Genomic DNA, 57,671 nt, shown 5'->3' with positions numbered 1-57,671 from the left:
TGTGGTCCTCGTGGGATTCTGGGCGTTCATCTCCGGCGCGCTGCGCGTCGCGGCGTCGATCGTGCTCAAGGGAATGGTGGAGTCGAGGTGGCTCTTCGTCGTAGGCGCTGGCTCGACGCTCGCCGGCCTCGTCCTGCTGCTCTTGCCCGCATCAGCGACGCCGCTCAAGTTCGCGCTGGCCGGCTATCTCTGTTACTACGGCGCAGGGGAGCTCCTGGCAGGCATCTTCGGGCAGCGGCTGCCCAGGGCGGCAGGCGTCCGTCCCGCCGCATGAGGCCGCTCCCGCGCTGTCGGATAACGCTCCTTCCTACCCGCGCGTAGAAACACCCCCTCTCCGGGCGCCCTTGATCTACGCTCCCGTGCGTCTGGCAGTCCGGCGGCCGATCGCGCGGGGAGGCGTTCTCGCGGCGCGACCAGGGCGCCGGGCGCTCTCGCGGCGCGCCTCCTCGCTCTCGCTGGCCTCCCGGCCGTCCCGCGCGCCTCGCAGCTCAAGGGCCCCTCGGAGCTCCAGCCATGAAGATCCCCGTCCCGATCCCGCCGTCCCGCCGCGCCCCGCTCGCCGCCCTCGCCGGGCTCGCCGCCCTCGCCGCGGGCGCCGGCTGCCCGGCTCCGCACCCGCCTCTGCCGGCCGAGCCGCCCCAGGCCGTGCCGCCACCTGCGCCCACCCCCACCCAGGCCGCGCCCCAGGCCCCGCGCTTCGATCAGATCCCCCGGCTCGAGTTCAACCGCATCGCCGTGGAGCTCGATCTGCCGCTGTTCTGGATCGCCGATCGCAACGGCTCGGGCGCTGTCGACCCCGACGAAGTCTCCGCCCTCTGGCGCCACACCCCGGCGCCGACCTGGGTCGCCTCCGGGGCCTTCACCCCGGCGTTCACGTCGGCTTATGCCGCGATGACCAAGGTCAAGGCCGAAGGCCACCTGCGCGCTGGCCTCGACGAGGCCGAGGTGCGCCGCCGCGATGCCGTCCTCGCGGAGCTCGCGGCCGGCCGCCCCTCGCTCCTCCGGTCCGACTTCCGCGGCGCGCCCGCCGAGGACCGCGCCATCGTCGGCCACCTCCTCAAGGTGGCCGAGCTCATCGAGCAGATCCACGCGAAGCAGCTCGGCTCCGCCGGCATGGCCGACAAGATCCCGGCCGACGACCCCGCCAGCCGGGCGCTGTTCTGGCGCAACCAGGGGCCCTGGTGCCAGCAACCCAAGACGCGCGACGATCCGAACTGCAGCGCGCTGCCAGGCAGGCCGCCTCGCGTCACCGGCGTCTATCCGGCGCGCCTCCAGCAGGACAAGAAGTTCTGCGCCGCGCTCGAGGCGCGCCCGGATCAGAAGGCGCTCCTCTCCCCGTTCACCGTGGTGGTCGAGGAGCGCGGCGCGCTCAAGGCCGTGCCTTACAGCGAGGCCTACAAGCCCGAGATGGAGGCGGTGAGCCGGGAGCTCAAGGCGGCGGCCGAGGCGATCCAGAGCCCGAGCGAGGCCGCCTTCAAGGCTTACCTGCTCGCGGCGTCGCAGGCGTTCCTCGACAACCGCTGGGAGCTCGCGGACGAGCCCTGGGCGAAGATGAACGCCGAGAACTCGGCGTGGTACCTGCGCGTGGGGCCGGACGAGACGTACTGGGAGCCGTGCAGCCGCAAGGCGGGCTTCCACGTGAGCTTCGCGCGGATCAACCAGGAGTCGCTGACCTGGCAGAAGAAGCTCGATCCGGTGAAGTCCGACATGGAGACGGCCTTCGCGAGCCTCGCGGGCGCGCCGTACAGGGCGCGCAAGGTCGCTTTCCACCTGCCCGACTTCATCGACATCCTCTTGAACGCCGGTGAGTCGCGCGCCGCGACCGGCGGGACGTCAGGGCAGAGCCTGCCGAACTGGGGGCCGGTCGCGACCGAAGGCCGCGGCCGCACCGTGGCCATGGTGAACCTCCTGCAGGACGACGACAGCCGCGCCGCGCTCCGAGAGGCCGCCGCGTCGCTCTTCTGCAAGTCCACGATGGAGAGCGTGTCCCTCGAGGGCCCCGTGGCCGCGCTCGGGACGGTGCTGCACGAGGCGTCCCACAACCTGGGCCCGGCGCAGGGCTACAAGGTGCAGGGCAAGACCGACGATGAGCTCTTCGGCGGGCCGCTCGCCTCGATGCTCGAGGAGCTCAAGGCCCAGACCGGCGCGCTCTTCTTCACCGGCTGGCTCGCGCAGAAGGGTGTCCTCGACCCGGCGCTCGCCCGCATGTCCGAGGTGAGGGACGTGATCTGGGCGCTCGGCCAGGCGGGGCAGGGCATGTACACCGCAGGCGGCGAGCCGCGTCCCTACGGCCAGCTCGCCGCGATCCAGCTCGGCAGCCTGCTCGACGCGGGCGCGATCGGCTTCTATCGCGGCGAGACCGCGGCGAACGGCACGGACAAGGGGTGCTTCTCGATCCAGTCGGACAAGCTGCCCGCCGCGGCCGAGGCGCTCGCGAGGACGGTGCTCGGGATCAAGGCGCGCGGCGACAAGGCCGGCGCGCTGCGCCTCCGCGAGACCTACGTCGACAAGCCCGGCGCCTGGAAGGCGCTCCGCGGCGTGATCGAGGAGCGCATGCAGCGCATGCCGCTCGGCAGCGTCGTCTACGCGATCGAGCTGTAGCAGGGTCGTCCCCCGGTGCTCCGCGCTGGCGTCCCTGCCGCGCGGCGCGCTCCCTGCCGCGCGCTCAGCGGACCGCGGCCTTGACCAGTCGCAGCAGATCGTCGAGCTCGACGGGCTTGCGGACGATCCAGAGCGCTCCCTCCTTCGAGCACCGCGTGGCGGCTTCGTCGGAAGCGTAGGCCGTCACCACGATCACCGGCACGTTCGGGTGGATCCGCTTCAGGGCGGCCAGGGTCTCATCGCCGCCCATGCCTGGCATCCGCAGGTCGGTGATCACCAGATCGAACGGCTCGCCCTTGACCTGCTCGACCGCCGCTTCGCCGCTCGCTGCGGTAGCGACCTCGTACCCCTCGAAGGAGAGGAACGTATCCAGCGTCTCTCGGATGGCTGGCTCATCGTCGATCACCAGGACCCGCCGCTTGCTGCCCAGGGGCTCGCTCAGGTCGTTGTTCACGTCGTGTCCCCGTCGCGGCCTTGCACGTGAGATGCGGGCAGCCACATGCGGATCGTGGTCCCCGCGCCGAGCTCGCTCTCGACGCGGATGTCGCCGCCGTTTTCTTGGATGAACCGATGCGTCAGCGACAGCCCGAGGCCGGTCCCCTGTCCCGGCGGCTTGGTGGTGAAGAAGGGCTCGAAGAGGCGGTCCAGGTCCTCGGCGCGGATACCACAGCCGGTGTCGTGCACCTCGATCTGCACGCCCTCGACGTCCCTGTACGGGAGGGGGTGAGCCTCCGCCGCGACGGTGCCGCCGCGCGGAGTCGCATCGATCGCATTGCCGATCACGTTGAGCAAGGCGGAGTCCAGCTGCGCCGGATTCACGAGCACGGCGGGCAGCGGCGCCGCGGTGGAGCTGTTCACCTTGAGGTGGACGCGGCGCTCGTGCGCCCGCGGCGTGGAGAGCTCGTGCGCGCGGCGGAGCGCGGCGGACACGTCGCACAGCTCCCGGCCGATCGTCTTGCCGCGCGAGTAATCGAGCAGCGCTCGCGTGAGGTCTGAACAGCGGTGGGCCTGCTGCTCGATGGTCCGCAGGACCTTGAGCAGCAGGTGCTCATCGGGCACCCCGTGGCCGTCGCGCTGCCGCTTGAGGACGAGCTGGGCGTTCATCAGGATGATGGCGACCGGGTTGTTCAGCTCGTGCGACAGCCCCGCGACCAGGGTGCCAATCGCCGCCATCTTGCCGGCCTGGACGAGCTCCTCCTGCGTCTCCGAGAGCGTCTTCAGGGCCGTCGCGAGCTCGCTGTTCTTCGCCTCGAGCTCCTGGTAGGCGCGGTGCAGGCGCTCGGCCGCGCGGACCCGCGCCTTGAGCTCCAGCGGATCGAACGGCTTGCCCAGGTAGTCATCGGCGCCGACCTCGAGCCCCCCCACCGTCTCGGCGCGGCTCGCCTTGGCCGTCAGGAGGATGATCGGGATAGAGCGGAGCTCGGGATCCCGCTTGAGCTGGCGGACCAGCTCGAAGCCGTCCATTTCCGGCATCATCACGTCCGATACGATGACATCGGGCCGGCTTGCTCTGACCGCTTCGAGCGCCTCGCGGCCGTTGGTCGCCAGCGCGATCTCGTACTCGGCCAGCAAGGTGTCCTCGATGTAGGACCGCATGTCCGGGTTGTCTTCCACCACGAGCAGGCGCGGCGCGGGCTCGGTCCGCCGCGCCCCGGCGCCGTTCGCGCCCGTGGCGCGCAGCTCAGGCTGGGCGAAGTCGCCCGCGCTGGCGCGCGTTCCATGCGCGCTCGTCCGCACCGGCGAGCCCAGGGGCAGAGGCGCGAGCCGAGGGTCCGCAGCGCGCGGCAGCCGCACGAAGAAGCGAGAGCCGACGCCGGGCTCGCTCTCCACGCCCAGGGTGCCGCCCATCAGGTCCGTGAGCTCTTTGACCAGCGACAGCCCGATCCCGGTCCCTTCGTGCTTGCGCGTCATCGATGGGTCGATCTGTTGAAACCTCTGGAACAAGAGGTGCATCTTGTCTGACGGGATGCCCGGACCGGTGTCCTCGACGCAGAGCTCGAATACGCCGTCGAGCGACCGCAACCCGACGGCGACCCGTCCCCCCGGCGGGGTGAACTTGAGCGCGTTGCCCAGCAGGTTGAGCGCGATCTTCTCGAATTTGCGCCGATCGAGGGGGACCGTGTCCAGCGCGGGGTCGACCTCTAGCGCGAGCTGCAGGCGGCCCCGCTCTGCCGCTGGCCGAGCCTCTTCCACCATGTCGGAGACGAGCGTTGTCACGTCGACCGCCTCCCAATCGAGCAGCATCTTGCCGGCCTCGATCTTCTGGTAGTCGAGCACGTCATCGACCAGCCGGTGCAGCCGCCGCCCGCTGCGCTGAATGCGCTCCAGGTGCGTCCGCGCCTTCGGCGACAGCGGCTCATCCGGGCTCGACAGCAGCGACTCGAGCGGCCCGAGGATCAGCGACAGCGGCGTCCGCAGCTCGTGGCTCATCATCGTGAGGAACTCTCCCTTGGCGCGGGCAGCGGCGTCCGCGGCCTCCTTGGCCTTGTGCAGGTCGAGCTCCATCTGCTTGCGCTCGGTGATGTCGGCGTAGATCCCGAGCAGCCCCGTCACCTGGCCGCTCTCGTCGCGGATGGGCACCTTGCTGGTGAGCAGGACCCGCCGCTGGCCGTCCGGGCGGAGCAGGGACTCCTCGATGTCGAGGATGGGAACGCCCCGCTCCATGACCTCGCGGTCGATCTTCACGAAAGCGTCCGCGTCCTCCCCGATGCCCCAGACGTCGAAATCGGTCTTGCCCACCAGGTTCTCCAGGACCCTTGTGTGGCTGTCGTTGAGGAAGTTCTGGTTTCCTCCGAGAAACCGGCCCTGGCGATCTTTCCAGAAGATGGCGTGCGGGACATTGGCGATGACGTATTTCAACACCGCTTGCTGCTGGTCGAGCGCGTCCAGCGCCCGCTGCCGTGCGGTGATATCGATGCACGTGGCGAGGGCGCCAGTGACCTTGCCGGCCGGGTCCCGCAGCGGGATGTAGCGAGCCTCCAACCAGCCTTCCGGCATCTGCCCGACGGTCGTCACCGCTTGTCCCTCGAGGGCACGGCGCGCGTTCTCGGTGACGCACGGGTAGGCGTCGAACACGTGGAACACGGAGCGGCCCACGCGCTCGCCAGGCTCGAGCCCCAAGGCTTCGAGCCCGCGCCCCTCGAACAGGGTGATGATCCCGCGCTCGTCGAAGGAGAAGAGCGCGAGCGGTGCATAGGTGAGCACCGTGCGCAGTCGCGCCTGGACATCCGCCGGCGCCGGGGCTCGGGAGTTCGGTCCACGGGCGGCGTGCGTTCGGGGGGAGGGGTCGAGATGGCCGACCTCGGCGGCTTGGCGGGAACGGTACGGCATGGTTTTGTGGGCCAACTAACATAAGGCCGGCGGCCGGAGCGTTGAAGCTCCACACCCCTAGAAAATCGGCCATGGGGGCAGGAGCCAACCGGCGCCTTTCCGCCATGATTTCCATCGTCTCGGGCTACCGACCCGATGGATCTCATCCGCCGCGCCGCGCTCGCACCGTCGTGCTACAGGCCCGAGCCGGTGATCGCCGTCTCCGCGCTGCTCTTGCCGGCGGCACGCGCCGATCGGCTCGCCCGGAGGACCGCGTGACCTCAGCGCAGGTCCATGAGGCGGCCTCGCCCGCGGGCCAAGCGACGAGCGCGCGCGGCCGGCGCCGCGCCCTCGGCCTGCTCGCCCTCCTCGGCCTGCCGGCGCTCGGCCTCGGAGAGCTCGTGGCGCACGTCTACTTCAGCGAAAGAGCTCCGGATTTCGACGCCTGGCGCGACGTGGAGGCGCCCCTCGCGGCGATGAAGCAGCCCGGGGACCTCGTGGTCGTCGCGCCCGGGTGGGCCGATCCGGCCGCGCGCCGCGCGCTCGGGGACGAGCTGATGCCCCTGCGCGACGCCGCCCGGCCCGACGAGAGCCGCTATGCGGCCGCGGTCGAGATCAGCGTACTCGGCCAGCGCGCCGCGGAGCTCGCGGGCTTCCGCGAGGAGGCGCGGCAGGAGCGCGGCCCCTTCGTGCTCCGGCGCCTCGTGAACCCGTCGCCCGCGCGCGTCGTCTACGACTTCGTCGACCACGTCGCGCCGGCGTCGGCCGATGTGCGCGTCACGGATCCTCCGGCCGCGTGCCGCTGGAACCCGCGCTCGCGGATCGCCGCCGGCGGGCTCGGCGGGAACCCGACGTTCCCCGCCGAGCGCTTCGAGTGCCCCGGCGGCCCGTTCTTCAACGTGGGGGTCACGGTGGTCGCGGACGAGGAGTTCCGCCCTCGCCGGTGCATCTGGTCACACCCCCCGAGGGACGGCGAGATCGTCACGCGCTTCCGCGGCGTCTCGCTCGGCTCGGTGATCCGAGGGCACGCGGGCATGTACTGGATGATCGAGCGGGAGCGGCGGGGCGCGCCGGTCACGCTGTCCGTGCGCGTGAACGGCGAGACCGTGGGCGAGGCGACGCACGCCGACGGCGACGGGTGGGCGGCGTTCGAGTTCCCGCTCGCCGCGCACGCGGGCGCGGCCGAGGCCGAGGTGGAGTTCGCCGTGAGATCCGCCGACTACACGCACCGCCACTACTGCTTCGAGGCGGACACCCGATGAAGCGCTCGGCGTCCCTCGCGCCCGCCGACGGCCTGATCGCGCTCGCGTTCGCGGCGGCCTACGTCGCCCTGCTGCTCGCGACCACGGGCGATCTCGGCTACGCGCGCGACGAGGGCTTCTACTTCTTCGCCGCGAACCGCTATGGAGCGTGGTTCCAGGCGCTCCTCGAGGCGCCGGGCGCGGCGCTCGATCCGCAGAGCGTGGACGCCGCCTGGTCGGTGAACCACGAGCACCCCGGCCTCATCAAATCGCTCTTCGCGCTCTCCAACCTCGTCCTGCAGAAGCGGCTCGGGCTCTTCGCCATGGAGGGCACGAGCTACCGGTTCCCCGCGATGGTCCTGTCGGGCGTGGGGGTGGCGCTCGTGTACCTCTGGGGCACGGAGGCGCGCGATCGGCTCGCCGGCGCGTCCGCGGCCGTGCTCTTCGCGATGCTGCCGCGGTACTTCTACCAGGCGCACCTCGCGTGCTTCGACGCGCCGATCGTGACCGTGTGGGCCCTGTGCGCCTACGCCTACTGGCGCTCGCTGCGGGAAGGCGGCGCGCTGTGGCCCGTGCTCACCGGGGTCGCCTTCGGCCTCGCGCTCGACACGAAGCACAACTCCTGGTTCTTGCCGATCGTCTGCGTCTCGCACGCCGTCGGCATGGAGCTCAGGGACCGGATCGTCGCCCGCGCGAGCGCGGCGGGGGCGGCGCCCGCGGCCGCCGCCGCGGCGTCGGCTGCGCGGCCCGGAGGCGCCCGGCGAGCTCTCGCCGCGCTCGCCGCGATGGCGACGATCGGCCCGCTCGTCTTCTACGCGCTCTGGCCGTGGATCTGGCGCGATACGCTCCCGCGCCTCCGCGAGTACGCGTCGTTTCACCTGAACCACGAGTACTACAACATGGAGTTCCTCGGCCGGAACTACTGGACGCCTCCGATGCCGAGGGCCTACGCGCCCGTGATGACGGCGGCGACGGTGCCCGTCGTGACGCTGGGCCTCTTCGCCGCGGGGCTCTGCGCGGCAGCGCGCGAGCGCCTCCTCTATCCGCTCGCGTGCGCGGCGGCGCGGCTCGCCCCGGAAGGCGGGAGGCTCGCGCTCGCCGCAGAGCGGGCGCTCGCAGCGCGGCTCCGTCCGCCCGCGGACGACCCTGGCGGCACGGCGCTCCTCTGGTTCCTCGCCATCGCCGCGGTGTACGGCGCCTGGCTCTCCCCGAGCACGCCGATCTTCGGCGGCACGAAGCACTGGATGACGGCCTACCCGTTCATCGCCCTGTTCGCCGGCGCCGCGTTCTCCGCCGCTGTGCGGCGCGCGCGCGTCGGTCTACGCGCGCTGCTGCTCGCCCGGCGTGGATCCGGCGCGCGGGCCGGCGTCGCCACGCGCGCGGCCGCGCTCGCGCGCGGCCCGCTGGTCCCGGCGCTGCTCGGGGTGGCGGTGGTCGCGGCGCCCATCGCCGAGACGCTGCACGCGCACCCGTGGGCGCTCTCGAGCTACACGCCGCTGGTCGGCGGCGCGCCCGGCGCGGCGAACCTCGGGCTGAACCGCACCTTCTGGGGGTACACCACGGGCGCGGTCGTCGCGTACCTCAACGAGCACGTCCCACCCCGAGGGACGGTGTACATCCACGACACCGCTGGCCCGGCGTGGGAGATGTTGCTGCGCGACGGGCGCCTGCGAAAGGACATCCGCGGCGTGGGGGCGGTCGCGGGCGCGGACTTCGCCCTCTACCACCACGAGAAGCACATGCTGGGGCAGGCGTACCAGGCGTGGGTCGCGTTCGGCACCACGAGCCCGGATCACATCGCGGGGCCCGATGGCGTGCCGGTGATCCTGGTCTACCGCAACCGCGCTCGCTGAGCGCGATCAGCGCTTCTTCGCCGCCACCTTCTTGGCGGGTGCCTTCGCCGCCTTCTTGGCGGGCGCCTTCGCCGCCTTCTTGGCGGGCGCCTTCGCCGCCTTCTTCACGGAGGCCGGCGCCGCGGCCTTCCCGGTCGTCGCCTTCTCTGCCGACGCGCTCGCCTTCTTGGTCGCGGTGGCCGGCTTTTTCGCCGGCGCCTTCTTCGCGCCTCGGACCGCCACGGCCTTGGGCTTGCTTGCGGCAGGCTGCTCCACCGTCGGCTCGGCCAGCTTGCGGGGCTTCTCACGCGGAGCGGCCTTCTTGGAGGGCGCCTCCTCCTCCTCGAGGTCCTCCTCCTCGTCGAGGTCTTCGTCCTCGTCCTCGTCGAGGTCTTCGTCCTCTTCCTCGTCGAGATCTTCGTCCTCTTCCTCGAGGTCCTCGCCCTCGCCCGCCTCGTCGAGGTCTTCGTCCTCTTCCTCTTCCTCGTCGTCGAAGTCCTCGTCGTCGAGGTCCTCGTCCTCTTCCTCCACCGCTACCGCCACCGGAGCAGGCTCGCGGCGGCGCGACGGGGGGGCGTCGTTGCGCAGCGGAGCGGCGGCTGGCTTCCTGGCAACGTCGAGCTCGTTGAGCGGGTCGCCGAGCACCACCGCGATCTCACGCTTGAAGTCGGTCATGTGGCTGTCGACCTCGAGCGCATCCTGCTCGGACAGCGGCGTGAGCTTGAGCTTGAGGATGCGGTCGCCCGCGAGCTCCCACGACGCGGCGCAGCCGCCCTCGCGCAGCATCTTCGAGGCGATGGAGTCGATCCGCTGGCGCAGACCGCCGCGCGCCCCGGCCTCGATCTTTCGCTGCAGCTCGAAGCGGCGCTCCATCATCGGGAGCGTCACCACCTTCGCCTCGACGAGGTCGGAGAGCTCATCGGCCACCGCCTCCTCGATCTCGAGCCGCGCGTCGGGATCGCTGCTCTCGAGCGAGAACGTCGCCTCGCGGAGCTCGGGATCGTAGCCCGTCAGCTTGCCGCCGGCGCTCTGGGCCGCGCGCGTCAGCGACTCGTGCAGCATCTGCGCCGGCGCGCGCTTGCCGACCGTCGAGGCGACGTACCCGAGCGTGTCCAGGCGCACGTGCACAGGGCCGTCGTCCTCGAGGCCGAGCTCGGGCCGCGGCCCGAGCAACGCGTCGCGCATCACGCGGAAGACATCCCGCTTGATCACGTTGTCCTCGGTGAAGATGTCCTCGACGTGCTCGGACTCCATCAACGTGCTCGTGAGGCTCGCCACGAGCTCCTCGACCTGGTCGTCGATCTCGTCGGTGCCGAACGTGGTCGTGGGCTCTCCGTCGACGAGGGCCCACGGCTCGAGCCGAGGCGTGATGGCCGCGATGTCCGCAGCCATCTTGTCCTCCAGCTCGCGCGCGAGCGCTGTTGCGCCGCCCCTGGCCACGAGGATGTGCCCGTGCGCCTTCAACGCGTCAACGATGCTCGTGGAAAGTCGGCGGGAGAGATTGCGCTCGTTCACGAGGCGCGCAGCTTACACGGTTTGCGCGGCCTGGCGATATTTGAAGACCGCGGATCGGCCGTGCTCAGGGGTCGTTCTCGATCACCTTGATCAGCACGCCGCCGATGCGCTCCGGGATGACCGCGCGCGCTGCGTCGGCTCCTCCGGACCGGATGCTGACGCGGACGATGAAGCCGACCCCGTCCTCCCGCTCGACCCCGATGCCGACACACCACGGCTCGCCGCTGATCTTGGCCTTGAGCTCGTCCTTGGCCCGCCGGGCCGATCCCACGTCGCTCATCTCGTTCACCTCTCCTGAATTGGAGCGCGCTGCAGCAACCTCTCGCGCTCACTCGCGTGCCCTCTTGGTCTGTGCCGCCCGCAGTATGCCGGAAAAGGGGCCCTCAAGATCCCACCCGAGGCGCCCGCCTCAGAGGTGCCTGCGCGCGATCTCGGCCCACGTGCCGGTCGGCTCTATCTCGAGGTACCTGCGCCAGCACGGGCGCGCCTTCGTCGGATCGCCGATCTGCTCATAGGCCATCGCGAGGTTGTAATAGGCGTCCGCGAAGCGTGGATCGCTCTCGATCGCGCCCTGGAAATAGCGGATGGCCTCGGCCGCCTGACCGCGCTCGAGCATCACATAGCCGAGGTTGTACTGCGCCTCCGGCTGGGACGCGTCGAGATCGAGCGCCTTCATGTAGAGCGCCTCCGCCTGCTCCTCGGCGTTGCGCCGGAAGCAGATATTGCCGAGGTTCGTGTAGGCGATGGCCAGCCACGGGTCGATCTCGAGCGCGCGTCGGTAGAGCGCCTCGGCCTCGTCCATCGTCGCCGGATCCTCATCGAGCTGGCTGGCCTGCATGTAGAGCTCGTAGGCCGTGCGCGCGCGCTCCCGGCCCACCTTCGGGCGGAGCACGCGCACGACATCGTCGCGCAGCTCCTTCACCTCGAAGTCGAGCACCATCTGCCCCGTGAGCGGCTCGAACGCGCCGGACGCGCCCCGGACCACGACCGCCTTGCCGTCGAAGGCGACGCGGAGCTCGGCGAGGGGGCGCGTCACCTTGGGGAGCGCGGTTCGGATGTTGTCGATCGCCCGCGCGACGTCGCGCAGGCGCACCTTGCGGGCGATGAGATCGCGCGCGGCGCGCAGCGCGATCAGGTCCGAGAAGGTGTACGCGCGCCGCCCCCGCCGCCGGCCGCTTGGCGACGCGATGCCGGCGCGATCGAGCGAGCGCAGTCGCCCGGACGAGATGCCGAGCAGCCGCGCGACCTCGGTGCCGGTGAACATGTCGGTGACCGGCTCGCGGGCGCCCGGCGCAGGGAGCGGCGCCTCCGTCGCGTCCGCCCGAGGCGCAGGCGGGGGCTGCGACACCCGCCCGCCCCCAGGGCCGAACACGACGTGGATCACCTTGTCGGAATTTCCGGAGGCGGAACGGTCCTTCTTGCTCATCGCAGCGTCACCGGCTCCGCGCCGAAGATCGGCGGAGGCAGACCGTGTCGTGGGGAGCGTACCCCGCCTCGAGCCGGATTGCTCCCGTTCTCCACGTGGACACGCGCGTCAAGGGGGCACCTTGCATCGCCATCATGCGCGCGCCGTCCTGTCCGTCGTTATCAGCACGCGCGCCGTGACGTCCACGGTCAGCGCGAACGAGACCACCGCCGCGCGTGGCGCGAAGCCGCAGCGGATCTCGGCCTGCATCGGCCCGAGCGGGCCCCCCGCGCGCGCGACCGCTTCTCGGTGCGCCACGCGGAGCGCCCGCAGCCTGAGGTGGGGGTCGAGCGCGAGCGCCCGATCGAGCAGCGCCGCCAGCGGCGCGTCCGGCGGCAGCGCGACATGCAGGCTGGTCGACCCGTAGTAGACGAGCGCGCCCCCCTCGTCGCGGGTGCTGCCCTCGCTCAGCACGTCGGCGCTGTCGAACAGCGCGTGGAGGCGCCCTGTCGAGCAGGTCACGAGCTCGATGTGCCTCCGCTGGAGGAGCGGTGGACGCTGGACCTTCGCCAGACCGGGACCGGGTAGACGCTCGCTGCGCGACATGGCGATCGCGATCGTGGCACCGCCGCGCGCCGCGTCCCAAAAGCGCGCGGAGATTCGCACAAAGTTGCTGCGGCACCTGATTTCGTGCGGGACACCGGGGGCCGCGCGGCCGCGATGAATTTGGCCACGCGCGGCGCCCCTTGCCACGATGCGTGCCGCGCCGAAGGGCGCGAAGCGAAGGAGCGAGCATGGACTACACCGGCACGGAGCGCCGCAAGCACCGGGTCTTCATCACCCGCAACACGGAGTATCACGTCCGCGACGATATCTGCGTTGCGGTCCGCGATCGGGCCGCGCGCAAGTTCAGGCCAGCCCACCTCGCGCTGCACCTGAAGCTCCAGGGCGCGGTTCGGATCAACCCGAACGGCGTCGTGATCCCGGAGCCCCAGAACGCGCGCATCGGCTCCCCCATCTATTTCACCCAGATGGATCAGGACGGGATGGAGCGGCAGATCGTGACGAGCCGCGTGGAGGCGATCGAGCGGCCCGAGAAGACCACGGTGCTGCAGTACCCCTCGTGACACGGCGGAGCGCCCGCGCCGCGCGGCGCGGGCGCTTGTCATTGTGGTCGTGGTCGTCGTCGAGCGCGCCGTGCAGCGCGGGCGCTCGTCGTCGTGTCGAGCGCCCCGCGCGTGGCGTGTCCGCTCAGCCGAGGGTGCAGAAGCCTTCGTAGTCGATGTAGCTCGTGATGGTCGGCGACTCGCCGCACACAGGGCAGTTCTTGTCGCGGCGCAGCTTGAGCTCGCCGAACTTCATCCGCAGCGAGTCGTAGGTGAGGAGCCGGCCGATGAGGGGCGCCCCCTTGCCGAGGATCAGCTTGACCGCCTCGGTCGCCTGGATGACGCCGATGATCCCCGGCAGGATCCCGAGCACGCCCGCTTCCTGGCAGCTCGGCGCGAGGTGGGCGGGCGGCGGCTCGGGGTAGAGGCACCGGTAGCAGGGGCCGACGCCCGGCATGAACGTCGTCACCTGGCCCTCGAAGCGGAAGATCGAGCCGTGCACGACCGGCTTCTTCTTGAAGACCGAGGCGTCGTTCACGAGGTAGCGCGTCGGGAAATTGTCGCAGCCGTCGACGATGATGTCGAACTGCTCGAAGATGCGGTCGACGTTGCCGCTGTCGACGCGCTCCTGGAACTTCACGACCTTCACGTCGGGGTTCAGGTCGCGGATCGCCGTCTCGGCGCTGTCGACCTTGGGTTTGCCCACGCGCGAGGTCGCGTGGAGGATCTGCCGCTGGAGGTTCGAGTTGTCGACGACGTCGGCGTCGACGAGGCCGAGCGTCCCCACGCCGGCGGCTGCCAGGTACAGGGCCGCTGGGCTGCCGAGGCCGCCGGCGCCTAGCAGGAGCACCTTGGAGGCGAGCAGCTTGGCCTGCCCCGCCTCGCCGACCTCGGGCAGGAGCAGGTGCCGGGAGTACCGATCCCGCTGCGCGTCCGTGAGGTTCGGCGGCAGCTCGACCGGGTACGCCATGTCCTTCCAGCGGGAGAAGCCCGGGTTGGCGCTCTCCACGTTGGTGTAGCCGAGCTCCTGGAGCGTCTTCGCGGCGAGCGCCGAGCGCGTGCCGCCGGCGCAATAGGCCACGATGTGGGCCGACTTGTCCGGCAGCTTCTGCTCGACTTGTATCTCCAGAAAGCCTCGCGGGATCGAGATCGCGCCCGGGATGAAGCCGGCGCGGTACTCCTCCTTCTCACGCACATCCAGGAGCACCATCGGGACCTTGTCGTCGAGGCGGCGCTTGAGCTCAGTCAGCGAGAGCTCGTGGATGGACTTGCGGACGTCGGAGATGAGGTCGCTATAGGTCGTAGGCATCGTGGCTCCTCAGGGATGGAGAGACTTAGGTGCTCGGCGCTACGAGTCAACGACGGACGGCCGGCGGTCGATAATTGTGGCCTCGCGGGCAGAGCGAGCGCTGCGCCCGTCGGAAGAGGCGAGGCGCGGCGGCTCGGTCTGCCAGCGCGGCGCAGCCAGCCGCCCGGCGGCGGCCGGAGGGGCGGCGGGGCTCCGCCAGCGCGGAGCTAGCGACTCCGTGGCAAGAGATCGGGGCGCGATCGGAGCGAGGCGAGGGGCTCCTCCTTCTGGATGCCCCCCTCGCACTGGATGCGCGCGACGCGACCTGCAGGCGGCACGTCGATGATCGTCGCCGGCTCGTTCTCCGACGTGCAGAGCGCGAGCACCTTGGTGCCCGGGGCGAGGCGCCCGCTGCGGAGCTGCTTGCGCGGCAGCTTGATCTCGGCGTCGTCGGCGAGCCGCCGGACGGTGATGTCGGCTCCCTGGACGTCGCTGACCACGCCGAGCTCGAGCGTCGGCTGCTTCTCCCGGAGCGGGCCCCACACGCGCTCGCCCTTCAGCTGATCGTTCGGCGGCAGCCAGTCGACGGTCGGCTCCTGGGCGAGGCGCGCCACCGGCACCCACCCGATCGCGAGGTCGAACGCCGCGGTGATCACGGCCGTGCCGGGGTCGACCTCGGTCACCAGCGCGCTGTCCTTGGTCTGGCCGATGACCCATACGGGCGTCGAGGGCGCGAGGCTGCTCTTCGGCTCGCCGTCGCTGTCCGACGCTGGCGCGACCGCGACGGTGCCGTGAGACCAGCGCTTCTCCGGCTTCTTCATCGGCTTCATCCGGACCTTCCGCGCCTCGACCCACGCCGCGAGGGCGGCGCGCTTCCGCGCGAGCGGCTCGGGCAGCGCGCCGCTCCCTGGCAGCTCGGCCCCTTCGGGCGCGAGCGCCTCCCAGCGCAGGAGCGCGATGGTCGCGTCGAGCTGTCCGAGCCTGGCTGCCGCGTCCTGGGCGCCGAGCGCTTTGCCAGCGAGCTCGGCCAGCCGTGGCCCCGCGGCCGCGCGGACCCGCCCGAGGATCGCGCGCCCTTGCTCCTCGGAGGCGTCGCCCCGCTTGACGGCGGCGTCGAGCTTCTCGACCACGCTCGTCCAGCGTCCGGCCGAGACGTCTGCTTCGACCTGGCCATAGAGGACCTCGGCGATGGTGGCGTCGAGCTCTGCGGTGAGCCGCTCCGTGGCGGCGTCGCCGAGGACCGTCCTCGTCGGCGGGGCCGCGAGGAACGCGCGCGCCTCCCCGAGCTTGCCGGCGATGGTCGCGTCGTCGACCTTCTTGCTCGCGCACGCCGCGGCCTGCGACGCCACGAGGCGCCGGATCTCGTGGGTGAACGCCTCGCTCTTCAGCTCGTCGATCCGCGCCGACAGCTTGTGGAACGCGGGCTCGCACTCTTTCTGGTCGAGCAGCTCGGCGGCGTCGTTGGCCCAGACCTTCGCCTCGCGCCTGTCGACCTTCTCGCGCAGCTCGCCGATCTGGTACCGGTGCGAGTCGACGCCGAGCCCGCTCGCCTTGTCGAGCAGCCCGCGGGCCTCGGCGTACCGCTTGTCGGACAGCGCGCGGCTCGCCTCGTCGACGCGGCGCTGGCTCTCCGCGATGCGCGCCATCTCCGCCGTGACAGCGGGCTTCGGCGCCGGCCGCGCGGCGGGCTCGGCGGCGCAGCCCGCCGCGACAGGGATCGCGGCGAGGACGAGGGCGAGGGAGACGGGATGACGGAGCAGCAGCCCTGCTGAGCGCATAGGGACAGGACTGTTCCACTACCTCCGGAGGATCGTCAATATCGCCTCCGGCGGCGTTTCTTGACCCTCGTGCGATGCCGCCTTACGTGAGCTCCCCGTGAGCGACGACGATACGCGCGGGACGGGTGACCAGACGCCGGACGCCGGGGAGAGCGGCGGTGCGCGCGTCTTCAAGGCGCCGAAGATCACGATCAACCGCGTCTACACGCGGCAGGGGGACGGCGGGCTGACCCGGCTCGTCGGCGGGCAGCTCGTCCCGAAGGACGACGCGCGGATCGAGACCTACGGCACCGTCGACGAGCTCAACGCGCTCGTCGGCGCCGCGCGGCAGACGTTGATCGAGCTGCTCCCGGGGGCGCCGAGCGAGGGCGCCCAGCGCCTCGTGGAGCTCGGGCGCACGCTGCTCCGCGTCCAGCACGAGCTCTTCAACCTCGGATCGATCCTCGCGACGCTCCCGGAGGACGTCCACCCGAAGCAGCCGCGCGTGACGCAGGCCGAGATCGATCTCCTCGAGGCCGAGATGGACCGCTGCCAGGCCGATCTGCCGCCGCTGCGCTCGTTCGTCCTCCCCGGCGGCTCGCGGCTCAACACGGACCTCCACGTGGCGCGGACGGTGTGCCGCCGGGCGGAGCGCTGCTGCGTGCGCCTCGCCCAGGCCGGCCACGCCGATCCGGACGCGGTCCGCTACCTGAACCGCCTGAGCGACGCGCTCTTCGTCTGGAGCCGCTGGGCGGCCGCGCTCCTCGGCACGCCGGAGCTCCTCTGGGAGCCCGACGCCTCGGCGAGCGGCGGCAAGGCGCCGCCCGCCTGAGCCGCGCCGCCCTGGTCGGCATCACAACTGCGCGCTCGTGGCCTTTCCGCCGCGGAGAAGGCGCGGGTGCTCTCCACCGGAGCGCGCGATCGTCCTCGGCTCGCGCGGCGCCGCTGCGTCGGCCGCCACGAGGGCGGCGCGCGTGCGCTGCACGAGCCGCAGGCCCGCGGCGAGGCCGACGCCTGCCACGAGGGCGAGGCAGGCGAGCGTGATCGGGAAGGGGAGGGCGCCGGTCAGCCGCGTGGTCGGCACGGCCGGACCGAAGACGAGCGCCGCGACGAGGTAGGCGAGCCGCTCGTGCCGGCGCATCAGCCCGTCGGGCAGCGAGATCCGGTAGGCGTCGGCCTTGGCGCGCGCGTAGCTCACGAGCGACGAGGCGACCATCGCGACGAGCGGGATCGCGAGCGCTGCGGGGTGCTCTCGGTAGAAGACGGCGAGGCCGATGAGCGGCGCGGCGTCGGACAGGCGGTCGAGGCACGAGTCGAGCACCGCGCCGGCGCGCGACGCCCTGCCGCCTTCGCGCGCCACCATGCCGTCGAGGGCGTCGAGGACGGCGCCAGCGATGAGCAGCGCGGCGCCGGACCGGAAGCGGCCGGTCGCGAGCAGCGGCGCGCAGGCGAGCGACAGGCCCAGCGAGAGGTAGGTGAGCGCGTCCGGCGAGACGCCGAGCCGCACGAGCGCGCGCGCGGGGGCGTGGAACGACCAGTAGAAGGCCTCGACCACCGGCCTGGGGAGCAGCGCGCTCCCTGGAGAGGCGCCGAGCCGCGGCATCGCAGGTCGGCCGTGGCGCGCGACGCGCACGGCGTAGGCGCCGAGCACGGCTGTGCAGATTAGGATCGCAAAGGCGCAGGGGAGGACGGCCACGCCGAGCGCGGTTGCAGGGTTCGATCCGGGGCCGCGTCAGGCGGCGCGGGCGCATCGCCGCGGGCGATCGGGCTGCGCTGCTGCGAGCGATGAGCTCGCGCCGTCGCGGGCGGCCAGGCCGCGTCCCCGCGCGCCGACCGTGCGCGCGGGATGGGATGAACGGTCGCGGAGGACCGCGCGGCGTGGGCGGGCGGAGCTAGGGGCAACTGGCGCGCGAGAGCCGGATGCCCTGGTCCTGCTCCGTGTAGGCGATACCGAGCTCCTGGCCTGTCCAGGCCAGCGCCGGGTACCGGGCGGTCGCGCCGCCGCTCGCCTCGATCTCGTCGCCCATGGGCTCGAGGTCCCGGCTCAGCAGCGTGACGAAGACGCCCGGGGGACCGTCGCGGAACTGGTAGTACGCGACGGCAAGGCCGTGCCCTGTCCACGCGAGCGCCGGCCAGTTGGCGCTGCCTTCGCCGCGCGAGACGATGGCTTCAGGCGACACCTCGTCCTGCGCGGAGATCCGGAGCGCGCGGATCTGCTCCGCGCCGCTGCGGGTGTCCTCCCAGACGAGGAAGGCGTCGTCTCCGCCGAGCACGACGCGCGGCAGCTTCGCGGTGACGCCCGGATGCGCGATCGGAGCGAGCGGAGCGCTCTCCTGGCCCGGCCTGGCGAAGCCGAGCGCGTCGCCCTGGCTCCAGACCAGCGCGGTCCTCTCGCCGTCCGAAGCGACGGCCGGAAATTGCGCCTGATCCAGCGGCATCGAGCTGCTCAGCGCGCCGCTGTCGAGGTGGCCGAGCTGCGACCCGCCCGCGTCCATCCACGCGATGAGCGTCCGGTCCTGGCTCGCCGCCGCGGTGGGCCAGGACTCGGCCGCTCCGCTCCTGGCCAGATCGAAGGCCGCGCCTTCGGCGACGCCTTCCAGCGTCGCGCGGCGGCCGCGCACGACGCTGCCCGCGCCGTCCTGATCCTGCCAGAGGACGAGCAGGCCCTGCCCGTCGCGGTGAACGCTCGGGTGGCTGGAGACGCCCGGCCCGTCGTCGATCACCTCTTCCCGCAGCTTGTTGCCCTCCGCGTCGAGCGTGGCGAGGAGGATGTCGCCCTCGTCGGCTCCGCGCTCGTGCCAGGCGATGGCGAAGCCTGCCCCGGTCCACGCGATCGAGGGCGTGATCCCGCGGCCGCTGCTCACCTTCAGGCCCTCGGCCGCGATCGTGCAGGCTGCGGCATGGCTCCCGGTCTCTCCGCCTCCGGCCGCCTGCCCGCCGCCTCCCGTCTCTGCTTTCCCGCCCCGTTCTCCGGAGCCGCAGCCCCACGCCGCGGCGATGATCGCCGCGCTGATGGAGCCAAGAACCCAGTGCCTCATTGTTCCCTCGTCGTGGTGATGCGAGGCGCTCGGCGCGGCGCGCGCCGCGCGGAGATCGCGCCGAATGCCTCGATTCACGGGTCCGGCGCGGCGACGTCCTCCGTCTCGGAGACGGCGAGGAGCGGGTCGCCGTGCGGGACGACCGCGTTTCTCCGTTCGATGTCAGGACGGGCTGCGGGTCGCGGCCGAGCCCTGCGCTTGGCGCAGATCACGCAGCGCTCGCCGAGCTTCGGGGCGCGAAGCGCCGTTCGCTCGGCGCGCGGCGGCTCCAGCGCCGTGCGCGCCTGCAGGCATTCTCCGATCGGCGCTGCCCTGACTGGATCGCGCGCCGCGCGCGCCGATCCGACCGGCGGCGCTACTCGTCGCCCGGCTGCGGTTGCAGCGCCTCGGCGACGGCGGCGAGCACGTCCTGCGCGGCGTCGAGCTTGCGTCGTGGCACCGACTTCAGCGCCTGTCGCACGGCCGCCTCCACCGTGCCCGTGCGGAGGCTGTCGAGCTCGCGCCCGCGCGCGGTGAGGCCCAGGAGCGCGCGGCGCCCGTCCTTCGGATCGACCCGGCGCTCGATGATGCCGCGCTCTTGCAGCCGCTTGAGCACGCCCGTGAGGGTGCTCGGGTGCAGCTGCATGATCTCGGCGAGCTGCCCGGCGGAGATCCCGGGGTAGCGCCCGACGATGCGGATGACGAGCCGCTGCGGGCCCGTCACGCCCATCTTCGCCTCCATGCGCTTCGACGTCGACTGCAGGCCGTGATCGACGGCCCACAGGAGCTTCATGAAGTCGAGCACCTCGCCCAGCCGAGAGCTCTTCTCTGAAGGGGGTCCAGCTTGAGACGAGCGCATCGCTGACGCTTGCTAGCTCGCCCGGACGCGGGCGGCTAGTGCTGGTCGCAGCGAGGGACGTCGGCCCCGGGCAGGCGCGTGGCGCGGCGCCGGGGCAGATCGCCGAGGAGATCAGGCGGGAACATCGCGGGAAGCCGCGGATCGCCGCGGGCGCGCCGGGACCCACCGGGAAGCGTGGCGACGTCGAGCAACCCACAGCGCCGGCGTTGTCTCCGCGCTTTGCCGTAGCGCTGGCGGGCGGTTTCGGAGCAAGATCCACGTCGATGAGCTGGGCACGGCGAGCCGCTCTGTGGACCGGGCTCGGCGCGCTGCTCTGCATCTCGGGCGCGGCCGTCGGCCAGGCGCCATCGGTGCGCGCGTCCTTCTCGGCGGCGTACCGCGCCTTCCGTGATCCCAGCCTGCTCGATCGCGCGCCCGCCCTCGCGACGACAGCCGACGCTTGCCCTCCGCCCGCTGGCGACGCGCCGCCCGCCCTCACGGCGCTCCTCGTGCACGAGTTCCAGCCAGCGGCGGACGAGGATCTCCAGGACCCCGAAGGGGCGGTGCTGGCCACGCTGGCGATGCCGGACCTCGACGTGCCCCTCACGCGCCGCACGATGCGGTTCGTCCGCTTCTTCGCCCAGTCCGACGAGGGACGCGCCCTCTTCCAGCGGCGCTTCCGGCGCGCCGGCGCGTACCGCGAGATCATCGAGCGCTCGCTCCGCGAGGCGGGCCTCCCGGAGGATCTGCTCTGGGTCGCGGCGATCGAGAGCGGCTTCGACCCGCGGGCCGTCTCGCCGGCCGGCGCGGCGGGGCTCTGGCAGTTCATGCCGAGGACGGGCGAGGCCTACGGCCTGGAGCAGTCCGAGTGGATCGACGCCCGCATGGGCATCACGCGGGCCACGGACGCCGCGACCGCGCACCTGCGCGACCTGTACGAGCGCTTCGGCCGCTGGGACCTCGCGCTGGCGGCGTACAACCTCGGCCACGAGGGCCTCCTCCGCGCGCTGTCGAAGGTCGCGGCGGCGCGCGATCCCGAGGCTCGCGGGCCCATCGGGCTCGCGGAGCTCTCGCAGGCCGGCGCCATCCCCAAGGAGACCGCGGACTACGTGCCGCAGATCATCGCCTTCGCGATCGTCGCGGCGAACCGCGGGCGCTTCGGGCTGGACCTGCCCGACATCGCGCCTCTTCCGCCGCTCGACCTCGGCGAGGTCGCGGTGCCGCCGGGGACGCGGCTCCGCACGATCGCGCGCGCCGCTGGCATCTCGACGGCCGTGCTGCGCGAGCACAACCCCGAGCTCCTGCGCGACCGTGTCCCGCCCGGCCGCGTCGACCACCTGGTCTCGCTGCCCGCCGATCGCGTCGCGCGCGCCATGGCCCTCTTTCCCGCCTACCTCGACCACGAGGAGCTCGACGAGGAGGAGGGCGACGTCGTCGCGGCGAGCGCGGGGCTGCCGCAGCGCGCCGCGATCGGCGAGCTCGCGCTGGACGGCGCGGCGCTGCCGCCCCGCCCCGTGTCGCTCGGTCGGAACCGGCTCCCCCTCTTCACCCCGCCCGGCCAGGCGCCGGCGCCCATGCCGCTCCTCGGCAACCCGGAGGCGCTCGATGCCAGGCTCCCGATCGTGATGATCGGCGGCGGCGTCGGCTTTCGCCCTGCCTTCGAGGACGACCCGCTCGGCATCCGGAGCGGGCGCCTCGCCTCGACGTCGCCTTTCGACGACGTCGGAGGCCCGAGCGCGCGCCGCGCCCTCAAGGGGCGCGAGGCGGCGATCGAGAAGCAGATCGGGCTCCTCGCGGGGCTCGGCCAGGAGCAGGTGCAGCGCTTCCGCCTCCCGAACGGCATCGCGGTCGACCTCCGGGAAGACCCCGCGGCGCCGCTCGTCTCGATCAGCGCGGCCGTCGCCGTCCCGGCGGGGTCCGCGGGCGACGCCGGCGCGGCGGGGCCCGCGCTCGCCAGCGAGGCGCGCGTCGCGATCACCGTGCCTCCGCGGGATCTCGACGTCGGCATCGACCTGGTCGCCGCGCGGCTCAGGATGCTGCTGGGCGAGGCGAGCGACGCGCGCGTGGCCGAGCTCAGGCGGCAGGCCAGCGCGGCCTCGCGGCGCGCGCTCGAGCGGGCGCCGTACGGCCCCTCGTGGCTGGCGCTCGGGGACGCGCTGTTCCCCGCCGGCCACCCGCTGGAGGGCACCTTGATCGGGGCGCGCGGCGACGCAGGCGCGGAGAGCGAGCTCCTGCTGACCGAGTCGCTCCGGCGCGAGCGCGCCGCGGCCCAGGCGACGATCGCGCTCTCGGGTGACGTCTCTCGCGCGGCGGTCGAGCAGGCGCTCGCGCGCTCGCTCCAGCGCGCCGTCGCGGCGCCGGAGCGGCCCATGGGGCCGCATCCGCGCGAGGAGCGGATCGTCATCGAGGACGCGGTGCCGGCGCCGCGGCTGCTCTACGGCTGGATCGCGCCGCCTGAGGGAGGCACGGACGAGGCGCCGCTCCGGGTGGCGATGGAGATCCTCGCCAGCCCGCGCGTCGCGCGGCTCGCGAAGGCCCTCGTGACCGAGGGGCAGCTCGCGTCGGAGGTGACGGGGCGCCTGTCGCTCGGCGCGCAGGCGAGCGTCGCTGCGGTGGAGCTCACGCCTGCGCCGTCGCGCAGCGCAGCCGAGCTGGAGCAGCGCCTCGACGCCGAGCTCGCGTCGCTCGCGACGTCCGGGCCCACCTGGAAAGAGCTGGCCCTCGCGAAGGCCTTGCTCAAGCTGGATCTCGAGAGAGAGCTCACCCGGCGCGCCACGGTCGCGCCGCCGCCCGCGTCTCCGCGGCCGATCACCGATCTGCGGCTGCGCGCTGCGCTCGACCCAGGCAGCCTGCCGAGGCTGCTCCGCGCGCTCGAGGAGGTCGAGCCGGCCGACGTGCGCGCCGTCGTCGCGCGGACCTTCGGCCGAGAGCGTCGGGTGAGCGTCACGACCTGGCCGCGCGGCGGAAGCGCCGTGGCGACCGCGGCCCCCTCAACGCTCCCGCCGCCCGCTCCCCCGCAGCAGCCGTGAGGCCGCTGGCGCTTGTTCCATCGGCCGAACGCGGCCGAGCGTGCCCAAGCGTCCCCGAACGTGCCTGAACGCTGCTGAACAGGTCGGCGTGTAACCGGCATCACTTGTTCAGCACTCTGTGTGCCAGCCGGCTTTTTTCATCATGAACTTATGGACAGGTATGGACAGCTGGTAGCGATCGGAGATAGCACGGGAGAATGACGACCCCTGTGAAGCCGCTGATGGCCGCAGTACCGGCGAGCGAGCACTCCGGCCATTTCCAGGATGGTGTCTATCGGCCTTCCCTCTCGTCGCCCGCGGAGGCGCAGGCGCTCCGGGTGACGCGAAGCGGCGTCGTGGAGCGCGCGGCGCGGACCACCGCGAGGACGCACTCCGGCGTGCGGTTCTCGGAGGTGTCCGAGCGGTCTTCGCTGCTCGACCACGTGCCTGCGGTCATCGCGCTGGAGCGGCAGCCGGTGCTGCGCAACCTGCTCATCACCCAGTGCTACTACGAGATCTCCGCGGAGCTCGTGAAGCTGCTCGGCGGACGCAACGCCCACTGGTGCACGTTCGCCACGTGGGCCTCGAAGACCGCGGGGCGGTTCATCCGCAACGAGGAGGTGCCGGCGGTGCTCCGGCAGCTGATCCTCTCGGACGAGGATGAGCGGGAGGTGATCTCGCAGCGCGCCGGCATCACGATGGGGCGCGGCAAGGGCGAGCCCGTGCGCTCTCCGCTCGTCAGCGGCGTCAACCTGCTCACGCCCTGGTGGGGTCATGGACTCGATCTGATGGAGATCCCAGAGCGGATCTTGCGCGAGCTGAGCTCGGACATCGCCCTCGGCAATCTCAAGGTCTTCGAGGAGCTCGGACCCCTGTTCGTCCGCATGATCCACCTCTATCGAGATTGCCCGCGGCCCGGCGACGCGCAGCTCGCCGCCCTGCTCGACGGGCTGCAGACAGGGCAGTCTCGGGAGGGCGGACAGGGGCTGCTCCGCAGCGCCATGGCGCGCTACCACGAGGCGATGCTCACGGAGGAGAAGGACAGGAAAGCGGAGCTGGTCCTCCTCGCCAACGCGCTCGTCGGGCTGCACGAGCAGGTGCGGCTCCAGCCGTACATCGCGAGGGCGCTGGACGCGCCCGTCCGCTGCCTGCGCGACTCGATCGGCGTTCCCGGACGGCACCTGCCCGAGGCGCTCAGATCCGTGATCCGCGAGCAGGCCGAGAAGGTGCAGGCGGTCTGGCGTCTCCTGGCCACGAAGGAAATGATGACCATGCGCCTGCCGGACGAGCTCCTCGAGCTCGGACACGACCTGCCCGCGCCGCCCGGCTTGCCGCTCCACTGCGCGGAGCTCGCGACCATCGAGGATCGCGAGCTCTTCGAGCTCCTGAGCGAGTACAACGCGCACGATCAGACGACGCACGGCTGCGGCGCAGAGGACTGGGCGTCGCTGCCCGAGCGCATGAGCTACATCCTCGAGCTGTTCCGCTCACGACAGTCCTGCACGCGGCTCCTCGATCGGCCCTTCAGCCGCGAGCAGCACACCGAGATCGTCGCCTGGCGGGTGCCGATGCCCATCCACGGCGAGCTCTAGAGCGGCGGTCACCCGCTTCGGAGACGGGCCCATCTCGTCGTTTTCGGTGCTCAGCGCACAGGAGTGCGCTTCCGCGCCGAAAACGCCGATCTGGACCCGTCTCCTGTGCGGGAGACCGCCGCTCGGCGTCGGGTGTACCGGAGGGGGTGGGGACCGCTCTAGGGGAGCGCCGCGTGGCGCTCGGAGAGCTGCGCCAGAAGGCCGAGCGCGCCCTGACCCTCCGCGATCTCGCGCCCGCGCCGGAAGGCCGCCTCGGCCCGATCTCGCGCCTCTGCGGCCGTCGGCGCGCCGCGCGCGAGGGCGATCTCGCCCTCGAGCCGGCAGAGCTCTGCCTCGAAGTAGCGTTCGTCGCTCTTCTCGACGAAGGCCAGCGTGTCGGCGAGCAGCGCGCTGGCCTCGTCGACGTTGCCCGCGCCGAGCTCTGCCTCGATGAGCGCTGACCGCCAGTAGGTGAGCGACACGCGGCTGCCGACGCCCGTCAGCATCGTCAGGCCTCCGCGGATGCGCGCGGCGCCCTCCGCGTAGCGCGCGCGCGCCGCCTCGCCGGCCGGGCTTTCGGCCGCGCGCGCCGCCGTCGCCCAGCCGAGGTCGATCTGGCTGAGCGCCGCCCAGTGGGGCATGCCCGCCTCCTCGGAGAGCTTGCTGAGCACGTGCGCGTGCGCCTCCGCGCCCGCGAGATCGCCGAGCAGGCAGCACAGCACGGCCGCGAAGTGCTCGACGAAGCCGCGGCTCACGGGCTGGTTCAGCTCCTCGCACAGCGCGATGGCCTCGTCGACCGAGGCCCTGGCGCGCTCCGGCTCGCCGAGGTGGAACGCGATCCAGGCGAGGTGGGACAGGGAGAACGCCGCGGCGTCCTGGCCGAAGAGGAAGGCGAGCTGGAGGTGACGCGCGGGATCGTAGAGCGCGAGCACCTTGTTGAAGTGCTCGCGGGCCGCGCGGAGGTGCCCTCGGAGGAAGCGCGTCGCGCCGAGCGCCTGGTGGGCGCCCAGCGTGATGCCGGCGTCGCCCGTGCTCTCCGCGAGCGCGAGCAGCTGCTCGCCGTGCTGCTCCGCCAGCGCGTAGTCGCCGCGGACGTGGAAGAAGATCCAGAGCCCCCACAGGGCGGGGAAGAGCTGCGGCGAGGAGCCCGCCTCGCGGCAGAGCGCGTGCGCGCGCGCGTACGTCGCCTCGACCTCCGGGGCGGCGTAGCCGCGCGTGATCATCAGCGGGACGCCGAGCGTGGTCTGCAGCGTGATCTCGTCGCGCGTCCGCTCGTCGGTCTCCGGGAGCTGCTTGAGGAGCTCTAGCCCGCGGCTGAGCTGGATGATCGCCTCGGCGTGCGCGGACGAGAACAGCGAGGCCTCGCCCGCGCGCTGCCATGCGGCGACGGCGGGGCCGATCAGCGCGGCCTCGGTGTAGTGCCGCGCCAGCAGCTCGGGCGGCGTATCCGTGGAGCGCTCGGCGAGGACGGCGGCGATGCGCGCGTGGTACACCTGCCGGGTGCTGCGGAGCAGCGACTGGTAGGCGGCGTCCTGCACCAGCGCGTGCTTGAACGTGTACGTCGAGCGCGGGGGGCGCCCCCGCTGGAAGAGCAGCTCGGCGTCGACGAGCTGCGCGAGCGCCTCGCGCAGCGGCTCGGGGCTCGACGCCATGAGCAGCGGCTCGGCGCCCGCGCTGCCCGCCGCGCACAGCTCGAGCGCCTCGTAGCCGAACGAGCGGCCGAACACCGCGGCGAGCTGCGCGACTTCCTTGGCAGGGCCCAGGCGATCGAGGCGCGACATCAGCGAGTGCTGGAGGGTGGTCGGGATCTCGAGCGCGCCCACCCCCTGGCGCGCGGCGCTCGGCGCGCCGGTCGACTCCCCTGCGGCGGCTTGCGCGGCGGCCGACTCGACCACCATGCGCGTGAGCTCCTCGGCGAACAGCGGGACGCCATCGCTGCGCTCCGCGAGCGTCCGGATCACCTCGTCTGGCAGCGACGGCTTCATGCCCGGCGCGCCGCTCGTCGCGTACGCGCCGGCCAGCTGCTGGACGAGCGCCCGCATCCGCTCGGCGTTGAGCGGGGCGAGGTAGATCTGGGTGAAGTGCGATCGCACCGGCCACGGCGGCGCGAACGTCGGGCGCGCGGTCAGGAGCAGCAGCAGCGGCGACGGCCGCCCCTCATCGATGAGCCGGCCCAGCAGCTCCAGGGTCGACGGATCGGCCCAGTGCAGGTCCTCGGCCGTGAGCACGAGCGGCTGCCGATCGGCGAGCCCGAGGAAGAGCTGCAGGAGCGAGGAGATGGTCTCCTGCCGCTGGCGCTGCGGGGTCAGCGCCGGCACGGGGTGGCGTCCCTCGGTCGGGATCGACAGCAGCGCGGCGAGCAGCGGCACGGCGAGCGGCCCCGCCTCCGCCTCGGCGAGCAGCGTCTCCAGCCGCGCGAGCCGGTCTTCGCGCGGCTCCAGCCCTGCGCCGCGCTCCGTCGACGGCGCGGCGCCGCTCAGCGTGCTCGCGCGCTCGCGGTCGCCCGCGAGCAGCGCCTTGAGCAGCTCGATCACCGGATAGAAGGCGCTGTTCTGGAGCTGCGGCGAGCAGCGCGCCTCGAGCCACAGGTGCGGCGTCCCGGCCAGCCGGTCGCGGAAGGCGCGCACGCTTCGCGACTTGCCGATCCCCGCCTCGCCCGTCATCAGCACGACCTGCCCTGCGCCGCCCGCGGCCCGCGTCCACCGGGCCGCGATCTCGTCGAGCTCGTTGTCTCTCCCGACGAGCGGGGTGAGCCCGTGCTGCATCCTCGCGTCCAGCCGGTCCCGCGCGGTCGTGCGCCCGTGCACCGCGAAGACCTCGAGCGGCTGGCGCGCCTCCTTCGGGCTGATCTCGCCGAGCGCGTCCACGTGGTAATAGCCCTCGACGAGCTTCAGCGTCGCGCGGCTCACGAGCACCGTGCCCGGCTCCGCGTGGGCCTTCAGCTGCGTCGCGGCGTTCAAGGTCGGGCCTGCGAGCGAGGGCGCAGCGTCGCTGTCCGCCACGACGACGATCCCGGTGTGTACGCCGACCTGCACGGACAGGGGTACGGACACGAGCTCGGGCGTGTTCAGGCGGGACATGTGCTCGACCAGATCGAGCGCCGCCTGCACGGCGCGGAGGGCGTCGTCCTCCCTCGCCAGGGGGTGGCCGAAATACGCGATCGTCTCCTCGCCTGGGGAGCGGAGGACAACCCCCTCCTGCGCGCCGATCACCTGGGCGCACACCGCCTGGTACATCTGGACGAGCTCGTGGAACGCCTCGCTGTCGACCGTGTCCGCGATGCGCTCGGCGCCGGCGAGCCCGCAGACCAACACGGTGAGCTGGCGGCGTTCGCCGCGGCCGGTGGGGGACATCGGCCGCGTCCCGGGCGCGACGCTGGGGCGGGACGTGAAGTTCGTCGCCGGCGCCGTCTGCGGGCTGCCGGAGGCGCCGAGGTGGATCGACGCGTTGCGGATCGGCCTCGCCGGCGCCGCGGCGGGCGCGAGGTTGCGGCCTGGGATCGCGAGCGTCGGCGCGGCGCCGAGCCGCTCGTCCTGCCGCTGCTGCTCGGGGGATTTGCGCAACGTGCCCGGCGGCGCCTCGATCTGCTCGGAGGGCACGAGCTGGGTCTCCTGCTCGGCCTCGACCTGCCGCGCCGGTCGGGTCACGATCGCCCGCTGCTCCAGGGCGCCGCCGCGCTCCTTCTGCGAGGCGGCGTGGCCGGGATCGGGCGGCAGCGGCCACGGGATCTCCGACACGTCGCACTCCTCCAGCAGCTCGTAGGCGTCGCGGGCCGACCGGAAGCGGTGCGCCGGCGACTTGGCGGTCGCTTGCTCGAGCAGCGCGCCGAGGGGGTGGCCGCGGAGGGCGCGGGGGATCGGCACCGGCTCGGGGCTCAGCTGGCGGAAGATGACCTCGGCGACCGTCGCCTCGTGCATCACGGGCGCGCCGATCAGGCACTCGAGAAAGGTGAGCCCCCATGCATAGATGTCCGCCGCTGTGGTCGGGGTAGACTGAACGAGCTGCTCCGGGGCCATGTAGGCGGGGGTCCCGTTGAACTCCCCGGTGGGGGTGAGCGCGCGGTAGTCGGCGGAGCGGGCCTCGCCGATGAGCGCGGCGATGCCGAAATCCAGCACCTTGGCGTGTGTCCGCTTGCCCGACCCGGCGACCATGATGTTGTGCGGCTTGAGATCGCGGTGCACAACGCCGCGCTCGTGGGCGAAGCCGATGGCATCGAGCACCTGCAGCATCAGCCGCTTCGCCTCGTTCGGCTCGATTCCCCTCGTGCGCTGGCAACGAGCGGTCAGCGTCTCGCCGTCGACGTACTCGAGCGCCAGGTAGAGCTCGCCTTCGGGCAGGCGCCCGGCGTCGAGCAGGCGAACGATGTTCGGGTGGCTCAGCTGGGCGATGACCTGCATCTCCCGCTCGAAGCGCGCTTCCTGGGAGCTCGACTCGCGGGAGCGCCGCAGCACCTCGGGCCGAAGCAGCTTGAGCGCCACGCGCTGGGTGGTCACGATCTGGCGCGCATCGTAGACGACGCTATGGCCGCCGCTCCCGAGGTGGCCGAGCACCTGATACCGGCCGTCCACGAGCGCGCCGACCTCGAGCAATCCATCGCGAGCGGGCATCTCCTGATCTCTTACCGCCGAACGCCGCCGGAGTGGATCGTGAACGCCGCTGCCGGTCCAGGTTGATCGCTCGCGGCGCCTCGAGGCTGGCTGAAGCGACGCGAGTCAGGGCGGGGTCCGGCCGGGCGCCGGGTCGACGCGGCGCCCACATCTGCCGGCCTTCCCGCGGTGTCGCGTGTTTGCCTTCCGTTCGCTGGGCGTGATGCAGGCAACCAGATCGCCTCGGCTTGAGCGCGTGGTGCAGGAGGACGAGGTCTGATACCCTCGCGCTTGATGGGCAATGCCCCGCACTCCGGCAGCATGCCGCCACCTTCGAGTGGTCGGGGCCAAGGAGCCCTCCTCTACGCCGTCGACGACGAGGAGCTCAACCTGGACCTCATGGATCGGGCGCTCCGCTCCGGCTACCAGGTCCGCACCTTCGGGGACCCTCGCCGCGCGCTGGCCGCCGCGGTGAAGGAGCCGCCCGCCGTGGTCGTCGCCGACTATCGGATGCCTCATTTCAGCGGGCTCGCGCTGCTGCGCGAGCTGCGCCGGCAGGGGCTGAGTTACGTCCCCGTGCTGGTCTGCGCCCCGACGGACGTCGAGCAGATCCAGAAGATCTCCCGGGAGAGCGCGGCCTTCCGGATCATCACGAAGCCCTGGATCGCCTCGGATCTGCGCCGCCAGGTCGACCTGGCGGTGAGCCTCCACCAGCTCCAGGTCGCGCGGAACCGCTGAGCCAAGGGCGCCCCATGGCTCTGCGGTGCGCTGCACGGGGCGATGCGACCGGATCGCCGCCGGGCGGCGCGGGCGCGTGCTCGCGGCGCGGGGGCGTCCGGTGGTGCCCTTGAGCGATCGCTCCGTCGACGTGGTCGCGCTCGAGCTACCGCAGCGCTTCGGCGACCGGCGGGGCGCGCTTGCCGAGATCGACGGTCTCCTCGGCTCGCCCGCGCTTGCGGGGGCCGAGCTGGTGCTGCTGCCCGAGCTCATCCTCACGGGCTACGTCTCGCCGAGGGGCGACAGCGATCTGCGCCGCTTCGCGGAGCCGATCGACGGGGAGTCGGCGGTGCGGCTCGCCGAGCTCGCGCGCAGGCATGGGATCGCGCTGGCCGGCCCCCTCGTCGAGGCGAGCGAGGGGCGCTTCTACAACAGCTTGCTCGTCTTCGACGGCGACGGACGGCGCGTGGGCCATTACCGCAAGCGTCATCCGTGGTTCCCGGAGCGCTGGGCGGCGCCGGGAGATCTCGGGACGCCGGTCCTCGATCTGCGCGGCATCAAGCTGACCGTCGCGATCTGCTTCGATGTTCACTTCCTCTCCGAAGACGCGGGCGACGCGCTCGATGAGGCCGATCTGCTGCTCTTCCCTACGGCGTGGGTCGACTCACCCGGGGAAGGGGACATGCGCGCGGATCTCCTGCCCGTGCTCGCCCGCCGCCATCGCATCTCGATCGTGAACGCCAACTGGGGGCCGTCCCGCCCTGCGCTCGACGGCCAGGGCGGCTCGCGCATCCTCGACGCGCAAGGGCGGTCGGTCGCAGCGGCGCCGCCCGGCCCGGGGCCGAGCGCGGTGCGCGCCACCTTGCGCTTCGCGCGTGACCGGCGCGGCCCCTGAGAGCGCGCGCGGGGAGCGCCAGCGCCCCCTCGCGGGGAGGCTCGGACGCCCGATCGCTCAGGCGAAGCTCGATCGTCCGCGTGTGGGCGCGGCGAAGCTGGGGAGCCGGCGTGGCTCCCGCGATCGCGCTCAGGTGAACGGGAGCCGGGACAAATCGACGTTGCCTCCGCTCACGATGACGCCGATCCGCGCCCCTTGGACCAGGCGTCGCAGGACCGCTGCCACCGGGACGGCCGCGCTCGGCTCGATGACGAGCTTCATCCGTTCCCAGACGACGCGCATCGCCTTGACGATGTCCTCTTCGCTCACGGTCACGATCTCGACCCCGCGCTCGCGCAGGACCGCGAAGGTGAGCTCGCCGAGCGAGCTGCGGAGGCCGTCGGCGATCGTGACCGGGTCGTTCGAAGGGATGATCCTCCCTTCGCGCATCGATCGCGCGGCGTCGTCCGCGGCCTCGGGCTCGGCGCCGAACGTGCGCGCTCGCGACAGCGCGCCGGTGGCGATGGCGGTCCCGGAGAGCAGGCCGCCGCCGCCCACGGGCGTGACCACGGCGTCGAGATCGTCCACCTGGGCTGCGAGCTCCAGCGCGGCCGTGCCCTGGCCGGCGATGACGCGCGCGTCGTTGTAAGGATGGACGAGGATCGCGCCCGTCTCGGAGATCACGCGAGCGATCGTCTCCTCGCGCGACCGGAGCGTGGGGGCGCAGCTCACGACCCGGGCGCCGTAGCCCTCCACGGCGGCGCGCTTCACGGCGGGCGCGTTCTCGGGCATGACGATGTACGCGGCGACGCCGCGGATGCGGGCCGCGAGCGCGAGCGCGGCGGCGTGGTTGCCCGAGGAGTGGGTCGCGACGCCGCGCTGCGCCTCCTCGTCCGAGAGGGACAGAACCGCGTTGCACGCGCCGCGGAACTTGAACGCCCCGACCCGCTGCAGGTTCTCGCACTTGAAGAAGACGCGCGCGCCCGCGATGCCGTCGATCGTCCGGCTGGTCATGACGGGCGTCACGTGGGCGTGGGGCGTGATGCGCACGCCGGCGCCGCGAATGTCCTCGACGGTAGGCAAACGGCTCATGGGGCGATCATCGGAGCGCGGTCCCGCCCCGGCGTCCACCGCGAGCCCACGTGACGCCCTTGCGGCGCTGCTTCAGAACAGGTCGGCCGCGATGCCGTCGGCGAAGACCCAGGCGGCTCGCGGGACGCGGACCCGCCCGCCGGCCACCTCCAGACGGCCGGCGCGCTCGATCCGCTCCGCGGCCCGCCGCCGCGAGGGCGGCCACGCCGGCACCCCGAGCGCCGCCGCCGCGGCCTCCAGATCGAGCCCCTCGCGCAGCCGCAGCCCGAGCATGATCCGCTCGGACAGCCGCGTCTCCGGCTCGAGCCGCTCCTCGCTCTCCACGGCGATCGCCTCGCCGCCCTCGGCCATCGCAGCCATGTACCGTTCCGGACTCACGATGTTCCGGTACCGGACCGCGAACGCTTCTGCATCCTGGCCCTCCGCGCGGGCCGAGCGCAGGCCCCAGCGCGGATCTGGGCGCGACACCGTCCCGTAAGCGGCGCACCCGAGCCCGACGTAGTCGATGCCTTGCCAGTAACCGAGGTTGTGGCGCGCCTCGTGGCCTGGCCTCGCGTAGTTCGACACCTCGTAATGGGCGAGCCCCTCTGCCTCGAGGGCCTCGTCGATGGCGAAGAACGTGTCCGCCACTCCATCGTCTCCGGCGAGCGGCAGGCGACCGCGCCGCGCGAGCTCTCCGAACGAGGTGCCGGGCTCGACCGTCAGGCTGTACGCCGAGATATGGGTCACCCCGGTCGAGGCCACGGCGCGCGCCTCGGCGGCGGCGTGCTCGGGGCGTTGCTCCCGCGCCGCCTCGACCGTTCCGACCGCGACACCGTAGATGAGATCGCCGCTCACGCGCGGCATCCCGGACCGGAGCGCCGCCGAGAGCGCGCTGAGGCCGCCGTCTGGGTCGTGCAGGCGCCCGAGGAACCGGAGGCGCTCGACGTCGAGGCCTTGAACTCCGATGCTGAGCCGGTTCACTCCGATCGCTCGGAACGCTCGGGCCCGCTGCTCATCGAGCGAGGTCGGGTTGCACTCGACGGTCACCTCGAGGTCCGGCGAGAGCCGGCCGGCGGCCGCGGTGATCGCCGACAGCACCCTGCCCATCTCGTCCGGCTCCCACAGGGACGGCGTCCCGCCGCCGAAGAAGATGCTCCGGAGCTCGCGCTCGCCCAGCACATCCTCCCGTTTCCGGAGCTCGGCCAGCACGGCGTCGGCATAGCCGCGGTGGTCGATCGCCTCCCGCGCCTTCGCGAAAGAGACGAAGTCGCAGTAGGGACACTTCTTGAGACACCAGGGGAAGTGGACGTAGACGGTGATGGGCTCCATGGTTTTCATGAATCCGCGACAGCATTCGACCCGACGCAAGCGGGCGAAGCGGAAACTCCGAGATGAACCGAGATGAGGACGAGCACCCTGAGGAGGGCGACGAGGACGACGAGGACGCGCGGCGGAGCGCGCGTGCCCTGCGCCGGGCAGCGCGCATGGTGACACAATTGCGGGGTCTAGATCGCGGTGTTAGCGTGCGAAAGGGAGGGGGCGCATTGCGCCCACCGAACTCTTCATGCTGACGTTGACGGAGCTTGTCGATCGCGTCCGGACCTATCAGCCGGCGGCAGACGTCGATCTCATCGCCCGGGCCTACGCCTACAGCTCTGACGCTCACAAGGGGCAGACCCGCAAGAGCGGCGACCCTTACTTTTCCCACCCGGCGAGCGTCGCCGCGATCATCACCGAGCTCAAGCTGGACACGGCGAGCGTCTGCGCAGGGCTCTTGCACGATGTCGTCGAGGACACGCTCGCGACGACCACCGACATCGAGAACAGCTTCGGCCAGGAGGTGGCGTTCCTCGTCGACGGCGTGACGAAGCTCTCGAAGATCAACTTCGCTTCCAAGGAAGATCGGCAAGCCGAGAACTTCCGCAAGATGCTGGTGGCGATGGCGCGGGACATCCGCGTGCTCCTCGTGAAGCTGTGCGACCGCCTCGACAACATGCGGACGCTCGAGTTCATGAAGCCCGAGGCGCAGGACCGGATCGCCCGGGAGACGATGGAGATCTACGCGCCGCTCGCGAACCGCCTCGGCATCGCGCGCTTCAAGAGCGAGCTCGAGGACCTGTCGTTCAGGTACATCGAGCCGGAAGCCTGGTCGGACCTCTCGCAGAAGGTCAAGACGACCGCGAAGGAGCGGGACAAGTACATCCACGAGGTCTCGAAGGTGCTCGCGGGCAAGCTCGCGGAGCAGGGCTTCGCGGTCGACGTCACAGGCCGCGCGAAGCACCTCTACTCGATCTGGCGCAAGATGCAGGCGCAGCAGTGCGATTTCGATCAGGTCTATGACGTCATCGCGTTCCGCGTCCTCGTCGAGTCGGTGGCCGACTGTTACGCGACGCTCGGCGTGATCCACTCGCAGTGGACCCCGGTCCCCGGCCGCTTCAAGGACTACGTCGCGCTGCCCAAGCCGAATATGTACCAGTCGCTGCACACGACGGTCATCGGACCCGGGCGCGAGCGGATCGAGATCCAGATTCGCACCCACGAGATGCACCGCGTCGCGGAGCAGGGCATCGCGGCGCACTGGAAGTACAAGGAGAACAACTCCGGCGGCATCGACCCGAAGGACGCCGCGCGGTTCGGCTGGCTCCGCCAGCTGATGGAGTTCCAGAAGGAGCTCAAGGATCCGGCCGAGTTCCTGGAGAGCGTCAAGGTCGACCTGTTCCAGGACGAGGTGTACGTCTTCACGCCGAAGGGCGACGTGCGCGTCTTCCCCCGCGGCTCGACGCCCATCGACTTCGCGTACGCGATCCACACGCAGGTCGGCGAGCACTGCTCGGGGGCGCGGGTCAACGGCGCCATCGTCCCGCTGCGATCGAAGCTCCGGAACGGCGATGTGGTCGAGGTGATGACCAACCCGAGCCAGCACCCTTCGAAGGACTGGCTCGATTACGTCTCGACCAGCCGCGCGCGCTCGAAGATCCGCAACTTCCTGCGCACGGAGCAGCGGGAGAAGTCGCTGAAGCTCGGTCGTGAGCTCCTCGAGAAGGAGATGCACCAGCGGAGCATGAGCCTGAGTCGCCTCACGAAGCACGAGGGCGAGCTGCGCAAGGTCATGGAGCGCTTCGGGGTCACCTCGGCCGACGAGCTCTTCATCTCGGTCGGCTACGGCAAGGTGAGCGTCCGCGCGGTGTGCGAGTTCCTCGCGCCCACGCCCAAGGAGAACGAGAAGGGCACGCCGACCCCGCCGCCCGAGTCGATCAAGGAGGGGCGCATCGAGTCGCTCGTCCGCAAGGTCACCGGGCGCGACAGCCACGGCATCCGGCTGAACGGCATCGACGACGTCCTCGTCCGCTACACGAAGTGCTGTAACCCGCTCCCAGGCGACGAGATCGTCGGCTTCATCACGCGCGGCCGCGGCATCACCGTCCACCGCCGCAACTGCGCCAAGGCGTTCGACACGGACCCGGAGCGCCGCGTGGAGATCTCCTGGGACTCGCGCGCGAAGATCAACCGCCCCGTGCAGATCAAGGTGATGACGGCGAACCGGCCGGGCATCCTCGCGACGGTCGGCCACACGTTCCACGAGCAGGGCATCAACATCAGCGAGGCGACCTGCCGCGCGGGCGACGACGGTCGGGCGATGAACACGTTCACGTTCCTCTGCTCCGACCTCGCGCAGCTGAAGAGCGTGATCCGGCGGCTGCAGCGGATCCCCGGCGTGATGGCCGTCGAGCGGACCTGAGCGGCGGGCCTCAGCGGCCGCGGCGAGCGCGCGCCGCGCTGCTCGTCCTGGGCGGCGCGCCCGCGGCGCTCGCTCCAGCCTCCGCCAGGGCGCGGGTGAACGGACGGCCGAGGTCGCCGCCCGGCTCGTGTCGCGCGGCGATCTCCTGCACCTTGCGGACGAGCCGGGTGACGTCGTGGTGGCGGACCGGGGATCCAGCGGAGGCACGATCACAAAAGAACGTGCGGCACCCGAGGGGCCTCGCGGCGTAGATCGCGCAGCGGCCGGCGTCGGTGAGCATCGGGCACCGCCGCTCCGACGCCTGCGGCAGCGCGCGTCGCCGGCTCGGGCCGCTGGCGAATACCCCCGGCTCGGGCGCTCCCGCCCCGTCCGCCCGCACGATCCCCTCGAGCGCCCGGCGGCCCCCGCGAGCCGCGATCGCTCGCCGGACGGCAGCGAGCTCGACGGACGTCACGTACGGCTCGCGGCCCGTGATGCCGAACCGACAGCACTCGGTCGAGGCCTCGCACGTCCAGCCACTGAAGACCTCTTCGGCCTCGCGGTACACGGCCGAGAGCTCGGTGAGCAGATCAGCTTCACGGACGGGTGGATCGAGGGGCGTGGTTCGACGCATTCGTTCGGAGTGCTCTCGTGGTGATCGGACGTACTGCCAGCCCGAAGCGGCCGCGATGCAAGGGGAGGGGTGCGGAGCAGGGCGGAGCTCCAAGGAGCGACCCTAGTGCCATGCGGCGCCTCTGCGAAGCAGCAATCCGCGATCCTGGCGGGGGCTCTGACGCAGGGCACCAGCGCCGTCCGTTGTGGAGCGAGCTGCCGCTGCGACCGCGGGGGCGTCGGCGCCGTTCCCGGATGCGCGAGGTCGCGCGCTGGGCGGCGAGCGCGCACGCGCTATCCTCGCGCTGGATGCCGGTGCTGCGCCCGAAGCTTCGAGCTCTTGAGATCGTCGTCATCCAGGATGAGCGCCATGGCCGCGCGTTGATGCTGCGCGACACCGAGGGCATCGCGCCGTCTCCGGTGGTCGTTCCTGCCGCGAGCGCTGCCGTGCTCGCGCGCTTCGACGGGAGGCGATCGATCGACGAGATCGCGCGTGACGTCGCCCGGTCGACGGGCCAGCACGTGGACGTCGCCCACGTGTCGCAGCTGGCCGACGAGCTGGAACGCGCATGGATGCTCGACAGCCCGCGATTCCACGCGCGCCGGCGGAGCGTCGTGCAATCGTTCGACGCAGCGCCGATCCGGATGGCCGCGCACGCGGGCGGCGCGTACCACGGCGATCGGCGGAAGCTCGCCGACTTCATCGAGCGAAAGTGCCTCCAGGTCGCGCGGCCACAGGGCGGAGCGACGCGCGCTGTAGCGTCGCAAAGCGCGCCGACGCGCATGGTCGGGCTCTGCGCGCCGCACATGGATCTCTGGCGCGCCGCGGCGGGCTACGGGCATGCCTATGCTGCGCTGGAGCAGGCGCTGGCGGGTCCAGAGCTCGAGCAGGTCGACACGTTCGTTCTGCTCGGGACGTCCCACGCCGCCATGCGCCGTCCGTACGCCGTCTGCGAGAAGACGTTCGCGACGCCGCTCGGTCCTCTCGAGCCAGATCGAGAGATGATCGCGGAGCTCGCGGCGGCGAGCCGCTTCGACGTGCGCGAGGACCAGTACCTGCACAAGAACGAGCACTCGATCGAGTTTCAGGCCGTGTTTGTGCGTCATCTCCTTGGCGGACGCCCGGCCTCGATCGTACCCATCCTCTGCGGCCTCTCGGAGTGTCAGGCGCGGCGTCGCGACCCCGCGGAAGACGATGGCGCCGAGTCGTTCCTGAGGGCGCTCCGCGACGCCCTGGCGAAGCGCCCCGGTCGCGTCCTCGTCATCGCAGGAGCGGACCTCGCCCACGTCGGCCCGCGCTTCGGTGATCCCGCGCCCCTCGACGAGCGGCAGCGGACGGCGTTGCGCGACCGCGACCTCGCCTCGATCGAGCGCGCGACGTCGATCGATGCGCCGGGCTTCTTCGTCGACGTCGCTCGGGACCTCGCCAGCCGTCGCGTCTGCGGCCTCGGCCCTATCTACACGTTGCTCCGCGCGCTCCCGCCGTCGTCGCGAGGCGAGATGCTGCACTACGAGCAGTGCGTCGACCCCGAGGAGGGATCGATCGTCAGCCATACGTCTCTCGGATTTTACGGTTGAAGATCCGCGCCTGGGCGTCCGCCCGGCGCGCGCCGGCGCTTCGTCACGAAGCGCGCCGAGAGCCCCCCTCGGCGCTGACGCGACGCGAGGCTCCCAGGCGTGTGACGGGCGTCAGCTCAGCCGCGCGGGACTCTGCGGCGCGCGATGTCGAGGCCGAGCCGATCGGCCTCGCGGTAGATCGCCTGTCGCGACATGCCCAGGGCACGCGCAGCCGACGCCACGGAGCCGTTGGCCCGGGCGAGGGCGTCCTCGAGACGAGCGCGCGCGAGCGAAGGATCCGTCGCGGGCGGGAGGTTCGGCTTGATGCGCGGGCCGCGCGCGAGCGAGCCCGCGATCGGCGTGACGGAGAGCGGACCGTCCGGCGAAGCCTGGGCTGCGGTCACGATGGCGGACTCGAGCTGCGGCACGCCGCCCGGCCAGCCGGCGCGGACGAGCGCCTCCAGGAGCTGCGGGGTGAAGCGATCGAGGTTGATCGCGTTGCGCTCCGCGATGTCGCGCACGATGAGCGGCACGTCCTCGCGCCGCATCTCGAGCGTCGGGATCGTGAGCCGCTTGCCCGAGAAGAGCGAAGCGAACCACGGCGCCACGCGCCCGTCGCCGGCGGCCCGGTCGAGCGGCTGTCCGGTCGTCGCGATGATGCTGACGCCGTTCGCGCGACCGACCGAGTGCGCGATCTCCAGCTGCTGCGGGCGCGGCAGGCGATCGGCGTCGAGGACGAGCCATGTCATCGGTCGCGCGCCCGGCGGAATGGCCGGCTTCGTCTCTGCGCTCCCGTCGACGACCAGCGTCTCACCCAGGCCCTCGCGCACCGCTGCGGCGAGGCGAGCCAGCGTCCGCTTCCCGACCCCGGGCGCGCCCTCGATGCAGACGCTCGAGCCCGACTGCACGAGCTTCATCACCGGGTCGATCCAGTCCTTGCGCTGCTTCGATCCGAACACCAGCGGCCCGAGCCGAGACGGCGCGCCGTCGTACAGCGCGAGGTGCCGCTCGACGAAGACCGCGAGCTGATGCCCGAGGCGGACCACGTCGCCGTGCATCACGCCGATGCGCCGGGCGCGGACGCCGTTCACCCACGTGCCGTCGTGGGTATCCATGTCCTCGATGTAGCAACCGTCGGAGCGGACGCTGATTTTCGCGTGCTCCGGCGCGATCCCGTGGCCCTCAATGCGCCCGTCGCGCGCGGCGCTGCCGATCACGGCGCCGTCCATGAGGCTCACGATCCGCGGCGGAGCGTCGAGCCCGATCAGGACGAGCCCCCACCCGCCGTCGTCATCCTGTCGCTTGGCGTGGACTCCGGACCGGTACTCTTTCTGAAGGACCGGCGCCGTTGTCTCCGCAACGTCCACTCGCAAAGCAGTCTGTTCGTTCATGCTCCCCCCAAGTCCAAAGGACCTGCCTGGTCGACCCAGGCCAACCAAGAGCGCGCCGAGTGGCGGGCACCCTTATGATGTAAGAGCCCCCCACACGGTGCCGCTGTCGCGAACGCGAAGGCTTTTGTGAGCGGCACCGTGCGCGGTGCTGCTTGGCGAGCCCCCTCGCTCGCAATGGCCACACAATACTCGACCAGAGCGGCCGTGCAACCTGCCGGCGACGGAAGTTTTAAGGTTTTGTTCTTGAGAGCTTGACTCTCACCACGCCGATTGGTACTCATCCGCCACGCATCGACGGAGCGAACCTCCGGTGATGACCTGGCGAGAATCAGGATTTTTCTGACAAACGCCTTCAGCTTTGGTTTTCTGAATTAAGTGATTGACATCTGCGGGAGTAACTCAGTGGTAGAGTGCAACCTTGCCAAGGTTGACGTCGCGGGTTCAAATCCCGTCTCCCGCTCCACGACATAGGCTCTGCGACAGCGAGCAGACCCTGCGAGGCCGGTGTGACCCACCGGCCTCTGTGTTTTGTTCAACGTTTTTGTTCAACCGCTCGGCGCGCTGGCGTCGTGGGAACGCACGGCGTGGGAACGCACGGGGCGATGCGCCGATCGGTGCGCCAGGCGGCGGGCCTGTGATACGAGGATTCGTCTCATGTCCGCTCCGCTCCACGAGCGCCTGCGCCTGCTTGCCCATAGCCTCGAGCGGCAGTTCCTAGGCAAGGACGAGATCATCCGCCTGCTCATGATCGCGGTCGTCGCGGGCGAGCACTGCGTGCTCCTCGGCCCGCCGGGGACCGCGAAGAGCGCGCTCATCCGCACGCTCGCTGAGCTGATGCAGGCCCGGTACTTCGAGTACCTGCTCACGCGCTTCACCGAGCCGAACGAGATCTTCGGCCCGGTCGACATCGGTGCTTTTCGCGAGGGCGTCTACCGCCGGAACACCTCGGGAATGCTCCCCGAGGCGGAGATCGTCTTCCTCGACGAGGTCTTCAAGTCGAACAGCGCCATCCTGAACGCGCTGCTCACGCTGCTGAACGAGCGCAAGTTTGCGAGCGGCGGTCAGGTGCTCCGCTGCCCGCTCATCAGCGTCTTCGCGGCCTCGAACGAGGTGCCCGGCGACGAGACGCTGACCGCGATCTTCGACCGCTTCCTCCTGCGGGTGCAGTCCGACAACCTCGACGCCTACCACTTCAGCGAGCTGCTCCAGCGCGGCATCCAGCAGGAGATCCGGCACATGGCCGGCGAGCCGCTTCGCCCGCTCGTCGCGGCGCGCGAGCTCGCCGAGCTCGGCCGAGGGTTCGGCGCGCGGATGAACTTCGGTGATGCGTTCCTATCTGCCTACAAGGGGCTGGTGTTCCAGATCCGCGCTGAAGGGATATCGCTCTCGGATCGCCGTGTCGTGAAGATGCTCAAGCTCTTCGCGGCGAGCGCTTACCTCGATGGCCGCCAGACGACCGACGCGAGCGACTTCTTCGTGCTCAAGCACATCTGGAACAACCAGGATCAGGCGGCGATCCTCGAGGGCATCGTGCAGCCGGTGCTCGAGGCCTTCTTTCGCGAGCACCCGGATCGTCGCCGCGTCGGCGCGCTCGGCGTCGGCGTGGAGGCGCTCGCCGCGGAGATCGATCGGATCCGGCAGATTCTCACGGGCGGCGCCTCGCTCGGCGACGTCCAGCTGTTCAGTCAGCTGAAGGCGCTCGGCGAGATCAAACAGGCGCTCGCCGGCATCAACGACGCTCGCGCCCGCGAGCTCGAGGCGCGCGTGTCTCAGCTGCTCGAGGCTTCGTTTCGGAGCGGACGCTTCGCGCAGATCTAGCGGCGCCCGGTCCGGGCGTCGCCGGCGCGGTGACATCCGTCCTGGAGCGAGCCGTCCGCCCCGCCGGGCTCCGGGCGGGCGTACTCGGGGCGTCGGCGTTGGCTCTGGAGCGAGCGATCCGCCCGCCCGGGCCCTGGCCAGGTGCGCTCGGGGCGTCGGCGTTGGCTCTGGAGCGAGCGATCCGCCCTGCCGGGCCCTGACCAGGTGCGCTCGGGGCGTCGGCGTTGGCTCTGGAGCGAACCCTCGGCTGCGCCGGTCCCCGGCTGCGCGCGGCCGCACCAGCGGCTTCCGGTGCAGGCCGAGATGACGCCTTCGCGCCCGCCCGGGCCGAGCTGGCGGTGCGGCGGTAGTCGACCGGACCCGACGACGCGCCCATGGCCGCGCCGCGGATCCGCTTGGGCACGCCGAACGCCTCGCGGATGTGGAGGAGCTCATCCACCGTCAAGGCGCGCCACTCTCCCGGTCGGAGGCCTTCCGAGCTCACGCCGGCGAACGTCGTCCGGGCCAGGCGCATCACGGGCCAGCCGGTCGCCTCGCCCATGCGCCGGATCTGCTGGTTGCGGCCCTCGCGGAGGGTCACCTCGATCCACGTCTTGTCGCCCTCGTGGCGGAGCAGCCGCGCCTCGGCTGGCAGCGTGACGCCATCCTCGAGGCGGATCCCCTCGCGCCACGGCGTGAGATCGTCCTCGCTCATGACGCCCTGCACCTTCAGCACGTAGGTCTTCGGGACGCCGCCGCGCGGATGGAGCAGCGCGTTGGCGAAGTCGCCATCGTTCGTCATGAGGAGGATGCCGCTCGTCGCGAAGTCGAGCCGACCCACGGGGTAGAGCCGCGCGCCCGTGCCTCGCACGTGGTCGGCGACCGTCGGGCGCCCCTCGGGATCGCGCAACGTCGAGACGACGTTCCGCGGCTTGTGCAGCGCGACATAGACCGGCACCTCGGAGACGAGGCGCTTGCCGTCCACCTCGATGCGGTCCTTCTGCCGGTCGGCCTTCAAGCCGAGCTCGGTCACGACGCGCCCGTTCACGCGCACCCGCCCGGCGAGGATGAGCTCCTCAGATGCGCGACGCGAGGCGACGCCGGCGCGCGCGATGATCTTCTGCAGACGTTCTTCCATGATGTGCTCGGGACCTACGCCGACGCGGTGGTGTCGGCCGACGGCACTGATAAGCACGCCCCTCGCGCCGCGTCGACCGACCTGGGCGGTGCGCGGCTGGGATCCGTGGCCGACGCCGGCGCGCCTGCCCTGGCGAGCGCCGGCGGCGGCAGGAGTACCGGGCGCGCTTGCGCCGTCGGGGAAGGGGGCGAAGTTGACCCCCACCTCGGCTCGAAGGAGGCGCGCTCTATTTCTTCCTGTCTCTGGAGGGCGCCGGGTTCCCGCTCTCGCCCGCGGCCTCGTTCGCCTTGTCTGCGGCCGCCTGATCCTCCGCAGCCTTCTTTGCGGCCGCAGCGGCGGCCTCGTCTTCTTTCTTGCGATCGTCATCCTCGAGGCGGCGCTTCAGCTCGTTGTCGTGATCCCACCGATCGACCCGCTCGTCGGCGTCGATGTCCACGCCCATCCGCTCGAGCCGGCCCATGCGGTAGATCTCCCAGACGTCCGGTTTGCCATCGCGGTTCGTGTCGCGCTTGATGCGCGCGAGCTTGCCGCCGCTGTAGTACTTCCACTCGTCGGGGTTGCCGTCGCGATCGGAGTCGACCTTCACCTCGGCCAGCCTTCCGCCGGCGAACGTGAGCCATGTGTCGATCCGGCCGTCGTAGTTCGAATCGGACTCCTCGTGAAGGCTCTCGCCCTTGTCGTTGTACTTGCGGACGACGTCCTTCACCCCGTCGAAGTTGGTGTCGATCTCGCGGCAGACGAGCGCCCTGTGACGGTCTTCTCCGGTGCCCACGATCTGCCAGACGCGCCTCACGTTGGGCTGGATCGCGCCTGGCCCGGCGGTCTCGCTCGTCTCGCGATCTTGTTTGCCCTTCCAGTCGCACATCGAGCGATCGTCGATGCTGCCGTCGGCGTTGCGAGCCGCCGCGACCTTCGGCGCCTTCGCGCCTTCGAACCCTGGATCCGAGCCGCACGCTGCGCCGAGCAGGCTGAGCGTGGCCAGCGCGATGAGCGCTTGTCTCCTCATGTCACGGTCCCTTCCTGGCGGCCGGCTGGCCGGGCGCGGAGCTCGCGGGCGCGGCGCTCGCCGCCGTGGCCGCGCCTGCGGCGGGGGCCGATGTGGGCGCTGCGGTCGCTGATGCAGCCGCGCCCGCGGCGGGGGTCGCTGTGGGCGCGGCGCCCGGCGCCCCGGCGGCCGCGGGCTGGCCTGCGCCTGCCCCTCCCTCCGGGGGCGCGGCGCCGCCCGGCGGGGGCACGGGCGCTTTCGGCGCGCCGTACGACTCGGCGCACAGATCCACCACGCTTCCGGGATCGGCCTTGCCGTCGGCGTTCTGATCGCTCGCCACGACCGCGCACTTCGCGTCGTTCGGGTTGTTGAACTGCCACCACTGATCGACGATCCCATCGCCGTCAGAGTCGCGTTCACGGCGCGCGAGGCGTGGACCCTCGTAGTAGTCCCAGGTGTCGAGCTTGTCGTCGAAGTTGGTCTCGCGCTCCTTCAGCACGACGGCGCCGCGCTCGTAGTGAGCGATCTCGTCGGCCCGCCCGTCGCGGTCGAAGTCCGATTCGCGCCGCCGTTCCACCCCCTGGCCGTCGTAGTAGATGAAGGCGTCGATCGCGCCGTCCAGGTTTAGGTCGACGACCCGACAGACCTCCCGGCCGTCGTGCTTCACGTGGATGATGTCGGGTATCCGGTCGCCGTTCACATCGACCTTCTCCGCAGCGGCGGAGTCCTTGTCGCAGGGCTCGTGGACGACCGCCGTTTCCCGTTCGCTGGTGGAGCCCTTCGCGCTCGAGGGTTCCGGCGTCGAGGACGCGCAGGAGGCGACGGAAATGGTGATCAAGGCCACGAGCGAGCACCTGGACGACGGCCAGGTGAGCGGGAATCGCGTCATCAAGAGATTCCTCCGGCCAGCCCGGAACGCTCGGGACAAGCTCGACGCGCCGGGCGAGCCGTCCCGACGCGGACCAGCTTCAAGCCGCAGTCTAGACCGCGGTCCGCGCGCACATCAAGAAGCCCACGGGGCGCGACCCGCGGCCCAGCCCGGCCGATCCCCGAACCCCGGCGAGCTCGGGGGCGCCATTCCGATTGACATCATACGTACCGGCATCTAGGGTAACGTCTTGTCAGTCGTACCCTTCGAGACTGGCGGGTTACCCTCCCGGGCGTGACATGTCGCGGAAGAAAGTCTCGACGACCATCTACATCACGCCCGAGCAGGCCGAGCGGCTGAAGATCCTGCACGAACGCACCAAGGTCCCGATCGCCGTCTACATCCGCGAAGGGATAGATATGGTCCTCAAGCACTACGAGCACGTGCTGCCAGGGCAAATGTCCCTGGAGAGCTCGCCGGTCGCCGCGCCGCCGATCCCGAAGAAATGACCGGCGCCGGGGGCCGCAAGGCTCTGGGCCTGGGAGGCCGGACGCCCGGGCGCCGGTCGCTCGGGGTGGATAGCTTCGCGGCGCGGGTCGCGCTAGGAGCAGGCACGCCGCGGTCCACCATTTCCCTCGGCGCTCGTAGAGCCGCGCGCCGCGGCTCGCTCCCCGGAGGGGCACGGACGTTTCCGTCCGCTCCCTCGCACCTCGGTCGAGGCCGCGCGCTGCGGCCGCTAACGCTGGTCAGGTCGCCGCGCCCTGAAGCTCGCTATGCCCGTTGATTCCAAGCTCATCCGCAACTTCTCGATCATCGCCCACATCGACCACGGCAAGTCCACGCTCGCCGACCGCATCCTCGACGTGACCGGGGCGCTCACCGCCCGCGAGCAGAAGGAGCAGTTCCTCGACAAGATGGACATCGAGCGCGAGCGGGGGATCACGATCAAGGCCCAGACCGTTCGCCTGGATTACACCGCGAAGGACGGGCAGACGTACCGGCTGCACCTCATCGATACGCCCGGGCACGTCGACTTCAACTACGAGGTCTCGCGCAGCCTCCAGGCGTGCGAGGGCGCGCTGCTCGTCGTCGATGCCACCCAGGGCGTCGAGGCGCAGACCCTCGCGAACGTCTTCCTCGCCCTGGACAACAACCTCGCGATCATCCCGGTCCTCAACAAGATCGACCTCCCCTCGGCCGACGTCGAGCGGACGACGCGCGAGATCGAGGACGTCATCGGCCTCGATTGCTCCGGCGCCATCCCCGCCAGCGCCAAGACGGGGATCGGCATCGCGGAGATCCTCGAGGCGGTGGTCGCGCGCATCCCGGCGCCGAAGGGCGACCTGAACGCGGCGCCCCGCGCCCTCATCTTCGACAGTTGGTACGACAGCTACCGCGGCGCGGTCGTCATGGTCCGCGTCGTCGACGGCGTCATCAGGAAGGGCCAGAAGGTCCGCTTCATGGCGACCGGCCGCGACTATGAGGTGACGGAGATGGGCGTGTTCACGCCCCACGCCACCGCCATCACCGAGCTCGGGCCAGGGGAGGTCGGCTTCCTCGTCGGCAACATCAAGAGCGTCGTCGACACGAAGATCGGCGACACGGTGACCGACGCCGTCCACCCCGCGACGACGCCGCTGCCCGGCTTCAAGGAGGTCAAGCCGATGGTCTTCGCCGGGATCTTCCCGACGGACTCGGCCCAGTACGAGGACCTCCGCGACGCGCTGTCGAAGCTCCACATGAACGACGCGGCGTTCGTCTTCGAGCCCGACACCTCCGAGGCGCTCGGGTTCGGCTTCCGGTGCGGCTTCCTCGGCCTGCTCCACATGGAGATCATCCAGGAGCGGCTGGAGCGCGAGTACAACCTCGACCTCATCACGACCGCGCCGAGCGTCGTCTACCACTGCTACCTGAACGACGGCTCGATGAAGTCGATCGAGAACCCCGCGAAGCTCCCGCCTCCGAACCTCACCGATCGCATCGAGGAGCCGATCTTCCGGATGACCGTCCACGTGCCCTCGACGTACGTCGGCGCGGTCCTCGCCCTGTGCCAGGAGCGGCGCGGGGAGCAGAAGTCGATCCAGTACGCCTCGTCCGACCGCGTGATCATCACCTACGACATGCCCCTCAGCGAGGTGCTCTTCGACTTCCACGACAAGCTGAAGAGCGTGTCGCGTGGCTACGCGTCGATGGATTACGAGCTCGTCGGGTACCGCGCCGACGAGCTCATCAAGCTGGACATGCTGGTGAACGGCGATCCGCTCGACGCCCTCAGCGTCATCGTGCACCGCGACAAGGCGTACGCCCGGGGCCGGGACCTCGCGGTGAAGCTCAAGGACATCGTGCCGCGCCAGCAGTACGAGGTCGCGATCCAGGCGGCGATCGGGTCGAAGGTCATCGCGCGGACGACCGTGAAGGCGATGCGCAAGGACGTGACCGCCAAGTGCTATGGCGGCGACATCAGCCGCAAGCGCAAGCTCCTCGAGAAGCAGAAGGAGGGCAAGAAGCGGATGAAGATGGTCGGGAGCGTCGAGATCCCGCAGGAGGCGTTCCTCGCCATCCTGAAGATCGACTGACGCGCGGGGGCGCTGGTCGCCGCGCGCCGTCTGCGCGCGCCGCGCGGCCACGCGAGCGTGGCGGCGCGCGGCGCGCGCTCGTATAAGCCGCCCATGCAGCCCGCCCCCGTCCGGCCGCGCGAGCTCCGCGCGGCGCTCCCTGCCTTCGCCCTCGGCCTCGCCGTCCTCGCGTGCGACGATCCGCGCGCCCCGGCGCCTCCAGCGTCCACCTCTGCCGCCACGCCGCCGGGCGCGGACAGCGCCGCGCCGGCCCCGAGCGCCGCGGCGACCCCCGCGGCCACGGAGGCCGCGAAGCGAGATATGCCGCCGCGGCCGATCCCGATCGGGTCGAGCGGGCCGATCCAGCCGAGCGCGCCGGCGGAGCAGCAGATGATGGCGATCCAGTACACGCTCGCCATGGTGTCGCCGGGGTCGACCGACCCGCTCGTCGACAAGGCCTACCTCGAGGGCATCCTGCCGAAGCTCGCCGTGGCGGTGCGCACGGCCGACAAGGGCAAGACCCCGCCGAACCCCGTCAAGGCGACCAAGGGGAACAGGAAAATCGAGGTCGACATGGGCAAGGGGTGCACCGAGCGCACCCCGTCCAACCTGCTCGCGCAGCGGGCAGGCTCCTCTCTGAAGGACGCGTACGACGCGGGGATCCTCGTCGTCTCCTGCCACGACGACCGATGGGAGTGCCACCAGTCGACGCGGGATCCGAGCGACGTCCTGTGCCACGCAGCGCCGCGGCGCTGAGCGTGGTATGGGCTGCGCCTGCCATGCAGGAGACGCTTGCCTACTCGGTCCCCGGCGCCAACGCGCCCCCTCGAATGGGTCCGCTCGCCGAGATGCTCGTCGAGCTGAACCGCGAACGCCCGCCGCTCGCCCGGCTGCGCCACGACGCCACCGTCGCGTTCGGTCCGACGATGCGCGTCGAGCGCTTCGCCCTCGGGAACGGGCTCAAGGTGCTCGTGCTCGTCGATCCCTCGGCGCCCGTGGTCTGCCTGCAGACCTGGTTTGGCGTCGGCTCGCGCCATGAGCGCGTGGGCAAGACCGGCATCGCCCACCTCTTCGAGCACCTCATGTTCGGCGAGACGGAGAGCGTCGCCCACGGCGCGTTCGACCGGATGCTCGAGGAGGCCGGCGCCGAGACGAACGCGGCGACGTTCCTCGACTGGACCTACTACCACACGAACCTGCCGAAGGACGCGCTCGAGCTCACCCTCCGCCTCGAGGCGGAGCGCATGGCGCGGCTCGTCCTCCGCGATCCGCAGGTGTCGAGCGAGAAGGAGGTCGTCGCCAACGAGCGGAGGCAGCGGGTCGACGACGACGTCGACGGGGCGGTGAGCGAGCTGCTCTACAAGGAGGCGTTCATCAAGCACGCCTACGGGTGGCCGACCATCGGCTGGATGGAGGACATCAAGGGCTTCACGACCGAGGACTGCGTCGAGTTCTACCGGACGTACTACGCCCCCAACAACGCGGCGCTGGTCATCGTCGGCGACGTCGCGCTCGATGAGGCGCTGCGCGGGGTGCAGGACCACTACGGCGCGCAGGAGCCGTCGAAGATCCCGGTCGAAGAGGTGTGCCCCGAGCCGCCGCAGATCGCGGAGCGCCGCGCCGAGGTGGTGAAGCCGACCGCCACGCACAAGGTCGCGATCGGCTATCGCGCGCCGGCGCTCGGGGATTTCGACCACGCGCCCCTCGCCCTGCTGAACGAGATCCTCTTCTCCGGGCGGTCGTCGCGCGTGCACCGGGCGCTCGTTCAGGAGCAGGAGATCGCGAGCGAGGTCCGGGGCTGGGTCGGCTCGTTCCGCGATCCTGCGCTCTATGACATCTACCTCTCGGCCCGCGGCGAGCACACCGGCGAGGCGCTGCTCGCGGCCCTCGAGCCGCTCCTGGAGGCGGTGTGCCGCGCCCCCGTTACCGAGGCGGAGCTCGATCGCGCGAAGGCGCGCATCGAGCTCTCGGTCCTGCAAGGGCTCGAGACCGTCGCCGGCAAGGCAGAGCAGATCGGCTTCTATGAGACGGTGCTCGGCGATCCTGCGGCGCTGTTCGAGCGGCTCGGCGCCTACCGGCGGGCGACCGTCGGGGATCTGCTGCGCGTGGCGCGGCGTTACCTGGTGAGCTCGGCGCGGACGGTGATCCACGTCATCCCGGACGGGACGAGCGACGAGGACGAAGAGGACGGGACGGACGCCGAGAGCGAGGAGGCATCGTGAGCCAGAGCGTGAAGAGCGGCCTCGCCTGGGGCGCCGAGGGGCAGGGCAGGGGAGCGACGGGCGGTCGCGTGGCGCCCCGCGACGGCGCGGTGCTCGTGGAGACGAGCCACGCGCTCCCCATCGTCAGCATCGTGGTCGCGTTCCCCTCCGGCTCGGCGCACGATCCGGCCGGGCGCGAGGGGCTCGCGCGCATCACGGCGCGCATGCTCCGCCGCGGCGCGGAGGGCTACAGCGCGAACGAGATCGAGGAGACGATCGACGCGCTCGGCGGGGAGTTCGGCACCGACGTGGCGGCGAGCGCGACGACGGTGCATTTCGAGGTCATCAAGCGCTCGCTCGATCGGTTCGTCGAGCTCGGGGCCACGCTCCTCGCCCGCCCGACGTTCTCGCCGCCGGAGCTCGCGCGGCTCCTGCGCGAGGCCGAGGCCGAGCTCATCGAGGCGCGCGACAGCGATCGCTCGCTCTGCAGCCGCGCCTTCCGGCGGACCCTGTTCGCCGGGCACCCCTACGGCCGCCGCATCGCGGGTACCATCCCGACGCTGCGGGAGATCACGCGCGACGACGTCGCCGCGTTCTATGCGCGGCACTACACCCGGCGCAACGCGATCGTCGCCATCTCGGGCGACATCGAGCCCGGTGAGGCGCACGGGGTCGCGGAGCGCCTCCTGTCCGGCCTGCCCGAGGGCGAGGCGATCCCCGATCCGGTGACGGATCCCGGGGCGAGGCCGGGGCGTTGCCTCGTGTTCGTCGACAAACCCGAGCGGACGCAGACGCAGATGGTCATCGGCGGGCTCGGCACCGACGCTCACGACCCCGATCACATGGCGCTCCTGGTCGCGAACACCGCCTTCGGAGGCACCTTCTCGTCGCGGCTGATGCAGGAGGTGCGCGCGAAGCGTGGCTGGTCCTACGGCGCCTCGTCGCGCGCGGGCTTCGATCGGCACCGCGACGCGTTCACGATGTGGACCGCGCCCGCGGCGCAGGACGCCGCCGCCTGTCTCTCCCTGCAGCTCGGGCTGCTCGAGGCGCTGCGGCGCGAGGGGATCACCCAGGACGAGCTCACGTTCGTGAAGCGCTACCTCGTCCGCTCGCACGCGTTCGAGATCGACACCGCGAGGAAGCGCGTGCACCAGAAGCTCGACGAGATCCTGTACGACCTGCCGGAGGGGTACCACGAGACCTACCTGAAGCGGATCGAGGACGTCACGCTCGAGGAGGCGAACGCCGCCGTGCGGCGCCGGATCTCCGAGGACGATCTCGTGATCGGCGTCGTCGGTACGCACGAGGCGATCGGCGAGGCGATCGCCGCGGCCGTACCGAAGCTGGCCGAGGTGAAGGTCGAGCCGTACGATCTCGAGTAGCCGGCGCCGCGCCGAGGGCGATCACGTCGCGGCGCGCCGGCCGCGAAACCCGGGCGCGCGCCGTCTCGGGCGGCCTCGCCCCGCGGCGGCGAGGCCTCGGCGCTGGCGACGCTGACGGCCTGTCCGAGCGGCGTCGGATGACCGGGAGCGCGATCGGAACCGCCTATCGGCCGCTGGCATCCAAGGCGCTGCTCCTTCGCGAGATCGTGGCAGGGCTCGCGGCCCGCTCCAGGATCATCGGCGCCTCCGGCAGCGATCGCTCAGCGCGCGCCGCGCGATCCCTGCCACAGCGCACCTTGCGCCGGCTCGCGAGAGCGAACGAGGGGAGCTCGCGATGAAGGCACGAACGATCTACGCGCCGGTCCTTGCGGCGGTGACCGCGCTGTCCGGGCCCGCTGCCGCGGCGGTCCCCGTCACGATCACCCACCAGGGGCGCCTCTTCGATTCGGTGGGCCAGCCCATCGACGACACGCTCGACGTGGTGTTCGCGTTCTACGACGCGCCCGACGCGCCCGTGGCCGTCTGGAGCGAGCTCCACACCATCACGTTCGACCAAGGTTATTTCTCGGTCGACCTCGGCGAGCTCGCGCCCGTCGACAAGCCGGTCTTCGACGGCGCGGCGCGCTACCTGGGGATCACCGTGGGGGACGACCCCGAGATGGTGCCGCGCGCCAAGATCGCGAGCGTTCCGTATGCGCTCCAGGCCAGCAACGTCGCGGGGGACATCACGCCGAACTCGATCTCCATCGGCGGTCGCCTCGTCATCGACAGCAGCGGCGCGTGGGTCGGCGATCCGATCGGCCTGCAAGGCGCGCCAGGGCTGGCGGGCCCGCCCGGCGCGGCCGGCCCGGCCGGTCCGAGCGGTCCAGCTGGGCCGCCTGGCGCTGCTGGGCCCCCGGGTGCGCCGGGGGCGGAGGGGCCACAGGGACCCCCGGGCGTCATCTTGAGCACCTACGTTTCCGGCGCCGGCGCTGCCCCTCAGAAATCGCTGCAGTTCCTGGCTGCGCCCGCGACCGTGAGCGTGACCGCCTCGGGGCAGCGCGTCGTCGTCGTCTCCAACAAGGCGCTCGGCGCCGCGTCGACCCCCGCGGACCAGCTCCACCTCTGGATCTGCTCTCAGCAGCTCTCGCCTCTCGGGGAGCTCAGCCCAGAAGGGACGGGCGTCTATGCGGTCCAGGTCCCGGCGCACACCCGCATCGCCATGGGGCTGAGCGCAGTGCTGTCGCCGTCCCCAGGCCAGTACAACGTCGGCCTCTGCGGGAAGTCCGATAGCCCCTTCTGGACCAACAACGACTATTCGTACACCTCCGCTGTCGTCTCGATGCAGTAAGGTCGAGCTGGGCAGCCAACCTCGCGCGCCGCGAGGCGCGCGGCGCGTGCCCTCCGATCGCCACCATGCAGAAGGAGCTGATGACCCCCGCGGCGATCCTGCTCGGCAGCCTCTTCATCGCGGCAGGGCTCTACCTCGGGCTGCAGCGTCCGCCGCCACCTGCGCTTCCGTCGGCCAGCGTGGAGGCCTCGACAGCACGCGCGGGCGCGCTGCCTGCGCCCGCGGACGCGCCCGCCCCTTCGTTACCTGTGGCTCACCCCGCGTCGGCAGAGGCCTCGCCTCTGACGAGCGAGCTCTACAAGCGTGTCGAGGGGGAGGCCGCCAAGGAGCTCGAAGCGCGCCGGTCGCTCTTCGTGAAGCAGTGCTGGGAGCCTTCGCTCAGGAAGAACCCGGCTCCAGCGCGCGCCAGGTACATCTTCAACATGACCTTCGATGCGTCCGGGAACGAGATCGCCCGTGGCATCAGCGAAGTGCGCGGGATGGATCGTCCCGACGCGGCGCAATGCCTCCGGATGATGCCGCTCGGGCTCGCCGTGCCGCCGCCCGGAACGCGCGTCTCGGTCGAGATCGAGATGACCCTGCCGTGAGCGCGCCGTGGCTGTGAGCGCGCCCTCGACGCGGAGGCCGCGCTGCAACGATGCCTCTCCGCCGTTTGGTCCGCGATGGGCGGTGGGCTAAGGTCACGCCGTGCCTTGGCTTGCTGAGCTCGCCCTGCACCTCTGCCGCGCGCTGCACCTTGTGGTCCTGGCGATCGCGCCCACGTGGCTCTCGCCTGAGCCGCTCCCGGCTGACGCGCTCGCCCTCTCGGGATTGCTCGCGGCGGCCGCGCTCGCCGCGGCGCTTGGCCTGTCGGCGTGGTTCGCCGCGCGGCTCGATACACGGCTCGCCAGGAACGGCGCGGCGCTGCTGTGGATCGCGCTCGCCGCGGCGCTCGCGGCCACGCTCTACTTCCGCGGGCCCCGGGCGCCGCTCGCGCAGGGGGTCGTGTTCATCGCATTGCCCCTCTGGGCGGCGCTCGCGACGCTCGCCGCGGCCGCCGCGGAGCGCTGGCTCGGATCGAGCTTCAAGCACCGGCGCATGGGGGCCGCGATCGTCGTGATCGGCCTCGGCGTCGTCCAGCTGAACGGGGCGGCGCCCCTGCTCGGGTCGCGCGAGCGGATGTGGTGGGCGGCGCTGCGCCGCGACGGCGCACACCTGCGCGCGATCGACGAGCTCACGAGGCCGATCCGCGAGCGGCGCAAGCTCGACGAGCTCGACGGCGTCGCGGCGCGCTGCCTGAGGATGCACCCCGCCGCCGCCGCGCCCACCGAGCCGGCCACGTGCGCCTGCCTCGCGCTGCGCGCCGAGGCGAGGCTGCACGCCCGCAACGCTGGCGCCGCCCTCCGCGACGCGGAGTCCGCGCGCGAGCGGTGCCCGGAACAGAGCAGCACGCGCGCGGTCCTGGCCGAGGCGCTCGCCGTCGCCGGCCGCCCCGAGCGCGCCGAGGCCGAGGCGCGGGCCGCGCTGCTGGAGGAGGGCGGCGACCCGTCGCGGCTCCGCTATGCGCTCGCGCTCGCGCTCGAGCGCGCGGGTCGCCTGGCCGAGGCCAGGGCCGAGGCCGATCGTGCGATCGACGCCGGCGCCGGCCGGAAGGCGCAGCTCCTCGCGGGAGCGCTCGCGATCCTGGCCGGGGATCTCGACGGGGCGAAGGCGCGCCTCACGCCGCTCGCCGAGCAGGATCCCTCGGACGCCGAGGCGCTCTACAACCTCGCGCTCATCGCCGACAAGCGCGGCGACTACAACGGCGCACGTCAAGGCTACCTCGCCGCCCTGAAGGCCGAGCCCAGGAGCGCCGATGCGCGCTACAACCTTGCGCTCCTGACGTTCCGCGCGGGCATCGTCGAGGAGTCGCGCCACCACGTCCGCAAGTTCCTCGATTCGTTCCCGGACGATCCGCGAGGCAGCCAGCTCGCGCAGACGACGGGCACGCCGCTCGGCAAGACGGACAAGGCCGACGGCAGCGCGCTTCCGGGCCGGCCCGGCGCGCGGCGGTCTCTGCAGGAGCCCGCCGCCGCGAGCTCGGGCTCTCGCTAGCTTCCGCCGCGAAGCGTCGTAAACGTCGCAAACGGTGCAAGCGGCACAAATGCAGGGAGGGGGATGGCGGGGCTTCTGCGCCATTTCGCGCTGTCGGCCCCAGTTCACTTTTGCATGGCGCGAACGTGACCCTGGATGACGACCTGTGTTATTCCAAAAGGTCTGGGAGGCTGCGTGACACCCGCCGCGGGGAACACCGTTGCCGATCGCTTTCGCCTGGTGCGTCCGCTCAGGCAAGGTGGGATGGGCTCGGTGTGGCTCGCCCAGCACCTCGGCCTCGACATCCCGTGCGCGATCAAGTTCATGAACGCGCAGGGCGTCTCCAAGGAGGTGCGGCACCGGTTCGAGCGCGAGGCGAAGGTCGCCGCGCAGATCCGCAGCCCGCACGTCGTGCAGATCCTCGACCACGGCGTCTGGCAGGGGACGCCGTACATCGCGATGGAGTACCTCGAGGGGGAGGACCTCGACACCCGCATCCAGCGCGTGGGGCGGCTCGACCCGCACGACACGATGGCGATCACGGCGCAGGTGGCGCGCGCCCTCACGAAGGCTCACGCGAGCGGCCTGGTCCATCGCGATCTCAAGCCGGCCAACATCTTCCTCGTCCTGGATGACGACAGGGAGATCGCCAAGGTGCTCGATTTCGGCATCGCGAAGGACAGCACGCCGCAGGTCACCTCCACCACGAAGACCGGCTCGCTGCTCGGGACGCCCGCGTACATGAGCCCGGAGCAGGCGCAGGGCACCAAGAGCATCGATCACCGCTCGGATCTCTGGTCGCTCGCCGTCGTCGTGTTCGAGTGCCTCACCGGCAAGCTCCCGTTCAACAGCGAGGCGTTCGGCGATCTGCTCCTCAAGATCATGGTCAAGCCGCTGCCCGTGCCGTCGCAGCTCGCGCCCGTGCCGCCCGGCTTCGACGCCTGGTGGGCCCGCGCGGCGTCGCGCGAGCCGGAGGCGCGGTTCCAGAGCGCGAAGGAGTTCTGCGACGCGCTCGCGCTCGCGCTCGACCTCGCGAGCGAGAGCTTCGAGCCCAGGACGAGCATGGTCGGCCCGTTCCGCGTGTCCGGCGAGCGCATCTCGGTGGAGCTCGGGTTCGCGCCACGCTCGAGGGGGGGCGCGGCGCTCCCCGACGCGGGGCCCGACAGCGCGGCTCCTTCGTTCGGGGACGCGGTCACGCTGATCGCCTCGGCGGACGCCGAGGCTCCGCGGACCTCGGCCGGGCCCGCCGCGACGGTGGCCTCGCCAGGAGCAGCGGAGGCCGCGTCCGCGATGGCCGGCCGCCAGATGCGGTCGCACACCGCCAGCGCGCTGGTCTCGGTGGTGTCTTCCCCGGTGCGGCGGCCTGTCGTCGGACGCGCGCTCGCCGCCGCGGCGGCCGGCGCGGTCTTGCTCGTGGCTGTCGCGTTCTTCGCCCTGCGCGGCGGGAGCCCTGACGCGACGGGGCAGCCGCTCGCGCAGCCGGCTCCCACGGCTTCGGTGGCCGAGGCGCCGCAGGGGCCCGACGTCGTGGCGCCGGCCACCGCCTCCGCGCAGGCGCCGGTGCCGCCCCCCTCTGTGGCCCCGGCGGCTGCGGCCTCGGCGACGGTGTCCGCGGCGTCTGCGCCGGCGTCGTCGGCCTCGGCGACGCCGGCGGGCGGCCCGCGTGTGCCATCGGCTCAGCCCGCTCAGGCGAAGCCGCGCTCCCCCGCGCCGGCGGGGAGCGTCCGCCGCAAGCCGAAGCCGACGGACTTCGGCATCTGACGTTCACCTGCAGCACTTCGCACGGACCTCCTTCGTATGGCTCGTCGACTAGGGATCGCTTCCTTGCTGCTCGCCCTGACCTGCACGCCCGCCGCGCTGGCGCAGGTCTCGGACGCCGATCGCGCGACCGCGCGCTCGCTCGCCGTGGAGGGGCAGGAGGCCCTCGAACGAAAGGACTTCGCGGCCGCGCTCGATCGGTTCAGCCGCGCTGACGCCATCATCCACGCGCCGACCCTGCTGCTCGGCGTTGCCCGCGCCCAGGTGGGCGCGGGCCAGTGGATCGCGGCCCAGGAGTCGTACAGCCGCATCCTCCGCGAGGGGGTGCCGGAGAAGTCACCCGAGCAGTTCTTCGAGGCGATCGCGGCCGCTCAACGTGAGCTCGACGCGCTCGCGCCCCGGATCCCGCAGGTGCTCATCTCGGTGAGCGGGCCGGACACCACCGCGGTCACGATCGACGACGCGCCGGTGCCGCGCGCCGCGCTCGGGGTCCGGAGGCCGGTCGATCCTGGCGACCACGTCGTCCGGGCGTCGGCCGCGGGGTTCGCTCCGATCGAGGTGAAGGTGACGCTCGCCGAGGGCGCCAGCGAGACCGTCGCGCTCCAGCTCAAGCCGGTGGCGCCGCCGCCTCCGGTCAAGCCGCGTCCATCGGTGGCGCCGCGGCCAGACCAGGGCGCTGCTGCTTCCGGTTCCGGCGGCAGCAGCCGCACGGTGCTGGCGATCGCCGCGCTCGGGCTTGGCGGCGCCGGGCTCGCGGCCGGCGCCGTCGGCGGCGTGCTCGCGCTCGGCAAGCACGGCAACCTCTCGGAGCGCTGCCCTGCCGGCCGGTGCGACCCGTCGCTCAAGGGCGATATCGACAGCTACCACGCGATGGGCACCCTCTCGACGATCGGGTTCGCGATCGGCGCGGTGGGCGTCGGCGCGGGGACGTTCCTGCTGCTCACAGCGCCGAGATCGCCGCAGCGCGCCGGGATATCGATCACGCCCGTGATCGGGCTCGGCTCCGCGGGGGCGAAGGGGAGTTTCTGATGCGCCAGGCGTTCGGAATCGGCTCGATGCTCTGCATTGCCATCATGACCGCCGCGGCATGCACCAGCGTGCTCGGGGACTTCACGGTGAGCGAAACCGGCGCGAGCTCAGCCGGTGGATCCGATGCGTGCGCGACCGGCACGGCGGACTGCGACGGCAACCCCGAGGACTGCGAGGTGAACCTGCTCGACGACCCCCAGAACTGCGGCGCATGCGGCGCGGTGTGCCTGGATGGCGGGACGTGCAGCGCGATCGGCTGCAGCGGGGCCACGGAGATCGCGCGCGGGTTCCCGACCATCGAGGCTCCGAACGCGAACCTTCTCGTCGTCTACCAGGGCGAGGTTTACTGGACGGCAGGCGAAGGCACGGATGGCAGCGTGCAAAAGGTGTCGGTCCTCGGCGGGGCGGTCACGACGCTCGCCGTCGGCCAGAACGCTCCGTACGGGATCGCCGTCAATCAGCACGGCGCCTTCTGGTCCAACCTCAATGACAAGGACATCTTGACGGTGGACCGCAACGGAGCCCGCACGCCAGAGGTGCTCTTCAATTCGGACTTCGCGACCCTCGGCGTGGCTGCGGACAACGACGCGGTGTTCTGGGCACAGCGCGCGGCCGGCATCGGTACGCCGGGCGAGGGGAGCCTCATCGGCCAGATCACGATGCCCGACGCGCGGGTCGACGACGAGTTTCACGAGGACAACAACGTGTCGCCGCACCTCATCGCGATCGACCAGGAGCATGTGTACTGGGTCGATCGGAGCCTGCGCGGCTCGGTGAACCGGACGCACCGCGCGACCGGCGATACGCAGCGATTGGCCCAGGAGCAGCCGTTTCCGTACGCCATCGCCGTGGACGACGACCACGTCTACTGGACCAACAGCCCGCGCGGGGATCACGCCAGCGAGCTGTCTGCCGTGATGAGGGCGCCGAAGAACGGCTCCGAGGACGCGGCGGCTGTCTGGACGGCCATCGAGGATGATGACGTGGCGCATGCGTCCCCCGACTGCATCGCCGTGGATGGGCTGGATGAGTTCGTCTACTGGACCGATCAGGGGTCGCCCCGCGTGATGCGGAAGCGCAAGGACGGTATGGATAGGGCGCGGCCGCTGTACGAGGGTGGCACCCCGCGCGGCATCGCGGTCGCCGGCGGGTTCGTGTACTGGGCGGACGAGAGCAGCGGCACGATACGCAAGCTCCCTCGCTGAGGGGCGGCGCCCATGCGCCCCGCGGCGTCACGCCGCCGCTCAGCGCGGGGCCGAGCGCGCCCGCTCAGCCTGCGGCGTCGCGCACCCGATCGACGTCGACGCCCAGCCGGCCCGACGTGTCGTCGGCGGCCGAGACCACGCGCGCACCCTGGATGATGTCGCGCGCCATGAGCTGCGTGGAGAGGATCGCGCAGAACGCCATGTCGTCGGTGTTGCTCATCGACTTGCCGCCGGTCTTGCGGCACTTCGCGACGAGCGCCGCGACGGGCTGCGCCTGCCAGATGCCGGCGTCCTTGATGGCGTCCGGCGACAGGCACGCCTCGACATAGTCCGGCGTCCCGCTCCCGAAGAAAG

General features: G+C 71.6%; 45 protein-coding genes and 1 tRNA gene (2 of these 46 only partly in view). 26 read left to right on the top strand and 20 right to left on the bottom strand.

Annotated elements, in window-relative coordinates:
* Both WME79_RS21795 and WME79_RS21790 read left to right on the top strand, forming a co-directional pair.
* Positions 1–274, top strand: partial view of a metallophosphoesterase gene (locus WME79_RS21795; RefSeq protein ID WP_437538570.1) — the final stretch only. It extends 1,235 nt beyond the left edge of the window; only the last 274 of its 1,509 coding nucleotides appear in the window; its start codon lies beyond the left edge, outside the window; its stop codon occupies positions 272–274.
* Between the two features lie 239 nt (positions 275–513).
* The gene (locus tag WME79_RS21790) at positions 514–2,601 is read left to right on the top strand and encodes a hypothetical protein (protein WP_437538568.1); all 2,088 of its coding nucleotides are present in this window, start codon (positions 514–516) and stop codon (positions 2,599–2,601) included.
* Positions 2,602–2,665: 64 nt separating this feature from the next.
* Here the strand turns inward: WME79_RS21790 and WME79_RS21785 are convergent, their stop codons facing one another.
* Positions 2,666–3,055 carry a response regulator gene (locus WME79_RS21785; protein WP_437538566.1) on the bottom strand — a complete coding sequence of 130 codons (390 nt, stop codon included), beginning with the start codon at positions 3,053–3,055 and terminating at the stop codon, positions 2,666–2,668.
* A complete protein-coding gene (locus WME79_RS21780; RefSeq protein WP_437538564.1) occupies positions 3,052–5,931 on the bottom strand; it encodes an ATP-binding protein in 2,880 nt (959 codons plus the stop codon). Before WME79_RS21780 ends, WME79_RS21785 begins: the two co-directional genes overlap by 4 nt.
* Positions 5,932–6,066: 135 nt before the next feature.
* On the opposite strand from WME79_RS21780, the gene WME79_RS21775 reads away from it, so the two are divergent.
* From WME79_RS21775 to WME79_RS21765, 3 genes are read left to right on the top strand one after another with little or no spacing between them, the layout of a single operon-like run.
* Complete coding sequence (locus WME79_RS21775) at positions 6,067–6,189, top strand: hypothetical protein (protein ID WP_437538562.1); 123 nt, start codon at positions 6,067–6,069, stop codon at positions 6,187–6,189.
* A complete protein-coding gene (locus WME79_RS21770; protein ID WP_437538560.1) occupies positions 6,186–7,172 on the top strand; it encodes a hypothetical protein in 987 nt (328 codons plus the stop codon). The genes WME79_RS21775 and WME79_RS21770 overlap by 4 nt, the downstream gene beginning before the upstream one ends.
* On the top strand, positions 7,169–9,004 hold the full coding sequence (locus WME79_RS21765; RefSeq protein WP_437538558.1) for an ArnT family glycosyltransferase: 1,836 nt from the start codon (positions 7,169–7,171) through the stop codon (positions 9,002–9,004). Before WME79_RS21770 ends, WME79_RS21765 begins: the two co-directional genes overlap by 4 nt.
* Positions 9,005–9,010: 6 nt before the next feature.
* Here the strand turns inward: WME79_RS21765 and WME79_RS21760 are convergent, their stop codons facing one another.
* From WME79_RS21760 to WME79_RS21745, 4 genes are all read right to left on the bottom strand, one after another.
* Positions 9,011–10,498: a hypothetical protein gene (locus WME79_RS21760; protein ID WP_437538556.1), complete on the bottom strand. Its 1,488-nt coding sequence runs from the start codon at positions 10,496–10,498 to the stop codon at positions 9,011–9,013.
* Positions 10,499–10,562: 64 nt separating this feature from the next.
* Complete coding sequence (locus tag WME79_RS21755; protein WP_272099673.1) at positions 10,563–10,778, bottom strand: hypothetical protein; 216 nt, start codon at positions 10,776–10,778, stop codon at positions 10,563–10,565.
* 129 nt (positions 10,779–10,907) lie between these two features.
* Positions 10,908–11,924 carry a tetratricopeptide repeat protein gene (locus WME79_RS21750; RefSeq protein ID WP_437538554.1) on the bottom strand — a complete coding sequence of 339 codons (1,017 nt, stop codon included), beginning with the start codon at positions 11,922–11,924 and terminating at the stop codon, positions 10,908–10,910.
* 132 nt (positions 11,925–12,056) lie between these two features.
* The gene (locus WME79_RS21745) at positions 12,057–12,509 is read right to left on the bottom strand and encodes a hypothetical protein (RefSeq protein WP_437538552.1); all 453 of its coding nucleotides are present in this window, start codon (positions 12,507–12,509) and stop codon (positions 12,057–12,059) included.
* 188 nt (positions 12,510–12,697) lie between these two features.
* Here WME79_RS21745 and WME79_RS21740 point away from each other — a divergent pair, with 188 nt between their 5' ends.
* Positions 12,698–13,030 (top strand): hypothetical protein, encoded by a 333-nt coding sequence (locus tag WME79_RS21740; protein WP_437538550.1) that lies wholly within the window; start codon positions 12,698–12,700, stop codon positions 13,028–13,030.
* A gap of 124 nt (positions 13,031–13,154) precedes the next feature.
* Here the strand turns inward: WME79_RS21740 and moeB are convergent, their stop codons facing one another.
* Both moeB and WME79_RS21730 read right to left on the bottom strand, forming a co-directional pair.
* Positions 13,155–14,318 (bottom strand): molybdopterin-synthase adenylyltransferase MoeB, encoded by a 1,164-nt coding sequence (moeB, locus tag WME79_RS21735; protein WP_437538548.1) that lies wholly within the window; start codon positions 14,316–14,318, stop codon positions 13,155–13,157.
* A 206-nt stretch (positions 14,319–14,524) separates the two neighbouring features.
* A complete protein-coding gene (locus WME79_RS21730) occupies positions 14,525–16,075 on the bottom strand; it encodes a hypothetical protein (RefSeq protein ID WP_437538546.1) in 1,551 nt (516 codons plus the stop codon).
* A gap of 97 nt (positions 16,076–16,172) precedes the next feature.
* On the opposite strand from WME79_RS21730, the gene WME79_RS21725 reads away from it, so the two are divergent.
* Positions 16,173–16,886 carry a cob(I)yrinic acid a,c-diamide adenosyltransferase gene (locus WME79_RS21725; protein ID WP_437538545.1) on the top strand — a complete coding sequence of 238 codons (714 nt, stop codon included), beginning with the start codon at positions 16,173–16,175 and terminating at the stop codon, positions 16,884–16,886.
* 21 nt (positions 16,887–16,907) lie between these two features.
* Here WME79_RS21725 and WME79_RS21720 read toward each other — a convergent pair whose 3' ends face one another.
* From WME79_RS21720 to WME79_RS21710, 3 genes are all read right to left on the bottom strand, one after another.
* Positions 16,908–17,705, bottom strand: a complete 798-nt coding sequence (locus tag WME79_RS21720; protein WP_437538543.1) for a CDP-alcohol phosphatidyltransferase family protein — start codon at positions 17,703–17,705, stop codon at positions 16,908–16,910.
* A gap of 241 nt (positions 17,706–17,946) precedes the next feature.
* Entirely contained in the window at positions 17,947–19,092 is a 1,146-nt protein-coding gene (locus WME79_RS21715) for a hypothetical protein (protein WP_437538541.1), read from the bottom strand.
* A gap of 355 nt (positions 19,093–19,447) precedes the next feature.
* Positions 19,448–19,930: a MarR family winged helix-turn-helix transcriptional regulator gene (locus WME79_RS21710; protein WP_437538540.1), complete on the bottom strand. Its 483-nt coding sequence runs from the start codon at positions 19,928–19,930 to the stop codon at positions 19,448–19,450.
* A 263-nt stretch (positions 19,931–20,193) separates the two neighbouring features.
* Between WME79_RS21710 and WME79_RS21705 the strand changes: the two genes are divergently transcribed.
* Positions 20,194–22,938, top strand: a complete 2,745-nt coding sequence (locus tag WME79_RS21705; protein ID WP_437538539.1) for a transglycosylase SLT domain-containing protein — start codon at positions 20,194–20,196, stop codon at positions 22,936–22,938.
* Positions 22,939–23,135: 197 nt separating this feature from the next.
* Positions 23,136–24,509: a hypothetical protein gene (locus WME79_RS21700; RefSeq protein ID WP_437538538.1), complete on the top strand. Its 1,374-nt coding sequence runs from the start codon at positions 23,136–23,138 to the stop codon at positions 24,507–24,509.
* 158 nt (positions 24,510–24,667) lie between these two features.
* Here the strand turns inward: WME79_RS21700 and WME79_RS21695 are convergent, their stop codons facing one another.
* The gene (locus WME79_RS21695) at positions 24,668–29,095 is read right to left on the bottom strand and encodes a protein kinase domain-containing protein (protein ID WP_437538537.1); all 4,428 of its coding nucleotides are present in this window, start codon (positions 29,093–29,095) and stop codon (positions 24,668–24,670) included.
* A 273-nt stretch (positions 29,096–29,368) separates the two neighbouring features.
* Between WME79_RS21695 and WME79_RS21690 the strand changes: the two genes are divergently transcribed.
* Entirely contained in the window at positions 29,369–29,812 is a 444-nt protein-coding gene (locus tag WME79_RS21690) for a response regulator (RefSeq protein ID WP_437538536.1), read from the top strand.
* 103 nt (positions 29,813–29,915) lie between these two features.
* Positions 29,916–30,686 (top strand): carbon-nitrogen hydrolase family protein, encoded by a 771-nt coding sequence (locus WME79_RS21685; RefSeq protein WP_437539897.1) that lies wholly within the window; start codon positions 29,916–29,918, stop codon positions 30,684–30,686.
* Positions 30,687–30,815: 129 nt separating this feature from the next.
* Here the strand turns inward: WME79_RS21685 and WME79_RS21680 are convergent, their stop codons facing one another.
* On the bottom strand, positions 30,816–31,757 hold the full coding sequence (locus WME79_RS21680) for a pyridoxal-phosphate dependent enzyme (protein ID WP_437538535.1): 942 nt from the start codon (positions 31,755–31,757) through the stop codon (positions 30,816–30,818).
* Positions 31,758–31,829: 72 nt separating this feature from the next.
* On the bottom strand, positions 31,830–33,077 hold the full coding sequence (gene hemW / locus WME79_RS21675) for a radical SAM family heme chaperone HemW (RefSeq protein ID WP_437538534.1): 1,248 nt from the start codon (positions 33,075–33,077) through the stop codon (positions 31,830–31,832).
* 226 nt (positions 33,078–33,303) lie between these two features.
* Here hemW and WME79_RS21670 point away from each other — a divergent pair, with 226 nt between their 5' ends.
* The gene (locus WME79_RS21670) at positions 33,304–35,478 is read left to right on the top strand and encodes a RelA/SpoT family protein (protein WP_437538533.1); all 2,175 of its coding nucleotides are present in this window, start codon (positions 33,304–33,306) and stop codon (positions 35,476–35,478) included.
* Between the two features lie 10 nt (positions 35,479–35,488).
* On the opposite strand, the gene WME79_RS21665 is transcribed toward WME79_RS21670, so the two are convergent.
* Positions 35,489–36,091, bottom strand: coding sequence for a YkgJ family cysteine cluster protein (locus WME79_RS21665; protein ID WP_437538532.1), 603 nt, complete (start codon positions 36,089–36,091; stop codon positions 35,489–35,491).
* Positions 36,092–36,324: 233 nt separating this feature from the next.
* Here WME79_RS21665 and amrB point away from each other — a divergent pair, with 233 nt between their 5' ends.
* Positions 36,325–37,647: an AmmeMemoRadiSam system protein B gene (gene amrB / locus WME79_RS21660; protein ID WP_437538531.1), complete on the top strand. Its 1,323-nt coding sequence runs from the start codon at positions 36,325–36,327 to the stop codon at positions 37,645–37,647.
* Positions 37,648–37,763: 116 nt separating this feature from the next.
* On the opposite strand, the gene WME79_RS21655 is transcribed toward amrB, so the two are convergent.
* Positions 37,764–38,993, bottom strand: a complete 1,230-nt coding sequence (locus WME79_RS21655) for an FHA domain-containing protein (RefSeq protein ID WP_437539895.1) — start codon at positions 38,991–38,993, stop codon at positions 37,764–37,766.
* 412 nt (positions 38,994–39,405) lie between these two features.
* Between WME79_RS21655 and WME79_RS21650 the strand changes: the two genes are divergently transcribed.
* Positions 39,406–39,480 (top strand) — tRNA-Gly (locus WME79_RS21650).
* Between the two features lie 191 nt (positions 39,481–39,671).
* Positions 39,672–40,835 carry an AAA family ATPase gene (locus WME79_RS21645; RefSeq protein ID WP_012236471.1) on the top strand — a complete coding sequence of 388 codons (1,164 nt, stop codon included), beginning with the start codon at positions 39,672–39,674 and terminating at the stop codon, positions 40,833–40,835.
* Here WME79_RS21645 and WME79_RS21640 read toward each other — a convergent pair.
* The 3 genes from WME79_RS21640 to WME79_RS21630 form a co-directional block, all read right to left on the bottom strand.
* Positions 40,747–41,952 carry a pseudouridine synthase gene (locus WME79_RS21640; RefSeq protein WP_437538530.1) on the bottom strand — a complete coding sequence of 402 codons (1,206 nt, stop codon included), beginning with the start codon at positions 41,950–41,952 and terminating at the stop codon, positions 40,747–40,749. The genes WME79_RS21645 and WME79_RS21640 overlap by 89 nt on opposite strands.
* A 226-nt stretch (positions 41,953–42,178) precedes the next feature.
* Positions 42,179–42,958 carry a hypothetical protein gene (locus WME79_RS21635; protein ID WP_437538529.1) on the bottom strand — a complete coding sequence of 260 codons (780 nt, stop codon included), beginning with the start codon at positions 42,956–42,958 and terminating at the stop codon, positions 42,179–42,181.
* A gap of 1 nt (position 42,959) precedes the next feature.
* Entirely contained in the window at positions 42,960–43,826 is an 867-nt protein-coding gene (locus WME79_RS21630) for a hypothetical protein (RefSeq protein ID WP_437538528.1), read from the bottom strand.
* Positions 43,827–44,104: 278 nt separating this feature from the next.
* On the opposite strand from WME79_RS21630, the gene WME79_RS21625 reads away from it, so the two are divergent.
* The 11 genes from WME79_RS21625 (at position 44,105) to WME79_RS21575 (ending at position 57,317) form a co-directional block, all read left to right on the top strand.
* Positions 44,105–44,314 (top strand): ribbon-helix-helix domain-containing protein, encoded by a 210-nt coding sequence (locus WME79_RS21625; RefSeq protein WP_437538527.1) that lies wholly within the window; start codon positions 44,105–44,107, stop codon positions 44,312–44,314.
* A 264-nt stretch (positions 44,315–44,578) separates the two neighbouring features.
* Positions 44,579–46,381, top strand: a complete 1,803-nt coding sequence (gene lepA, locus WME79_RS21620; RefSeq protein WP_437538526.1) for a translation elongation factor 4 — start codon at positions 44,579–44,581, stop codon at positions 46,379–46,381.
* 93 nt (positions 46,382–46,474) lie between these two features.
* Entirely contained in the window at positions 46,475–47,116 is a 642-nt protein-coding gene (locus tag WME79_RS21615; protein WP_437538525.1) for a hypothetical protein, read from the top strand.
* 23 nt (positions 47,117–47,139) lie between these two features.
* Complete coding sequence (locus tag WME79_RS21610) at positions 47,140–48,582, top strand: M16 family metallopeptidase (RefSeq protein WP_437538524.1); 1,443 nt, start codon at positions 47,140–47,142, stop codon at positions 48,580–48,582.
* Positions 48,579–49,943 (top strand): M16 family metallopeptidase, encoded by a 1,365-nt coding sequence (locus WME79_RS21605; protein WP_437538523.1) that lies wholly within the window; start codon positions 48,579–48,581, stop codon positions 49,941–49,943. Before WME79_RS21610 ends, WME79_RS21605 begins: the two co-directional genes overlap by 4 nt.
* 334 nt (positions 49,944–50,277) lie before the next feature.
* Positions 50,278–51,273, top strand: coding sequence for a collagen-like protein (locus tag WME79_RS21600; protein ID WP_437538522.1), 996 nt, complete (start codon positions 50,278–50,280; stop codon positions 51,271–51,273).
* A 65-nt stretch (positions 51,274–51,338) separates the two neighbouring features.
* Positions 51,339–51,860 (top strand): hypothetical protein, encoded by a 522-nt coding sequence (locus tag WME79_RS21595; RefSeq protein WP_437538521.1) that lies wholly within the window; start codon positions 51,339–51,341, stop codon positions 51,858–51,860.
* Between the two features lie 100 nt (positions 51,861–51,960).
* Positions 51,961–53,346 (top strand): tetratricopeptide repeat protein, encoded by a 1,386-nt coding sequence (locus WME79_RS21590; RefSeq protein ID WP_437538520.1) that lies wholly within the window; start codon positions 51,961–51,963, stop codon positions 53,344–53,346.
* A gap of 174 nt (positions 53,347–53,520) precedes the next feature.
* Entirely contained in the window at positions 53,521–55,086 is a 1,566-nt protein-coding gene (locus WME79_RS21585) for a protein kinase domain-containing protein (RefSeq protein WP_437538519.1), read from the top strand.
* A gap of 63 nt (positions 55,087–55,149) precedes the next feature.
* Positions 55,150–56,112, top strand: a complete 963-nt coding sequence (locus WME79_RS21580; protein WP_437538518.1) for a hypothetical protein — start codon at positions 55,150–55,152, stop codon at positions 56,110–56,112.
* Positions 56,112–57,317 carry a lipoprotein receptor gene (locus WME79_RS21575; RefSeq protein ID WP_437538517.1) on the top strand — a complete coding sequence of 402 codons (1,206 nt, stop codon included), beginning with the start codon at positions 56,112–56,114 and terminating at the stop codon, positions 57,315–57,317. Before WME79_RS21580 ends, WME79_RS21575 begins: the two co-directional genes overlap by 1 nt.
* A 64-nt stretch (positions 57,318–57,381) precedes the next feature.
* Here the strand turns inward: WME79_RS21575 and asnB are convergent, their stop codons facing one another.
* Positions 57,382–57,671 carry the end of an asparagine synthase (glutamine-hydrolyzing) gene (asnB, locus tag WME79_RS21570; protein ID WP_437538516.1) on the bottom strand. The gene runs 1,723 nt beyond the window's last position, so only the last 290 of its 2,013 coding nucleotides appear in the window; its start codon lies beyond the right edge, outside the window; the stop codon is at positions 57,382–57,384.

Origin of the sequence: Sorangium sp. So ce726, assembly GCF_051521405.1 — a bacterium.
In the GTDB taxonomy this organism is placed as follows: domain Bacteria; phylum Myxococcota_A; class Polyangia; order Polyangiales; family Polyangiaceae; genus Sorangium.
This window is presented reverse-complemented; position numbering and strand designations above follow the sequence as displayed.

What these genes read in the sequence shown, in the direction of transcription:
- WME79_RS21790 (WP_437538568.1), top strand. Translation starts at nt 514, where the DNA reads ATGAAGATCCCCGTCCCGATCCCGCCGTCCCGCCGCGCCCCGCTCGCC.
- WME79_RS21780 (WP_437538564.1), bottom strand. Translation starts at nt 5,931, where the DNA reads ATGCCGTACCGTTCCCGCCAAGCCGCCGAGGTCGGCCATCTCGACCCC.
- WME79_RS21775 (WP_437538562.1), top strand. Translation starts at nt 6,067, where the DNA reads ATGGATCTCATCCGCCGCGCCGCGCTCGCACCGTCGTGCTACAGGCCC.
- WME79_RS21765 (WP_437538558.1), top strand. Translation starts at nt 7,169, where the DNA reads ATGAAGCGCTCGGCGTCCCTCGCGCCCGCCGACGGCCTGATCGCGCTC.
- WME79_RS21755 (WP_272099673.1), bottom strand. Translation starts at nt 10,778, where the DNA reads ATGAGCGACGTGGGATCGGCCCGGCGGGCCAAGGACGAGCTCAAGGCC.
- WME79_RS21750 (WP_437538554.1), bottom strand. Translation starts at nt 11,924, where the DNA reads ATGAGCAAGAAGGACCGTTCCGCCTCCGGAAATTCCGACAAGGTGATC.
- WME79_RS21745 (WP_437538552.1), bottom strand. Translation starts at nt 12,509, where the DNA reads ATGTCGCGCAGCGAGCGTCTACCCGGTCCCGGTCTGGCGAAGGTCCAG.
- WME79_RS21740 (WP_437538550.1), top strand. Translation starts at nt 12,698, where the DNA reads ATGGACTACACCGGCACGGAGCGCCGCAAGCACCGGGTCTTCATCACC.
- moeB (WP_437538548.1), bottom strand. Translation starts at nt 14,318, where the DNA reads ATGCCTACGACCTATAGCGACCTCATCTCCGACGTCCGCAAGTCCATC.
- WME79_RS21730 (WP_437538546.1), bottom strand. Translation starts at nt 16,075, where the DNA reads ATGCGCTCAGCAGGGCTGCTGCTCCGTCATCCCGTCTCCCTCGCCCTC.
- WME79_RS21715 (WP_437538541.1), bottom strand. Translation starts at nt 19,092, where the DNA reads ATGAGGCACTGGGTTCTTGGCTCCATCAGCGCGGCGATCATCGCCGCG.
- WME79_RS21710 (WP_437538540.1), bottom strand. Translation starts at nt 19,930, where the DNA reads ATGCGCTCGTCTCAAGCTGGACCCCCTTCAGAGAAGAGCTCTCGGCTG.
- WME79_RS21705 (WP_437538539.1), top strand. Translation starts at nt 20,194, where the DNA reads ATGAGCTGGGCACGGCGAGCCGCTCTGTGGACCGGGCTCGGCGCGCTG.
- WME79_RS21700 (WP_437538538.1), top strand. Translation starts at nt 23,136, where the DNA reads ATGACGACCCCTGTGAAGCCGCTGATGGCCGCAGTACCGGCGAGCGAG.
- WME79_RS21695 (WP_437538537.1), bottom strand. Translation starts at nt 29,095, where the DNA reads ATGCCCGCTCGCGATGGATTGCTCGAGGTCGGCGCGCTCGTGGACGGC.
- WME79_RS21690 (WP_437538536.1), top strand. Translation starts at nt 29,369, where the DNA reads ATGGGCAATGCCCCGCACTCCGGCAGCATGCCGCCACCTTCGAGTGGT.
- WME79_RS21680 (WP_437538535.1), bottom strand. Translation starts at nt 31,757, where the DNA reads ATGAGCCGTTTGCCTACCGTCGAGGACATTCGCGGCGCCGGCGTGCGC.
- hemW (WP_437538534.1), bottom strand. Translation starts at nt 33,077, where the DNA reads ATGAAAACCATGGAGCCCATCACCGTCTACGTCCACTTCCCCTGGTGT.
- WME79_RS21670 (WP_437538533.1), top strand. Translation starts at nt 33,304, where the DNA reads ATGCTGACGTTGACGGAGCTTGTCGATCGCGTCCGGACCTATCAGCCG.
- WME79_RS21665 (WP_437538532.1), bottom strand. Translation starts at nt 36,091, where the DNA reads ATGCGTCGAACCACGCCCCTCGATCCACCCGTCCGTGAAGCTGATCTG.
- amrB (WP_437538531.1), top strand. Translation starts at nt 36,325, where the DNA reads ATGCGCGAGGTCGCGCGCTGGGCGGCGAGCGCGCACGCGCTATCCTCG.
- WME79_RS21645 (WP_012236471.1), top strand. Translation starts at nt 39,672, where the DNA reads ATGTCCGCTCCGCTCCACGAGCGCCTGCGCCTGCTTGCCCATAGCCTC.
- WME79_RS21640 (WP_437538530.1), bottom strand. Translation starts at nt 41,952, where the DNA reads ATGGAAGAACGTCTGCAGAAGATCATCGCGCGCGCCGGCGTCGCCTCG.
- WME79_RS21635 (WP_437538529.1), bottom strand. Translation starts at nt 42,958, where the DNA reads ATGAGGAGACAAGCGCTCATCGCGCTGGCCACGCTCAGCCTGCTCGGC.
- WME79_RS21630 (WP_437538528.1), bottom strand. Translation starts at nt 43,826, where the DNA reads ATGACGCGATTCCCGCTCACCTGGCCGTCGTCCAGGTGCTCGCTCGTG.
- WME79_RS21625 (WP_437538527.1), top strand. Translation starts at nt 44,105, where the DNA reads ATGTCGCGGAAGAAAGTCTCGACGACCATCTACATCACGCCCGAGCAG.
- lepA (WP_437538526.1), top strand. Translation starts at nt 44,579, where the DNA reads ATGCCCGTTGATTCCAAGCTCATCCGCAACTTCTCGATCATCGCCCAC.
- WME79_RS21615 (WP_437538525.1), top strand. Translation starts at nt 46,475, where the DNA reads ATGCAGCCCGCCCCCGTCCGGCCGCGCGAGCTCCGCGCGGCGCTCCCT.
- WME79_RS21610 (WP_437538524.1), top strand. Translation starts at nt 47,140, where the DNA reads ATGCAGGAGACGCTTGCCTACTCGGTCCCCGGCGCCAACGCGCCCCCT.
- WME79_RS21600 (WP_437538522.1), top strand. Translation starts at nt 50,278, where the DNA reads ATGAAGGCACGAACGATCTACGCGCCGGTCCTTGCGGCGGTGACCGCG.
- WME79_RS21595 (WP_437538521.1), top strand. Translation starts at nt 51,339, where the DNA reads ATGCAGAAGGAGCTGATGACCCCCGCGGCGATCCTGCTCGGCAGCCTC.
- WME79_RS21575 (WP_437538517.1), top strand. Translation starts at nt 56,112, where the DNA reads ATGCGCCAGGCGTTCGGAATCGGCTCGATGCTCTGCATTGCCATCATG.